Raw genomic sequence first — 56,988 nt, 5'->3', positions numbered from 1 at the left:
ACCGACCGGTGGTCGGCTGATCGACGACCCGGCCTTCAGCCGCCGGCTTGCCGACGCCCGGCTCCGCACCGACGTGCTGGAAATTCTGGAGTACCAGGTGCTGGCGGCGGTGGCCGAGGGCGGCCATCCCGGCACCGCGTCGTCGATGCTCAAGGTTCTGAGCACCGAACTGAGCCAGACCCTGACCGAGCTGTCGATGGAGGCCGCCGGCCCGCTGGCCCGCGCCTACCAACCGCACGCCACGTTCCCGGGCGGGCCGGTGGCCGAGTACGAACCTCCCGCCGACGGCTATCACAGCGGAGCGCCGTGGCAGGCGGTCGCCCCACTGCGCTACTTCAACGACCGGGCCGGCTCGATCTACGCCGGTAGCAACGAAATTCAGCGAAACATCCTCGCCAAGGCAGAACTGGGGCTCTAGATGGACTTCAACCTGACCAACGAACAGGAACTGCTGCGCGACGGGCTGACCAAGTTTCTGTCCAGCCGCTACGACCTGACATCGAGCCGGGCCGCCGCCAAGACCGGCCCCGGCTGGCAGCCCGAGATCTGGCGGGGTTTTGCCGATGAGCTCGGCATCCTGGGCGCCACCCTGCCCGAGGAAGCCGGCGGCATCGGTGGTGGCCCGGTCGAAACCATGGTCATCGCTGAGGCATTGGGCCACGCCCTGGTGATCGAACCATTCGTGGACACCGTGGTGGTGGCCGGTGGCCTGCTGCACCGGTCCGGCGACGCCGCCGCCGCGGCCCTGCTAGAGGAGATCGTGGCGGGTTCGGCCATCGTCGCGCTGGCCGCCACCGAGCCGGACTCCGGAGACAACTGGCGCGACGTGTCCACCACCGCACGGCGCGACGGCGACGAGTGGGTGCTCAACGGCGCCAAGGTGATGGCCGTGGACGCACCGCTCGCGACCCACCTGCTGGTGACCGCACGTACCTCGGGGGAACGTGCGGACACCGACGGAATCTCGCTCTTTATGATCGATATCTCTTCGTTGACAGCAGGATTCACCGCGCACCCGTACCGCACGGTGGACGACCGCCGGGCATCGGACCTGACATTCTCCGACGTCCGGTTGCCTGCCTCGGCATTGCTGGGAACCGAGGGGCAGGCCTGGCCGTCACTGGACCTGGCCCGGGACGAGGGCGCGGCGGCCGTGTGCGCCGAGGCCGTCGGCGGAATGCGCAAAGTGCTGGCCGACACGGTCGAGTACTGCAAACAACGCCAGCAGTTCGGTCTACCCATCGGCAGCTTCCAGGCGCTGCAGCACCGGATGGTCGACATGCACATGGAAGTCGAACAAGCCTCGGCGGCGGTCTATCTCGCCGTACTGAACCTCGATGCCGAACCCGCGCAACGGGCCAAGGCGGTGTCGGCAGCCAAGGCCACCATCGGACGGGCCGCCCGTTTCGTCGGACAGAACGCGGTGCAGCTCCACGGCGGCATGGGCATGACCGAGGAACTCGCGATCGGTCATTACTTCAAGCGTCTCACCGCGGTCCAGTACGAGTTCGGATCAACCGACTACCACGTCGGCCGTTACGCGGAGCTGACCCGGCCGTAGCGCTTCACCGGGTGCTGATGGCCCGGGCCACGCCCCGCATCAGCACCCGGACGGCCGTGTGCCGGGGCCCGTAGTCTGGACCGGGTGAGTGTGCGGGGCTGGCTGCTGCTGGGCGCCATGAGCATCATCTGGGGTATCCCGTACCTGCTGATCAAGATTGCCGTCGAAGGCGTATCGGTGCCGGTGCTGGTCCTGGCCCGCACTGCTGTCGGTGCCGCCGTTCTCTTACCGCTGGTGATGTCGCGGGCCGCGTGGGCGCCCGTGTTACGGCACTGGCGGCCCGTATTGGCGTTCGCGTTCTTCGAGATCATCGCGGCGTGGTTCCTGCTCACGGATGCCGAACGCCACCTGAGCAGCTCGCTGACCGGCCTGCTGATCGCCACCGCCCCGATCATCGCCGCCGTCCTCGACCGACTGACCGGCGGAGAACGGTTGAGCGCCAAGCGGATCACGGGACTAGGGATCGGCCTGTCCGGTGTGGCGGTGCTGGCCGGGCCCGGCCTCACCGGAGGGCATGGCTGGCCGATCGCCGAAGTGCTGCTGGTGGCAACCTGTTACGCCATCGCGCCGCTGATCGCTGCTCGGTATCTGGGCGATGTGCCGACGCTCCCGTTGACCGCGGCGTGCCTGACGATCGCGGCGCTGATCTACACCACCCCGGCGGTCCTGACCTGGCCCGACGAGATGCCGTCGCGGCAGGTGCTGATCGCGCTGGCCACACTCGCCGTGGTCTGCACCGCGCTGGCATTCGTGGTGTTCTTCGCACTGATCCGCGAGGTCGGCGGCGCACGGGCCCTGGTGTTCACTTACGTCAACCCTGCCGTCGCCCTGGCGGCAGGCGTCGTTGTGCTGGGCGAACCGCTGACCGTCTACAACGTGGCCGGGCTGGCGCTGATCCTTGCCGGGTCGGTTCTGGCGACCCGCACACCCCGCGACCCTGACCCACAGATCGAGACCGAGGTCAGCCGCGCAGGCCCGCGCTGAGCATCTCCTCGATCGACACGAACTTCACCCGAGGCCGCGCCGCCTGCACGCCGCGGTCACGTTCGGCGGTGTCGATCGCACGCCATCCCCGCCACCCGACCGGCTCGGCTCCCCGGGCGGCCAGCAGCACATCGAGCGACTCGACGCCCTTGACGTCACGGGTCAGCAGGCCGGCATCGAAATCCGCCCACAACTGGGCCACGGTCTGCTCGGCACACAACCGGTTCGTACCGATCACCCCACGCGGTCCGCGTTTGATCCAACCGGTCACGTAGGTGCCGGGCACGACACGGCCCGAGTCGTTGGGCACGGTTCCGGAGTCCTCGTCGTAGGGCAGCCCGGAGACCGGCAGACCGCGATAGCCGATCGACCGCAGGATCAGCGACGTCTCGATCACCTCGGTGCCATGGGCCTCGCTGCTGACCTCCAACCCTTCGGCACGGTCGGGTCCGTGGATGGCGATCGGGGTTGTGCCGAAGCGGAACACCACGCGCTTGTGTCCGGGAGTCGGGCTGCGCTGTGCGTAGTCGCGTGCGATGGCGAGCTTGAACGAGGTCTCGACGTCGTCGTGTTCGTCATCGGCGGGTAGGTCCTGCGGATCCACGATCACGTCGACACCGTCGAGATGCCCCAGCGCCAGGAACTCCCCCGCCGAGAATGCGGCGTGCCCGATGTCGCGACGCGCGAGGATCACCACTTCCCGGATTTCGCTGTCGGCCAACGCATCCAGGGTGTGCTCGGCGATATCGGTGGCTGCCAGCGCGGTCCGGTCCATCAACAGCACCCGGGCGACGTCGAGGGCGACGTTGCCGTTGCCGACGATGACCGCTCGCTCGCCCGACAGGTCGAACTGGTGGGCGGCGTGGTCGGGATGGCCGTTGTACCAACCGACGAACTCGGCGGCCGCGTGATTGCCCATCAGGTCCTCGCCGTCGATGCCCAGTCGCCGGCTGGTCGCCGCGCCCACCGCGTAGATCACCGCGTGGTGATGGGCCAGGAGCTCGTCGTGGTTGACGGTACGGCCGACCTCGACGTTGAAATGGCTCGCGAACCGTGGGTTGGTGAACGCCCGCTCGAAGATCGCGACGACCGACTTGGTGTGTTGGTGATCGGGGGCCACCCCCGCGCGAATCAAACCGAACGGCGTGGGCAGGCGTTCGAACAGGTTGATCTCCACCCCGTCCACATCGATCAGCTCGGCTGCGGCGTAGCAGGCGGCCGGACCCGATCCGACGATCGCCACCCGCAACGATCCCGCCTCGACCCGCGCACGAGATGGTGCTGCCGGCACGGTCACCGGCTCGAGCGGGTGGCGCTCGAAGTAGGCCGCGTTGAGGTCCTTGAACCGCTGTAGTTCGCCGGGCAGGTCCTCTTCGTAGTGGATCGCGCCGACCGGGCACTCCTCGAAGCAGGCTCCACAGTCGATGCACGATTCCGGATCGATGTAGAGCATCTCGGCCGACGCGGAATCCAGCCCACCCTCAGCCGGGCGGATGCAGTCCACCGGGCACACCGGTACACAGCTGGCGTCCTTGCAGCAGTTTTGCGTGATCACGTAAGCCATCGGACCTCCCCTTTCAATCTGGGCAGATCATACTGGACACCTGTCCGATTTATCGACACGAAAGCCTCGTACACGCGTTGGTCGGTGCTCAATCTGCGTGAATGACAATCCTGAAAATATGTAAATACCGGCAGTTTCACCGAATGATTGCCATTCGCGGCACGGCTCTATATCTTGGACACATGTCCAGGCCAGAGGTGGCTACCGTCACCCGCCTACACGACGCGCAGGGTCAGCGCACCCGCACGCAACGCCGCGTCTTCGGAGCGGCGACACAACTTCTCGACGCGCACAACGACGTCTCGGTGCCCGCACTGGCGGCCCGCGCGAAGATGGCGCCCGCGGCGCTCTACGCGCATTTCCCGTCCATCGAGGTGGTGTTCGCCGAGCTCTACCTCGACCGGGTGATTCAGCTGCCGCTCGACATCGACCCCACGGCCAGCACCACCAGCCGAGTCACCGAGCAGCTCACCGCTCTCACACTGTTGATGGCCGATGAGCCTCGCTTGGCGCGGGCCTGCACTCAGGCGCTGATGAGCACCGACGACGAAGTGGTCGATGACGTACGTGGGCGCATTGCCGTTGAGATCACGCGCCGGATCTCCACGGCATTGGGCGCCGGGGCCTGGCCCGAGGTACTTGCCACCTTGGAAGCGGTCTTCTGGGGCGCACTACTGCAGGCACAGTCAGGCGCGATGAGCTACCGGCAGATGGCCCGCCAGCTCGAGACCATGATCTCGCTGATCGTCCCCGGGAGCTGAGCCTGCGGCACGCGCACCTCAGGCCATCGCAGCCAACCAGCCCCGGTACTCCGTGATGTCGCGTCCGTGTGTGGGAGCGGTGTGGTCACAACCGAATCCTGTGATCCAGCGACCGTCGTCGAGCTCCACGTTCCCGAGCAACATCGGCGCGGGTAGCTCGGCCAGAAACTCGCCGAGTGCAGCCGGGGACAACAACCATCGTTCTCCGATGATGGCCGCTCCGCCGTCCTCAACCCGGGTCAAACCCGGTTTGGGCGGAACCGTGTCGAGGGCGTAGAGACGGTAGTGCGGTGCCGTGGTGATGGGCCCGGCCCAGCGGGCACCCCGCCCGGTGAGCTGATGTTCCAGCGGCTGCCCGCGCAAATGCGCGCCAAACACCGCGAGTTCGGCCAGTGGGGCGCCGCCCGTCTCGGGCCACGTCTCCGCCGACGGGGTGTCGAGGAACCGGGCTGCCAGATCGGCGATGACGCCGTCGTGGAAACCCTGCGCCAACAGGGTGATTCCGAACTGGGCACCGTCGGATACGGTGCCGGCGGGAATCGAGATGGCGCACATGTCGAACAGGTTGCAGAAGTTGGTGTACCGCCCCATCCGGGAATTCACCGCGACCGGGTCAGCCGCGACTTCGTCGATGCGCGGATGCTCGGGAGCGGTCGGCACCATGAGTGCGTGACAGCCCTCAAGCTGCGCCAAGGCTGTGCGACGCAACTCCTCGACCCGCCGCCGGTCACGCAACAGGTCCGCGGCCGAATATGCACCAGCCGCAGTGATGATCGTGGCCACGGTCGGATCCAACTCCGCGTCAGGACCTGCCGTGCTGACGAACTCCCCCACCGCATCCCACCGTTCAGCGACCAGGGCACCGTTGTAGAGAAGGCCGGCTGCGGCGAAGAAGTCGTCCATCGGGATCGGGACCGTCTCGAATCTGGAGTCCTTCGCCTGACGTACGGCGGCGTCGAAGGCAGCCTGCCATTCGTCGTCGAGGCCATCCAGGGTATCCGGTATGGCGATTCTGGGAGTCCCCGGTGCGGCGTAGGGGACGTCGGCCGGCCACTGGCGTTGCGGCGCAATGGCGCTCATCACGGCCATTGCTGATTGGGCCGTCGCCAGGTCAGCAGCGAAGATCGTCACACAGTCATAGCTCGCACACGCCGGGACGACGCCCTCGGTGGAGACGAGGCCGACCGTGGCTTTGATCCCGACGATGCCCTGCAATCCGGCCGGAACGCGACCTGACCCGGCAGTGTCGGTGCCGATCGCGATGTCGGCGAACCCGAGCGCGACGGCCACCGCGGAACCGGAACTCGATCCGCCGGAGATGTAGTCCGGCCGGCGGGAATCCCGTACGGCGCCATAGGGACTGCGGGTCCCCACCAATCCGGTGGCGAACTGGTCGAGATTGGTCTTACCGATGACGACAGCACCGGCGGCCTTGAGAGCGGTCACCGCCGGTGCGTCGGCATCGGGAATATAGCTGAAGTCTGGGCACGCCGCAGTGGTCGGGATCCCGGCGACGTCAACGTTGTCCTTGACCGCCAGCACCAGCCCCGCCAGTGGGCTGTCGGCGGCAAGCGCCGTGCGGTAATCGTTGTCCACGTCGGCCTGCGGACGTAGGTGGATGAACACCTCGTCGCGTCCACTGGCTTCGATGTTCCGGTAGATCTCGGCAATCTTGCTCACGCAGACTCCTTCCGTACGAATTCTCCTGCCGCCGCCCAACGCTCGCGCTCCTCGGCGCGAGCCGCTTCCATCTTCGCGCGCGTTGCGGCGATGTCGTCGGCATTGGCGGCCAGGAACTGCTCGTGCTCGGCAAGCGAGAATGTTCCATCGGTGATCTCGACATGACCGCGACCGGCGGCCATGTCGGCGCGTAGATCCAGCAGTTCCTCGGCCGATACCGGATACCACTGGATCCGGTCGAAAAAGCGCAATAGCCATGGGTGTTCGGGATCGAATCCCTGAGCGACCAGCGGGTGCCGGTGATTCCAGATCTGCGTGGTGCGGCCGACGAACTGGTAACCGCCGGGCCCCTCCATACCGTAGATGCACAGATATGCCCCGCCGATGCCGACCGCATTCTCCGGAGTCCAGGTCCGGGCCGGATTGTATTTGGTGGTCACCAGGCGGTGACGCGGATCCAGCGGTGTGGCGACCGGAGCACCCAGATACACGTCGCCGAGACCGAGCACCAGATAGTCGGCGTCGTAGACAATTCGGTGCACATCATCGACCGAGTCCAATCCGTTCATCCGCCGGATGAACTCAATGTTCCACGGGCACCACGGCGCATCGGCGCGCACGCCGTGCATATAGCGTTCGATCGCCTCGCGGGTCGACGGATCGTCCCAGCTCAGCGGCAACCGGACGGTGCGACTGGGCACCACGAGATCCTGCGCGGCAGGCAGCGAGGCTTCGAGCTCGGTGAGCAGCGGCACCAAAGCCGACTGCGACAGCCGGGCCGGGTCCACCTTGACCTGCAGGGAACGGATCCCGGGCGTCAGGTCGATGAGACCGTCAGGCCGGTGCTGCTCCAGCGCGTGGTGCAGAGCGTGGGCACGGGCCCGCAATGCCAGATCCAGCCGCATCTCGCCGTACTCGACCAGGATGTTGTCGTCCCCGATCCGGCGATAGGTGACGTTCGTCGTGCCATCCGAGGATGTTGTGCCGGCAATGATTCCGTCGTCCTCGTCACCACCGGCAGAGAAGACCGCAGGAATCGACGCGCGGCGCGCAGGTCCGAAGGTGGCCGGCGCGGGAGCCGCCGTCGCCTTCAACGGGACGAACCGGATGGTGGCGCCGGGAGCGAGTTGGCCCAGCTTCCAGCGGTCGGCGGCGGTGACGGTGACCGGACAGACGAAACCGCCGAGGCTCGGACCATCCGGGCCCAGCAGGATTGGGGTGTCTCCCGTGAAGTCGAGCGAACCCACCGAATAGGCGTTGTCGTGGATGTTCGACGGATGCAGGCCGGCTTCCCCGCCGTCAGGGCGGGCCCATTCCGGCTTCGGTCCGATCAACCGGACGCCGGTGCGGTCGGAGTTGAAGTGCACCTCGTAGTCGTGGTTGAGCAGTGTGTCGATGTCGTTGCGCGTGAAGAACTCCGGCGCCGAGTGCGGGCCGACGGTCACCGCGATGTACCAGTGGCCGGCGATGGCCGGTTGCTCCTCGGACAGGATGCGCCGACGCGTACCTACCGGCGTATCCGCGGTTTCCAACTTGTCCCCCACCGCCAGGACCCGGCCCTCGTGGCCGCCGAACCGGCCAAGGGTGAATGTCGAAGCGCTGCCCAGGTATTCATCGGCCTGTAGACCGCCGGCCATCGCGATGTAGATCCGCAGGCCCGGACCGTCGACCATTCCCACGTCGAGCACCTGACCGGCCTCGACCAGGACCGGCACCCACTGCGGTACCCGGGCGCCGTCGATACCGACCGGTGCGGGTGCACCCGTCACACACACCCAGGTATCGGTGTCGAAGCGCAGCGCCAGTCCGCCCATGGTGGCTTCCAGACCGGGTGCACCCTCAGCGTTGCCCACCGCAATGTTGGCCAGCCGGAAGGACACATCGTCCATGGGCCCCGACGGGGGTACACCGATCTGCCAGTACCCGCTGCGCCCCGGCCAATCCTGGATCGTGGTGGCCATGCCGGGCCGGATCACCTCGATCGCGGTCATGGGCGCGTCACCACCATGCGCACTGCCGTGGGGGCGAATCCGTTGCACGGATTGTTGATCTGTGGGCAGTTCGACACCAGCACCAGCGTGTCGATCTCGGCGCGCAGTGACACGGTCTTACCCGGGGCGGACAACCCGTCGACGATGCCCAGCGAGCCATCGGGATCCACCGGGACGTTCATGAAAAAGTTGATGTTGCTGACGATGTCGGCCTTTGTCAGTCCCCACCGGGCGCCTTCGCCTACAAAGTTCTCCACGCAGGCATGCTGGTGTTTGGTGTGGTGGCCGTAGCGCAGCGTGTTGGATTCCTGCGAGCAGGCCCCGCCGAGGGTGTCGTGGTTGCCGACCTCGTCGTCGATGATGGTCAGCATCGGTGCACCGTCACTGTCGCGCAGCACCGACCCGGTGGTCAGGAAGATGTTGCCCTGGGCCGCGATCGTGGCCGGTGCGCTGTAGCGCACCGTGCGGTCGGCCGCGCCATAGAACAAAGTGTCCACGGCCTGGTTGCCGTGCAGGTCGACGATGGTCAGCACGTCTCCGGCGCGCACGACCTTGGACCACGGAGCGCGGGGCGCGACGATCTCGTCGACGATGGTGTGGGTGGCGGTGAGGGTCATCGGGCACTCCAGACGTCTTCGGAATTCAGGTAGGCGCGTTGGTATTCGGGGTCACGGTCGGCCACGGTGGCGCCGATCTCGGCCAGGTCGCCCGGTGCGGACCAGGCCAGCACCTCCAGCGATCCGACGGTGAACTGTGCAGCCGGATCGAGTGGATGGGCGGTGTTGGCGATCGCCACGATCAGAGGAAGATGGGTGATCAGTTCGACTGCGGCGCCGGCGCCGGCCGAACCGGTGGACACCAACGCGCCGTCGAGATCGATCCGCACGCCGTGGAAGAACGACAGGCTGGGCGCGACGTCACGGCGGGTCAGCCCGTTCTTCAGGGCGGCGAGAGCGAGCAGTTCACGCCCGGCGGGACTGGCCGATTCCACCTCGCCCTCGCCGTATTTGGCCGTATTGCCGGTCAGGGTGCTGGTGCCGCACAGGGCGTCGTGGTGACCGGATGTGTCCGACACCAGCGTGGCCAGCACCCGTCCCTGGTCGCTGAGCAGGGGATGACCCGCCGAAAGGTAGGCCTGCCACGGCACTTTCACGGTGTCGGCGACGTTGAGCCGCTCCCACGGTGCGTCGGCCCGCCACAGCAGCAGGTGAGCGCATGCGGTGCCGTCCAGATCGCGCAGCCGCAGCCGGGTGCCACGGGCCAGCACCTTGCTGGTGTAGCGGCCGCCGGGAACTGTTTCAGCCCAGGTCAATTGCTCGGGTGCCACGTTCTGCGGCGGTGTGGGCCACGCCGAGGCCGGCACGACCGGCATCGAATCGGTGATTGTCCCGGTCTGGGCCCGAGCATGGTCGCGGGCTCCGGCGGTGGTCGCTGTGGTCATCCTCAGGCTCCGATCGTGACGGGTTTGGGGTGGGTCTTGCCCCGCGGGAAGCACAGGGCGCCGAGGACTATCGCGGCCGCGATGCTCAGGGGTCCGGCCCACTGCAGGATCGGCATGTCCCCGGCGGGATTGAAGATCTCGGCTCGAGGCCAGCCCAGGTTGACGATCATCACCGTGCCGTAGAGGACGGCCAGGACGTTGACCGCGATGCCGAACTTGCCGAGCGAGAACAGCGGCAAGCCTTCGGCGTCGACCTGATTCCGCTGGGCGGGCCAGCCTTTGATGCGCCGGTACAGCAGCGGTGCGGTCACCAACAGGTAGGCCAGGTAGATCAGGATGATGCAGACGCTGGCCAGCGTCGCGAAGATCGCCGAATTGCCGACGTTGACCAGCAACACCCCGATGCACAGCAGGCCGATGAGCACAGACGGCCAGATCGGTGTGCCGGTGTGGCTGTTGACCCGGGACAGGATCGACGAAGCCGGCAGCCGCCCGTCGCGGGCCATCGAGAACATCAGCCGTGAGGCGGCGGTCTGAATTGCCAAGGTACAGATGGTGATCGCGATGCAGACATCGACCAGCAGCACCGTCCCCCACGGTGAGGACAACACGGTGTCGAGCACGTACGGCAGGCCTTCGGTCGCCAGGCGTCCGTCGGTCAGGCTGGGGGCCGCCATGAGGGCGCCCAGAATCATCAGACCACCGCCGAGTGCCGAGACGGACAGCGCCATCCTGATGGTCCGGGGTGCGACGCGCCGGGGATTGCGGGTCTCCTCGGCAAGCTCACCGGCCGAGCCGAAGCCGACCATGACGTAGGCCGCCATCAGCCCGCTCATGATCCAGGCCCAGACGTAGCCGGGTTGCCCGCCGGCGTGACCGGTGTCGAACACGACCTGCGGACCGCGCTGGGCATGGGTGAAGAACACCCCGATGACGGCGATGACACCGACGATCTCGCAGATCACCCCCGCGCTGTTCACCCGCGACATCCATTTGACGCCAAGGCAATTGATCGTCGTGGTGAGCACCAGCAGGACGGTGCCGAGCAGCACGGCGTTGGCCGCTCCGCTCGGTGAGGTCAATGCCGGGTCCTCGCCGATGATCTGGAAGCCGGACCAGATGGTGGGCAGCACCACCTGCAGCGCGATCGCCGCGGCCGAGGCGGTGACGATCTGCGCCAGGATCATGAACCAGCCGCCGAACCAGCCGATCACCTCGCCACCCATGCGGCGAGACCACTGATAGATGGCACCCGAGATCGGATAACGCGCGGCCAACTCGGCAAAGCACAGCGCCACCAGAAACTGTCCGAGGAACACCGCAGGCCAGGTCCAGAAGAACGCAGGACCGCCGAAGCCGAACCCGAGTCCGAACAGCTGGAAGATCGTCGTCAGGATGGATACGAACGAGAAGCCCGCGGCGAAGGATTCGAACTTGCCGAGCCGACGGTGCAACTGCTGGTCGTAACCAAACTCGGCGAGGTCGTCATGGTCGCCGAAACGGCCGGACACATCAGGTCCCGCGGTAGCGCTGCTGGTCATAGGCGTTTCTCTCAGGCTCTGGGGCGGTGCCGCCAGCTTCTTAACTGTCACTCGATAGATAAGCCTCTCGGCATGACCGAGCTGTCACCCGCGTGTTTCGTTCATGTAGCGAGCGGTAAGCATTGCGTTGCCGAAACCTCACCGGGCCGGTGTCCTGTCACAATCACCGACATGGCTGTGGCAGCGCTGGACGATGCCTGCCGGCGCATTGCGTCGGCGGACAACGAGCACGACCTGGTGGCAGCCGGTGCCCAGGCCCGCGACGCGGTGCTCAAGGTGATCGAAGCGCGGGTCGGCGCGGCGTCGGTCGCCGCGGCGTGGTCGTCCGTCATCTGCGCGGCGCTGTCCACCGCGGCGCGACTGGTCGCCCCCGGGCTCGACTGGTATGCGTCGGGCAGCGTCGGCCGCGGAGACGCACTTCCCGGATCCGACCTGGAAACCCTCGTGGTCCGCAGCTCCGACGTCACGCCGGATTCGGCGCTGGCCCAGGCAGCGCACGTGCATGAACTGCTGGGTTGTTGCGGGTTCCGTGCCGACGACAACGGCGCGGTCGCCTCCCGGGTGCGGTTCAACCGCACCGCTCAGGACTGGGGAACAGGGATCGGCGGGTGGGCCGCGGACCCGTCCGCCGACCGGGGTGTCGTGATGATCGGCCTGCTGGCCGACGCCGTCCCTGTCGGCCCAGCTGTCGGCGACAGCCCCGACCTGCGCGAACAAGCGGGTATCGCTGTGCGGGCGCAACCTACGGCGCTGGCGGCGATGCTGCAGGACGCCACATTTGCCCGTGCCTACATCCCGTCCCGGTTGCGCACACTGACGTCCGTCGATGTCCGGGTCGACATCAAACATGCCGCCGTCGACCCTGTGGTCCGGATCGCGCGCTGGGCCGCCCTCAGTTGCGGCTCCGACGCGCTGCTCACCGCCGATCGCATTGGTGCGGCCGCAGGCACCCGCTACCTCGATCCCGACGACGCCAGGGCACTGGCCAAATGTCACGCGATCGGGTCCAGCATCCGCTGGCGGGCCCGGGCCGCATGCTGGGACCCTGCCGACTCCGACGACCGCATCGATGAACATGTCGAACTCTCGGATCTGTCACCCCAGGACCGCACCGCTCTGCGCAGCATCGGCCGCGAACTCACCGGCGTGCGACGCAAACTTGACTATCTGGCGTCGACCTCGACATTCTCCGCATGGTGAGCGACCCCGGCGAGTCCGCGCAGCACGCCCTGGCCGAGACCATCGCCGCCGAGCGCCTGGAAGGCTGGCGGCCCACACCCGAACAGATCGAATCCCTGACCGCGTTGCTGACCGGCGCAACGACGTACGGCGAGTACCTGGGGCCGCATATCCCCTCCCCCTCGCCGACGCCACGCCGGCGGGTGTTCGCCCGGCGCCGTCCATATTTCATTCCAGGAACATCGATGCTGCGCAACAACTTCGGCGTGCACGACGCTACGGTCCTTACGCAGCTGGAATTCGTGGCGACCGCAGGCCGGATCCTGCAGGTGCATCTGCGTTGCCAAGACTCAGATCTGGACGTGCGATCGTTGCACCGACAGGTGTTCGGCGATGTGTACGCCTGGGCCGGCGAGCCCCGAATCGTCGAACTCCGCAAGGGCGACAGCGCGTTCGGGCCGTGCTCCCATATTCCGCGGGCGCTGGCCGTGCTACAGGCCGAGATCAACCGGCTCGCCGGCGAAGGTTCCGACATCGACGACGGCACACTCTCCTACCATCTGTCCCGAATCTATGCCGACTACAACCAGATCCATCCGTTCCGAGAAGGCAACGGACGCACGGGAACACTGCTGCTGCATCTACTCGCCCGCCTGGCCGCACGCCGGCTCGTGCTCGACGGTATGTCCCGTTCGGAGTGGATCGACGCGTCTCGGGACTCGATGCCATTCCGGCGCGACGGTCGCGCCGACCCCCGGCCTTTCGTGGCCGTGCTGCGCGGACGGCTGCGGCCGGCGAGCATAGTGGACGCCGATGTCTGACGACCTTCCCCCGCACGGCCGGGCAATCAGCGCCGACGAGGCCGACCGCCTTTGGGCGCCCTGGACACCTGCCGAAGTGGCCGAGCGACTCACCGAGGTCGACGCCCCCTGGTGCGTGGCCGCAGGGTGGGCCATCGACCTGTATCTGGGAGGCCCGCCTCGGTCACACGCCGACATCGAGATCGCCGTCCCCCGCCGCGACTTCGGGCAAATCGCCGACGCGCTAGCCGGATTCGAGTGGGACGTGGCCGGCTCGGGGCGGCTGTGGCCGTACGCCGACGTCGGCGATCATCCCGACCTGCACCAGACTTGGTGCCGCGACCCGGCCACCGGCCGGTATCACCTCGATGTATTCCGCGAACCCCACGACAGCGATCGGTGGGTCTTCCGGCGCGACCCATCGATCACACTGCCCTACGACGAACTCATCCAGGTTCGCGACGGGATACCGTACGTGATCCCCGAGGTGACACTGCTCTTCAAGGCGCATCGCACGGCGACCAAGGACGAGGACGATTTCTCTCGCGTAGCACCGCGACTCGCACACGACGCACGGACGCGCCTCTCAGATTGGCTCACCCGCCTCTACCCGGCCCACCCCTGGCTGAACCGGCTACACGCCTGAGCGCCTAGGGATTTGGATCGGTCAGGTATCGCTGCACCGTCGGCCCCATCCACGCGACCAGGTCGTCGATGCTCGCCGAGGCCATCGGTTCGATCTTGAGCTGATACCTCGCGAACGCCAGACCAACCAGGTGCACGGTGACCAACTCGACGCGCAGCTCGGCGTTGTCGACACCGAATTCCGTCGAGACCCGTTGGGCCACGGGACCGGCAAGGGTGTCATGTAGGAGCTTGCGCGCCAAGGGGTGGATATCCGCTGACCGGAACACCGTCAGCAAGAGATCGAAGGACGCTCCCCCGTCCCACCGCTGAACGACATCGCGCACCAACCGTGAGCCGATCTCATCGGGCCCCTCGTCTAGCAGATTCGCCAGCTGATGCAACGGATGCTGCGGGGTGTCGAGCACCGATGCATTGAACAAGCCCTCTTTGTTGCCGAAGTGGTAGTAGACCATCGCGACGTCCACGCCCGCCTCTGCGGCGATCCTGCGCACCGTCGCCTTCTCGTACCCGTCACGCATGAAGTGCTCGCGAGCCGCGTCGACGATCCGCTGCTTGTTTTGTTGGCCCGTGCGCCACCGGCCGCTACGCCCGGTCTCCGACATGGCGCAAAGTTTAGTTGAACAACCGTTGACCTATACGGAAGCCGAGGCGTAGCGTTTTCTTCAACAGCAGTTGAAGAAAGGAGTTCGACATGTCAGAACGGCGACTCTGGTGGCGGCACACCATCTCGGTGCTGATCGCCCCAGCGACGATGACGATCTTCATTCCGGCCTTGATCATCTGGTCCACCGGTGCGAAAGCCCCTGATCTGACCACCACTTCGGGCCTGCTGCTCGCCATCGCGGGCGCAGCATTGATCGCGTTCGGCCTGTGGTTTCTGGTGTGGACGGTGATCCTGTTCGACCGCATCGGCAAGGGCGCCCTGGCCATCGGATCCCCGGTCAACTGGTGGTGGAAGGTCCGTATCGACACGTCCGTAACCCGATGATGACCGCGGTGTTCTGCATCCAACTCGGTACCGCGGTGGCCATGGCCTCACCATGGCTCTTCGGCTGGTTCGCACTGTTCTGCACTCTGACCGTGATCGCGATCCCGGTCTTCGAGGAACCTCACCTCCGCCGGCGGTTCGGTGCTCAGTACGACGAGTTCCGGCGCAACGTTCCGCGGTGGATTCCGCGCCCGACCGCGTGGGTTCCGGTCTCAGTCTGATCGATCGGCATCGCGGTGCGCCTCCAGCAGGCGCAGCCACACCTCACTGATGGTCGGGAAGCACGGCACCGCATGCCAGAGGCGGTCGATGGGGACCTCGCCGGCGACCGCGATCGTGGCCGAGTGCAGCAATTCGACCACCCCGGGGCCGACAAAGCTGGCCCCGACCAGGATTCTGCGTTCGAGGTCTACGACAAGCCGGGCCTGTCCGGTATAGCCGTCCGCGTAGAAGTTCGCTCCGGGAACGGTTTGACCGATGTTGACATCGACGGCCTTGACGCGATGTAACTGCCGGGCGGCCTGCGCGTAGGTCAGTCCTACCGAGCCGGCTTCGGGATCGCTGAAGAATGCCTGCGGCACGGCGAGGGTGTCTGCCGTGGCGAGATGCGGACCCCACGGCGAGTCGTCCAGCGGAAGCCCTTGTGCCCGCGTGCCGATGACGTTGCCGACGATGCGCGCCTGATATTTGCCCTGGTGGGTCAGCAACGCGCGATGGTTCGCATCACCCAGTGCGTACAACCAGTCGCCTTCGGCCTCACGGACAGTGCAGGTGTCGTCGACATCGAGCCATGATCCGGGCGACAGCCCGATCGTCTCCAGTCCGATATCGGTCGTATTCGGCGTGCGCCCGGTGGCGAAGAGGATTTCGTCGACAACGAGACTGTCCCCGTCGTCCAGGATCACTTCCACCGGTTCGGCCGGCGACGTGCGCCGCAACTCGGTGACCGTCACCTCGGTACGCACCTCGACTCCGGAAGCCGAAAGACCCTGACGGACATGGTCACCGACGAAAGTCTCCATCTTGGGAAGGAGACCGGGGGTTCGCACCAACAATGTTACTTCGGAACCGAGTCCCCGCCAGGCCGTCGCCATCTCCACTCCGACTCCCCCGCCACCGACCACCGCCAACCGTGGAGGAACATCACTGCTGTCGGTGGCCTTGCGATTCGTCCAGGGCATCGCTTCGGCCACACCGGGTATGTCGGGTAGCGCCGCCGTGCTGCCGGTACACACCGCAACCGCCTGGCGGGCCGTCAATACTCGTGAATCCCGGCCGACCGTGGTCACCGTGACACGGCGCGGGCCGTCGAGACGTCCATGGCCCCGAATCAGGTCGGCACCCATGGCGGCAACCGTTTCGGCCTGGCCGTCGTCATTCCACTCGGTCACGTATCGGTCCCGACGGCCGAACACGCCCTTCACGTCGATGGGATCCGAAACTGCCTCGCGCGCACCGTCTATGCGTTGGGCGTCGGCGATCGCGAGCACCGGACGCAAGAGCGCCTTGCTCGGAACGCACCCCCAATAAGAACATTCACCGCCGACGAGTTCGCGCTCGATAACCGCAACGGTCAGGCCGGCGGCATGGGACCGCGCGGCGACGTTCTGCCCCACCGGGCCGGCGCCCAGAACGATGACGTCGTAGATACCGGTGTCGGAGCCCTCGGCCGGTGTTGATTCCAAGTTCTGGATGGTCAATGGTCAATCCGTTCCGTGAGTAGTCGTTGGGAGGTAGTCACGTTCCTGTAGGACCCACGAGTTGCCGTCGGGATCAATGACATCCGCGAAGCTTGCGTAATCCGACCGGTTCGGGTCGGACACCGGCACGGTGACGACTTCGAGCCGGGCTTGGATCGTCACCGTTCGTCTTCTGACCGGCCGAGAATCTCTGCGGGGTCCAACCCGCGGTCGACGCCGTGCGGCATGACGATCTGTCCGGGCTCCAGTTCCAGCTGCCGTCCGTCGAGCTGGACATCGACCTTGTCCGGCTCGAACGAGATGAGGTTGCGCACTCTGGCAAACTCTGTCCAGGCCTGCGTATACGACCATGCCGCCCGGCGCCGGTCGCCGATGTCGTAGTAGCTGGCCAATCCCTTGTACGGGCAGAATGTCTGCCCCTCAACAGGTTTCAGGACGGATTCGTCGACGTCCACACGGGGTACGTACCAGCGGACCGCAAATCCCGATTCATACAGCGCCAGGGGCTGGCTCGTCTCGGCGATCACCCGGTCACCGTGACGCACGATCAGGTTCCGCGACGTCGCGCGGATGTCGATGCGGTGGTACGCATCTGCCGCGTGACCGACGACGCGCTCATCCTCTTCGAAAAACGCATCCATCGCCCGCCAGGCAAACGCGAACCGATTCTCGAGTACACCGGCGTACGAAGGAAGAGAACTGAATCGCCAGGCGGCCCGTTTGACGGTGCGCTCTACCGACTGCGCACTGAACCATTGCACAGGTCCCAGTTCGGGGTGCTCGGTGACAACCCCTTCAGCATCAAGAACCTCTGGACTGACGTCATCAGCAGGGAAATAAGCGACCGGATAGCGCCCCGGCTCGTGCAGCAGGACGACATCCTGACTGTCGGCAATCCACTTGTCGCCCAACTTCACCCGCATTCGACGCCGTAGCGGCTCAGCAAACAGTAGTCGTTCCGGCAACGGTTGCGGAGTCAGGAACTGGCCAACGGATCCGGAGGCCAGTGGGCCCTGCTGCCAAGCCAGTCCCATCGAGTCATCCTCGCTCTTCGAGTTGGGCGTCCACATCGACCGATCGCAGTACGCAGACATCCAAGTTCGATCATTGGGTCTTATAACCCAATATTCTGGGTCACGTCACCCACTTTTGTCCAGGGGTATCCACAATCCGGCCGGAACGCCGGGTCCGGTTAAGACTTGGCGGGGCGCCGCGAGGTCGCTCGCGTTGAACGCTTCTCAGGGGTCACCGCAAAGGACGCGACATAGTCGACCGCCGCTCCGACCACCGCACGGAACGGCCCTGGGTGACCTGTGGCGAAAGCCAACATGGTGCCGCCCTGATGCGCAGCGACGAGCGCCACCGCCAGGTGATGCGGATCGGCCTGATCGACGAGTTCGCCCTTGCCGCGCATGGCATTCAGCCCCGAGTAGAAAAGTTCGATCCACTTTTCGTAGCCGGCGGCCAGGTCATCAAGGACTTCGGTGTCTTCGAGAAGCTCGCCGGTCAATGAGCCGTAGATGCATCCACCGCGGAGGTAAACCGTCTCCAGTTGGCGCTCACAAGCTTTGGCCCAGGAACGAATCGCGGCGAGGCTGCCGAGCTCCGAGAACTCCGGCTGCTTGTGAAATTCAAGGACATCGTCGGCGCGTGCCGCGATCACCTGCCGGGTCAGGTCCCGCTTGTCGGTGAAGTAGTGGGCGATCTGCGACCCGCTCACGCCGACGGCCCGCCGCACATCATCGAGGCTGGTGCCGCCGACCCCGTCGCGGAACATCAGTTCAGCGGCACCGTCGATGATTCGAGCCCTGGTCGCCAACCCCTTGCGCGTGAATCGCTGCGATGCGTCGTCAATCACCACTAACGGCGTGCGCCGGCCCCGCTGCCGACGCGGAGGACGTGCGACCCGCTCGGCGGGATCAGCGGCGAATAGGCGGAGGTAATTGACCACAAACCGGAGCGCGTCATTCAGCGGCCACTCCTGGCGGTAGGCGAATGTGAGCGTGCCCGCGCCCTGATGGCCGGCGACGACAACCATCGCCAGCGCCTTGGGGTCCGCCGATGTCACAAGTATGCCGCGATCCAGCATGCGCTGAAACGCCTGCTCCAGCAGGGAAATCCACTGTTCGTACCCGGCCGCCAGTGTATGCCGGGTTTGCTCGTCAGATTTCATCAGCTGACCCGCCAGCGCGTGGTAGGTCGGCGTCCCGGTGTAGCCGATCTTGCGCAGGTAGCGCATGTTGAGATCGAGCCAGCGCTCGAAGTCGTCGAAGGTGTCCAGGCCACCGAGCGCCGACTGGCGGTGGAAACCGAGCACGACCTCCATCTGCCGTTCCATCACCGCCCGGATCAACGCCTGCTTGTCCGCGTAGTAGTGACTGAGTTGCGAACCGCTCACCGCGGCGGCTTGCCGGACCTTGTCGAGGCTCAATCCGGACAGCCCATCATCGAGGATGACCCGCGCTGCGGACTGCAGGATGCGTTCGCGGGTGGCACGGCCCTTGGCCGTAAATCCTGTGGAAGGGCCTGCTGTGTACATTTGCCGATCAGTCTACCGTCCTCCCACATCATGAGATTCACGATTGAGGCAGCACGCCGTAGCGCCCCGCGCCCGCCGATCAACGAGCGATTGACGCCACCCTCCCACGGTGCGATATTGGGGTAGGAAACCCAAAATTGCCCACCCCCGTCCTGGCCCTCTGGCGACTCGTCAAGCGCGCGGCACGGCATCTGAAGGAGCGGCATGGCACGGCTGCTTTCGGTGAATGTCGGAATGCCCACAGATGTTTCTTGGCGGGGCAAGACGATCCATACCGGGATCTACAAAGAGCCCGTCGAGGGGCCCGTCCTGGTCCGCCGACTCAATGTCGACGGCGATGGGCAGGGCGATCTCAACGGTCACGGCGGCGAGAACCGCGCGGTCATGGTCTACCAGGCCGAGTCATATGACTACTGGCGCCGCCAGCTGGGCCGTGATGACCTGGCACCCGGGCAATTCGGGGAAAACTTCACGGTGTCTGGACTGTCGGATGAGGCCGTGTGCATCGGGGATCGCTATCGGATCGGCGACGCGGAATTCGAAGTCACCCAACCCCGCGTCACGTGTTTCAGGGTGGGTATGCGCCTCGGAATAGCGGACATGCCCAGACTCCTGGTAGCTCATCACCGCCCGGGATTCTATTTCCGGGTTCTCACCGAGGGACAGGTCTGCGCGGGCGATCAGATCGTCCAAACCAGGCAAGGCACACACCGGTTGTCCGTCGCGGCGGTCGACGCGATGCTCTACCTGCCAGATCCCGACAAGGACGGCATGCGCCTGGCCGCCGAAATCCCTGCCTTGAGCCCTGGATGGGCGCAGTCGTTCCATGAGCTACTGTCGCCCGATCCCGCCGCCGGACCCCAACCGGCTTGGCGGGGTTTTCGTCCGATGCGCATCGGCGCCATCCGCCGCGAGACCAGCAACGTAACGTCGTTCGAGTTGCTAGCGGATGAGCCCCTCCCCACTCCGCTGCCGGGCCAGTACGTGACGGTCCGCATCGCCACGCCCGGGCAAGCCCCGACGCTGCGCAGCTATTCACTATCGGGAGCCCCAACGGGCGACCGGTACCGAATCAGCGTGAAGCGCGAACCACACGGCTTGGTCAGTCAATGGTTCCATCACACGGCCACCGTCGGCACCTCTGTAGACATCGGGGCGCCGCGTGGGGACTTCCACCTTGCCGATTCCCCGGGTCCGCTGCTTCTGATGTCGGCCGGCATCGGCGTCACGCCGGTTCTGGCGATGCTGCATTACCTGGCGACCACGTCCAGTTCCCGACGCGTTATCTGGGTCCACACCACGCATGACGAGTCCTCGCACGCATTCCGCGACGAGATCACCACGTTGTTGACGGCACTGCCGAATGCTGAACGGCACGACTTCTACACCGCTGCGCCCGGTCGGCGGCTTGACGACGCGCGGGTCGCTGCGCTGGGACTGCCGGCGAACGCCACCGCTTTCCTCTGTGGACCGTCGAAGTTCATGGAAGATATGACCTCCGCTCTGACCGCTGTTGGGATCACGCGGATCCACTCGGAATTATTCGGTGCTCGGCCGGCGGTGAACCCGGGATCACTACCCACGGCGCAGGTACGTCGTCCGCACCCTCCGGGCGGCGAACCCGGTACCGGCGCTGCGGTGACATTCGCCCGCTCAGGACTGACCGCGCCCTGGTCGCCGCGACACCGCACCGTGTTGGAACTGGCCGAGGCCTGCGATGTCCCCACGCAGTACTCCTGCCGCAGCGGCGTATGCCATCTATGTGTGACCGAGGTGATCAGTGGCGGCTTCGATTACGTGACCGATCCACTTGACCCACCCGCAGCCGGGTCGGCCCTCATCTGCTGCGCTGCGCCGGCCAGCGACCTGGTCTTGGACCTGTAGAACCGCTAGGACATTCCCAGCGACCCGCGAAGATCGCTCTCACACTCGGTCGACTGCCTGCCACCCGACTTAAAACCTTGACTGGGTCATACACCCCAATACTGCTCTTAGAAGCACGGCTGCACGCCGAGACTTGGACGCATTTCCCCACATCGATTGCATGTAAGACCGCCGCGCGTCCGGTCCCGACCCTCAAATTGGGTTGCATAACCCATTTTTTGGGCTACATTGATCTACACCACCACGCAGCACTACCTATTCGCAGAGGATCACCATGACGACATCGTCAAGCCGAACGAAACTACTTGACACAATCAATATTTCGGCGATCGACACAATCGCGGCCATCCTTGGGCGCTACGGCCTCGTAGTGGTCATCGGGTGGATCGGCGCCCTCAAATTCGCGGACTTCGAAGCTCAACAGATCCAGCCCCTGGTTGCCCACAGCCCGTTCATGGGTTGGCTGTACAACTTTCTTCCGGTTTACCCGTTCTCTGCGCTGCTCGGCGTGTTCGAGCTGACCGCGGCCGCACTCATCGCGATCAAGCCACTCGCGCCGAAGCTGTCGATAGCCGGCAGCTTGCTGGCGATACTGCTCTTCCTCGCCACTGTCAGCTTTCTGTTCACCACTCCCGGAGTCACCGAACCCAAGGGCGGCGGGTTTCCCGCGTTGTCCATGACAGGCGAGTTCCTGCTTAAAGACATCCCACTACTCGGACTCTCCTTCTGGACGCTGTCAGACTCCATCAAATCTGCACGTCAGCGGGCAACCACAGCTCAGCAGTAGTCCGTTGTGTCCGAACGGGGGGCTGACACATCGTCCGCCCGGCCGTTCGCCGCCCGAGGTCCCTGAAAAGCGACCGCACGCACTTTCGCATCACCCTGCGTCGATCTCTTCAGGCAGGTCAGACTGGGTTGGACACTCGCGACAGCTCCCGCCCGGGATTACCCGGGTGTGAGCTCGCGTTGTCGCCAGAGACCGCGACTGAAAGTGAGAACCGTCGATGGGCACCCCACTGCACCTCGCCGTCGCACTCGATGGCACCGGCTGGCACCCGGCTTCCTGGCGCGAGCCGCTGGCCCGCCCTGCCGAAACACTCACCCCGCGGTACTGGACGGACCTCGTCAGCCAGGCCGAACGCGGCCTGCTCGATTTCGTCACGATCGAAGACGGACTCACCCTCCAGTCCGACCATCCCTTCCGCCCCGATGACCGCACCGACCGGATACGCGGACGCCTCGACGCCGTACTGATCGCGTCCCGCGTCGCACCCCGCACCCGCCACATCGGTCTGGTGCCCACCGTCATCACCACCCATACCGAGCCGTTCCACGCGTCCAAGGCGATCGCCACCCTCGACTACGTCAGCACCGGCCGCGCCGGGGTGCGGGTCCAGGTCGCCTCCCGTCGGGATGCCGCAGCCCATTTCGGCCGACGCCGCCTGCCCGACGAACGTGCCGCGCTGAGTGCAGAGTTGTTCGACGAGGCAGGCGATTACGTGGAGGTATTGCGCCGGCTGTGGGACAGCTGGGAGGACGACGCCGAGATCCGCGACGTGGCCACCGGACGGTTCATCGATCGAAACAAGCTGCACTACATCGATTTCCAGGGCGCCTCGTTCTCCGTCAAAGGCCCCTCGATCACCCCGCGGCCGCCGCAGGGGCAGCCTGTCGTTGCCGCGCTCGGCCACGTCGACCCCGCTTACCGACTCATCGCGGCCAGCGCCGACGTCGGTTTTGTCACCCCACACAGCGTCGATGAGGTCGCCACTCTTGTCGACATCATCGCTGCATCGCGACCTGCCGATACCGCTGCGGTGCGGGTGTTCGCCGACCTGGTGGTATTCCTTGACGACGCGCCTGACGCAGCGCGCACACGACGCGAACGCCTCGACGAACTCGCCGGAGCCGAATACCGCAGTGACGCTGAGGTTTTCATCGGAACGCCACTGCAGCTCGCCGACCTGCTGGAAGACTGGCATACCGCCGGCGCCACGGGTTTCCGGTTGCGTCCGGCCGCACTCCCGCACGACCTGCAGCAGATCACCGAAGTGTTGGTCCCCGAGCTGCAGCGCCGCGGCCTGTTCCGCCAGTCTTACGAAGCATCCACCCTTCGCGGCCTGCTGGGCCTGCCCCGCCCCGCCAACCGCTACACCACCGTCTGACGTCGACAGGACACGCGCATGAGCAAGCCCGTCAAGCAGATTCATCTGGCCGCGCACTTCCCCGGGGTCAACAACACCACGGTGTGGAGCGACCCCGAATCCGGCAGCCACATCGAGTTCGATTCGTTCGTGAAGTTCGCGCAGGCCGCCGAGCGCGGCAAATTCGACTTCATGTTCCTGGCCGAGGGGCTGCGTCTACGTGAACAGGGCGGCCAGATCTACGACCTCGACGTGGTGGGACGCCCCGACACCTTCACGGTGCTGGCCGCGCTGGCCGCGGTAACCGACCGGCTCGGCCTGACCGGCACCATCAACTCGACCTTCAACGAACCCTACGAGGTGGCAAGGCAATTCGCCTCGCTCGACCACCTCTCCGACGGCCGGGCCGCATGGAACGTCGTCACCTCGTGGGATGCGTTCACCGGGGAGAACTTCCGCCGCGGCGGCTTCCTGCCGGAGAACCAGCGCTACGAACGGGCCGAGAGCTTCCTGGCCGCCGCCAACACCCTGTTCGATTCCTGGCGGGGCGACGAGATCGTCGCCGACAAGGACAGCGGTATCTTTCTGTCCGATTCCACCGTCGGCGAGTTCGCCTACCACAATGATCATTTCGACATCAGCGGTCGGTTCAACGTCCCGCGAAGCCCACAGGGACGCCCGGTGATCTTCCAGGCCGGGGACTCCGACCGCGGACGCGAGTTCGCGGCCGCGGCCGCCGACGCCATCTTCTCGCGGTACGGGACGCTGGAGGACGGCCAGAAGTTCTATGCCGACGTCAAGGGTCGCCTGGCCAAATACGGCCGTCGCCACGACCAGTTGCTGATCCTGCCCGCGGCCACCTTCGTGCTCGGCGACACCGACGCCGAAGCTGCTGAGTTGGCCCACGAGGTCCGTCTGGCCCAGGTCTCCCCCGCCACCGCGATCAAGTTCCTCGAACAGCTGTGGAACCGTGACCTCACCGATCACGACCCCGATGGCCCGTTACCCACCGTCGACCCACTGGTCGGCGAGAACACCATCGCCAAGGGCCGCGCCAGCGTGCGTATCCACCGCGACCCGATCGCGGTCGCCAACGAGTGGCGCGCCAAGGCCGAAGCCGAGAACCTGACCACCCGCGAGCTCATCATCGAGGTCACCGGGCGACAGAACTTCGTCGGCTCGGCCGCCACCATTGCCGAATCCATCAACCATCTCGTGCAATCCGATGCCAGCGACGGTTTCATCCTGGTCCCCCACGTCACGCCGGGCGGGCTCGACCCGTTCGTCGATCGCGTCGTACCGCTACTGCAGGAGCGCGGTGTGTTCCGCACCGACTACGAGGGGACGACGCTGCGAGAACATCTGGGCCTGGAGCTGCCCCAGCCGCGCCAGGAACGCACAGCCGCAACAGGTTAGGCCCCTACTCGGGTGCGTCGGGCTCGGTGCGGTCCTTGTACTCCCAGCTCGCCCCCGCAGTGAGTGTGCCGGGTTCGAGCTCAGTGCGCCCGGCATCGCGCACATGCACCGTCTGCGCGAGGATCTCGTCGGGCTTGCCGCCGATCACGATGACCGGGTGCTCGTATTCGATGCCGTAGAGCTTGAGCGCGGCATGCACGGCGTGTGCGGCGGCCTTACCGCGCGTCATCTTCGCGTTCGAGTTGACTCTGATCACCAGCCGGCGTTCCGGCGCTTCGGTACCCTCGGCGTCTTCGGCATCCATGACCATCAGCCTAAAGCCACCATGTTGTACGACCCGAACTTGTCGTACCCCTCTGCTTTGATGGTGTCATGTCTTCGGGCGCAGCTTCTTTCACTGGTGGGGTGAGCCCAGTGCAGCGGCTGGAGATGTTGTTCGACGAGGTCGCCGAGCTGACCGGCCAACGCAACGCGATCGACGCACGCATCGTGGAGATCGTCGCCGAGATGGATCGCGACGAACTGTGCGGCGCCACCGGCGCTCGCTCCATCCAAGCGTTGGTGGCCTGGAAAACCGGCATCGCTCCACGTAACGCCGAATCCGTCGTGGCCGTCGCACGTCGACTCGAAGAATTCCCCCGCTGTGCGCAAGGGATGCGTGAAGGCAGGCTGTCGCTGGATCAGGTTGGGGTGATCGCCGAAAAAGCCGCCGACGGCTCCGATGAGCACTACGCCGAGTTGGCCGCCGTCGCCACCGTCCGCCAGTTGCGTACTGCGGTCAAGCTGGAACCACGCCCCGAACCCGAAACCCGGCCCGAACCGGAGCGTTCGATCACCAAGAACGTCGAGGACGAGTACACCACCTGGCGAATCCGGTTGCCGCGGTTGGACGCGGCGAAATTCGACACCGCACTGCAGTCGCACCACGATGCGGTGATCGCCGACTGGAAACGCGACCACGACACCGACGGTGAACCGGCGTCGGATCAGGCACCGCCGTTCCCCAACCTGGTGGATGCGTTCATGAGCCTGATCGAGGCAGGGTGGGACGTCGAGACGGCACGCCGCCCGCACGGACAGCACACCGCCGTGGCCGTACATGTCGACCTGGACAAGCACGGCGACAAACCCGTCGCCGCGCTGCATCTGGGGCCGCTGCTCACCGACGACGAACGAAGCTACCTACTGTGCGATGCCACCTGTGAGGCCTGGTTCGAACGCCGCGGCCAGGTGATCGGCGCAGGCCGCACCACCCGCACCATCAGCCGCCGCCTCCGCCGGGCACTCGAACACCGCGACCGGTGCTGTGTGGTCCCGGGCTGCGGATCCACCCGTGGATTGCACGCCCATCACATCGTGCATTGGGAAGACGGTGGGCCGACCGAACTGAACAACCTGGTGCTGGTGTGTCCGTTTCACCACCGATTGCACCACCGGGGCGGCATCACGATCACCGGCCCCGCCGACCGGCTCGTGGTCGCCGACAGCGCCGGCAAACGGTTGCCGGGCGGGTCGTTGGCCCGTCCACCCACGACACCCCCACCTGTTGTCCCGCCGTGCCCCGGACCTACCGGTGAGCGCGCCGACTGGTGGTGGTACCAACCGTTCCAACCCAAACCACCGCCTAAAGTCGCTTAGCCCAGGGCCACCTCGAGGCCCGTCACGGCTCGTCGGAAACCACTTCCCGCAGGAACTCCCCGCCATGGATCGCAGCGAGCAGTGAGTTCTCCGAGGTGCGGTTGGCGGTGAAGAGCAGCTCGTCGCCGGCTTCGAACACATCGTCAAGCTTGGGCAACCTGACCTTGTTTCCGCGGACGATGGTGACCAGCGCGGTGTCCACGGGCAGGTCCAGCCGGTCCACCCGCTGACCGACCACCGGGTTGTCTTCCGGCAGCGTGAGTTTGGTCAGCTCGACCCGGCCGCCGCGCAACGTCATCAACCGCACCATGTGCCCGACGTCGATTGCACCCTCGATGCCGGCGACCAACGAGCCCGGCGTCGACACCGCGACATCGATGCCCCAGTCCTGCCCGAACAGCCACTGGTTGCGGATGTCGTTGATCCGGGCCACCACCCGCGGCACCCCGAACTCGGACTTGGCCAGCAACCCGACCACGAGATTGGACTTGTCGTCACCGGTCGCGGCGATCAGCACGTCGGCGGTTTCGATCCCGGCACCCTCCATCGCCGAGAGCTCACACGCGTCGGCCAGCAGCCAATCCGCACCCGGCACCGTGTGCGGTTCGTAGCGCCGGTACAGCTGCTCGATCAGCAGGACCTTGTGGCCGTTGTCGAGCAATTCACGGGCCACGGAGCGACCCACATTGCCCGCACCGGCAACCACGACTCGCATCTTCCGTTCGCCCACTCGGCCATTTTCCCCTATCGGCACGGCGCACTCGCGGCCCTTCTGCCTGATTAACTAATTCTCGATGAGCCTGAACCAGCTGTACCTGACCTTGCTGACCGGCGGCATCGTGCTGCTGGCGAGCATCATCGGCACGCGCGTGGCGACCCGCATCGGCTTCCCCAGCCTGCTGTTTTTCCTGGCAGTCGGCATGGTGCTGGGCGTCGACGGGATCGGGCTGGACTTCCACAACGTCGAGCTGGCCCGCAACGTGTGCACCACGGCGTTGGCGATCGTGCTCGTCGAGGGCGGCTTGACGACCCGGTTCTCCGATATCCGAGGGGTGCTGGCGCCCGCGGGCGTGCTGGCCACCCTCGGCGTGGTGATCAGCACCGCCATCACCGCCGTCGGCGCGCATCTGCTTCTGGGAGTGGACTGGCAACTCGCGCTGCTGCTCGGGGCGATCGTGTCCTCCACAGATGCGGCCGCGGTGTTCTCGGTGCTGCGGATCCTGCCGTTGCCCCGACGCCTGGCCGGGCTCCTGGAAGCAGAGTCCGGCTTCAACGATGCCCCCGCGGTCATCCTGGTGTTGACGTTCAGCGTGGTGCCGTTCGTGTTCCACCCCGAGGGCGCCATCACCGACCTGCTCTACGAACTGATCACCGGCTCGCTGCTCGGCCTGGGTGTCGGGTTCGCCGGAGCGTTCGCGTTGCGCCGCATCGCACTGCCTGCCTCGGGGCTCTACCCGATCGCCACCTTCGGGTTGGGCTTCATCGCATTCGCCGCCGCGGGCAGCGCCCATGCGAGCGGCTTCATCGCCGCCTACCTGTCCGCAGTGGTGCTGGCCAACTCCGGCCTGCCACACAAATCAGCCACCCGATCGTTCGCCGAGGGAGTCGGCTGGCTGGCCCAGATCGGACTGTTCGTCCTCCTCGGGTTGCTGGTGAACCCGCACGATCTGGCCGGCGACATCATCCCGGCGATCGTCATCGGGCTGGTGCTGTTGCTGATCGCGCGGCCGGTGTCGGTGGTCCTGTCACTGGCCGGATTCCGCATCCCGTTGCGCGAACAGCTCTTCCTGTCCTGGGCGGGCTTACGCGGTGCGGTGCCGATCGTGCTCGCCACGTTTCCGATCGTCGCGGGCGTCCCCGACAGCTACCGGCTACTCAATATCGTGTTCGTGCTCGTGGTGATCTTCACCCTGATACAGGCGCCCAGCATCCGATTCGTGGCCAACGCGCTCGGGCTGATCACCCGCGACATCACCCGCGAGATCCAAGTCGAAGCCGCACCGCTGGACGTGCTCGACGCCGAGCTGTTGACCATGACAGTGCAGCCCCATTCCCGGCTGCACAACGTCACCATCCTCGAACTGCGGCTGCCCGACCCGGCAGTCATCACGCTGATCATCCGCAACGGCCGCACCTTCGTTCCGCTGCCGGACACCCGCATCGCCGTCGGCGACGAACTGCTCATCGTCACCACCAGCAAGACACGGACGGCGGCCGAGGCCCGGCTGCGCGCGGTGAGCCGGCGCGGCAAGCTCGCCTACTGGTTCGACGAATACGGGCTTGAGGATTGACGTCCGATCAGGCGGGACCGGATACGCATTGTCGCCACGTGGCCGGCCCGACGACGCCGTCGACGTCGATGGCGCGGCTCTTCTGGAACTTGCGCACCGCCGCGTCGGTGATCGGGCCGAAGTCGCCGTCGACATCGATGGGGGTGGCCTGACTCAGGTTCACCCTTACCTGCACTGCCTTCACGGCCTCACCCATGCTACCCGGGCGGACCGTGATGAACAGCCGAGTCCAGGTGACCGGTCCCACGATGCCGTCGACCTTGACGCCCTGACTGCCTTGGAACACCCGCACCGCCGCGTCGGTGAGCGGGCCGAAGTCGCCGTCGACTTTCAGACCGAAACCCCTCGCGCGCAACAGATGCTGCAGGATCTTGACGAAGGCACTGTCGGTGCCCAAGCGCAGTTCGATCATCGTGTCCTGTTGCGCGGGGTCGTCGGTGAGCGGGTTGAGCAACTCGGCTCGCCCGTCGAAAGCGAACAGCAGCAAGTCCGTCATGCGGAAGGTGAGCCGATCGGGCCCCAGGTTGGGACGCCAATGTGGCTCACGCACAATGGAATACTTGCTTCCTTCCATCGCCCGGTGGAACACCTCGGCCACAATGCGCCCACCTACGCCGGTGAGCCGCCCTCCACCGAACACCTCGGCTTCCCGCAGGATGTAGAACCACAATGGGGTGGTGGCGACCAGTTCGTTGCCCAACGCGGCAGAAAGACCGTTCAACTGAGCACCCCCGTTGCCCTTGAGGATCTGCTCGGCGTTGAGCGCGGTGACGTTGGCGAGTGCTGCCATCTGCTGGCCGCTGGCGAGCTTGACCATGTTGGCCCGCATGAGGTTCCGGAACGCCAGGTTGGCCTGAAGCGGCGGTACCGGGACATTGGGGTCGCCGCCGAATGAACCCGGCGGGAGGGTCGCGAGCGGATCCGTCAGTCTGGTGTCGATCCTGAGCGCCCGGTTGAACTTGGCCTTCGGCACCACCAGGTCGGGACGCCCCGCCTCGGCGAAGTCGTACAACCGGCGGAAGTCGGCGATCCACGTGGACGGCAAGGGACTGTTGCCCGATAGTCCACCGCTGGTTCCCGAGAAAGCGAACAGCGCCGACAGAGTTCCTTGCCCGTTGTCGAAGATCTTGTTCCAGTTGTAGGCCGAGCGAACCATACTGTGGCCCATGCGAAATGCTGCGACGGAGAACTCGATCGGCATGGTGGGGCTACCGCCTGGAATCGGTGATTTCTCGAAGAGCTTGCGACCGTGGGTGAAGACGTCGTGCACGATTCCGGGGTCGACGATCTTCGGTAGATAATCGTGTAGCAACATCCACTGGTAATGCTTGACGACGCGCGCCCGCGCCGTCTCGAACACTGCCGGAGCGGGAACCGGGCCGAGGGTGTCGAGCACCCGGTTGTGGAACCTGATGAAGGCAAGGTGGGTCTGGGCCACCACCAGGTTCTCATCGTTGCGATGGTCAGGTATCACCGCCGTCTTCCGCGCCGGGTCGCGCGGCAGGTCGAAGCCGTCGAACCCAGGCAGGATCGGGCCCTGCCCGATGGTGCTGCCCATCTTCAGGTGCAGCCCGTCGGTGTAGAACTGCGGGTCTTTGACTGGACCGCGCTCGTAGACCGAATCGAGATCGAGTGTGGGCGAACGGCCCTGGATAAGTTCGTCGACCGTCAGGTCCGATCCGAGCGGAGCGACAGTGTCGTCCCTCGTCAGGTCGTGATCGGCGAACTGACCCAGATACGTGTATCCGGCCGGAATCTCACCGTCTTGATCCGACGGCGGTTCGGTCATCGCCTTGGCCAATTCGGTGATCAACCCGACGCTGGCCGGCGTGCCTTTCGGCCCGATGCGCGAGAAGCGGAACTTGCCGAGCAGAGCTGTGTCGGATATGCGAGTCACCGCCTCCGCCGACAGGGTGCGGGTTTCGTCAGCAGCTTCCGGCGTCACCAGACCCTCACCGACGATGTAGAAGTTGTCTCGACCGTGACGTGTCATGATGCCCCCGATGCGATGACTGTTGGTGATCGCCAGTCAACTCCGGACACTGCGGCGTCGGCATGAGTAGTGCGCTACCCGAATTCGGCCCGCGCCGGCGGTCCGCCGCCCAATCCACTCCGCTGTGGCGTCGAGCACATCCACGCTTCTCGATTTGAAACACAACCCTCCCCCATGGGTAGAGTTCAACTACCACGCCGAACGTGGGGGCCCGTCGTCCGCGCCTGTCGGCCCTGCGACCGTGATCGATTGCATGTTCCGGCAATACCTTTCACGCAACGACGCGTGTCTCGACTGTGCCCACATCTGCCCTCCGCGTTAGACCGAGGGCGCCGAAACGGAGTTGTGTTGAAACGATCGACCGATGCGGTGACGCCGCACGAACAGCAATCGGTGCTCGCTGCGCTCCGTTCGCCGCGCCGGCTACGCACCGAGATCCTCGCCGGCCTCGTGGTGGCGTTGGCCCTGATCCCCGAAGCCATCTCGTTCTCGATCATCGCCGGGGTAGATCCGCGCATCGGCCTGTTCGCCTCGTTCACGATGGCGGTGACCATCGCGATCGTCGGTGGACGGCCGGCGATGATCTCGGCGGCGACGGGTGCCGTCGCCCTGGTAGTGGCCCCGCTGGTGCGCAGTCACGGCCTGGACTACCTGATCGCCACGGTTATCCTCGCCGGAGTGCTGCAGCTGATCCTCGGCGGTCTGGGGGTCGCGAAGCTGATGCGCTTCGTGCCGCGCAGCGTGATGGTCGGCTTCGTGAACGCGTTGGCGATCCTGATCTTCCTGGCCCAGTTGCCCCATCTGCTCGGGGTGCCGTGGCTGGTCTACCCGATGGTCGCGGTCGCCATCGCCGTCATCGTGGCGCTCCCGAAACTGAGCACCGCGATCCCCGCACCGCTGGTGGCCATCGCGGTGCTCACCGCCGCCACCGTCGGATTCGGCTGGTCGATTCCCAACGTCGGTGACGAGGGGCAGTTGCCTTCGAGCCTGCCGTCTCTGCTGGTTCCCAACGTCCCCTTCACCCTGCACACGCTCGGGGTCATCGCGCCCTATGCACTCGCCATGGCGGTGGTGGGCCTGCTGGAATCGTTGATGACGGCCAAGCTGGTCGACGACGTCACCGACACCCACTCCGACAAGTCCCGTGAGGCTCTAGGCCAAGGCGTGGCCAACATCGTCACCGGATTCTTCGGCGGTATGGGCGGCTGCGCCATGATCGGGCAGACCATGATCAACGTGAAGGCATGCGCTGCGCGGACTCGGATCTCGACGTTCCTGGCCGGCGCGTTCCTGCTCGGTCTGGTCGTCGGCCTCGGCGATATCGTGGCCCAAATCCCCATGGCCGCACTGGTCGCGGTGATGATCATGGTGTCGGTCGGGACCTTCGATTGGCACAGCATCAACCCGAAAACGTTGCGGCGCATGCCCAAGAGCGAAACCGCCGTCATGCTGGCCACCGTCGCGGTCACGGTGGCGACCAGCAACCTGGCCTACGGCGTCGCTGTCGGCACCCTGACGGCCATGGTGCTGTTCGCCCGCCGGGTCGCCCATTTCACCGAGGTGGTGGACATCGACCATCCCGACGAGAACACCCGGGTGTACGCGGTCCGCGGCGAGCTGTTCTTCGCCTCCAGCAATGACCTGGTCTACCAGTTCGATTACGCCGGCGACCCCGACAACGTGATCATCGACATGAGCCAGGCTCACATCTGGGACGCGTCCACCGTGTCCACTCTGGACGCCATCACCACCAAATACGCTGCCAAGGGCAAGACCGCCACCATCGTGGGCATGAACGAGAACAGCGCAGAACGGCACGCGCGACTCAGCGGCCAACTCGCCGCGGCACACTGACCGTCACAAGGGGGAAGCGTTGAGCAGCCAGGATCACCTGCAGATCGGCGAGGTCGCCGCACGAACTGAGTTGTCCATCAAGACAATCCGGCACTACGACGAGGTCGGTCTGGTTGTACCCTCGGCACGGTCCGCGGGCGGCTTCCGCCTCTACACCGCCGACGACGTCAACAGGCTGCTGGCGATCCGCCGCATGAAACCGTTGGGATTCACCCTCGACGAAATGCGAGAACTGCTCGACGCCCTCGATACCCTCAACTCCCCTACCTCGACCGCCGCGCAGCGCACCAAGGCCACAACCTATGTGGCCGAATGCCATACCCGCGCGCAGGAAGCCTGCGCCAAACTCACCCGGCAACTGGCATACGCGCAGGAACTGACCGAGCAACTGGCGCATTACCGCTGATCCGTTTGATCTGCGGGCACGCGGGTATACCGCGCGCATGCCGATGTCGAGCCCTTTTGCGGTCCTGTTCGACGTCGACGGGACGCTCGTCGACACGAACTACCTGCACGTGCATGCCTGGGCGCGCGCGTTCCGCGAGGAGAACATCGATGTGGAGTCCTGGCGGATCCACCGCAGCATCGGCATGGATGGCAGCACCCTCGTGGCAAACCTGTCCGGGGACGCGAGTGACGATGTGCAGCAACGCCTCAAGGACCGGCACAGCAGTCTCTACAAAGACAGCGCGGACCTGATCGTCCGGCTTCCGGGCGCCCGCGAATTGCTGCACCATCTCGCCGAGCAAGGGGTGCGGGTCGTGCTCGCCAGCTCCGCGCCGGAAGACGAACTCGCGATCACCCGAAAGATTCTCGACAGTGACGACGCCATCGCGGCAGCGACGTCATCGAAAGATGTCGACACAGCCAAGCCCGACCCGGACATCGTCGAGGTGGCATTGAAGCGCGCCGGCGTGTCCGCCGAGCAGGCCGTCTTTGTCGGCGACGCGGTGTGGGACGGTGAAGCCGCCACCCGCACCGGCGTACCGTTCGTCGGCGTACGGTGCGGCGGAGTCGCCGACTCCGAGCTCGAAAAAGCCGGTGCACAAGCTGTTTTCGATGATCCACTCGAGCTTCTGCGGCGCCTGGACACCACCATCATCGGCGCACATCTGCACGGAGACGTCCACCCGACGAAGTGAGGGTGACGGGCGCGTCGACTTGACCACAGAGGTCGAACATGTGTTCTAATGTCCTCGCCGCCCATCCCGCTCAGTGCGGGCGATGTCCGAAAAGGAGTTCGCCGTGACGATGACTGTAGACGCTCAGGCCCCAGAAACCACACCCACCGATTTCGACACTCCCGACGACCTGACCGCTCCACCCGAGAGCACCACGCCCGTCGCGGAGGGCCCCGCCGACGAGAAGCCACGGAAGGCCCCGGCCAAGAAAGCGCCGGCCAAGAAAGCCAAGACCATCGAGCTGACGCTCACCGTCACCGGCACCGCCGACGGTGAATGGCACGCCGAACTCAAGCAGGGCACCACCTACCTGGCGCGCAATGTCGCGGTCGCGGCTGCTGCCGTCTCGCGCGCAGCCAAGGAGCTGCACGAGGACCTCTCGACGCCCATCGACGAGGTGATCGAGGAGGCCCGCTCACAGCAGGCCGCCAAGGTCGCCGCGCTCGAAGCCGAACTCGAAGCTGCGCGAAAGGTCTTGTCCGACTTGGAGTGAGGTCGGCATTGCCGTAGGGCACGTTCGGAACCGGCCCGTTCCTGACTTGTGGAGGCTTCACCACTGTTCATCTGGCCGATCGTCAAAAAATTTGACGATCGGCCGTGGACATTGTGTCGGAGGAACTGCCACTCGAATCGTTGCACCCGAACCGTCGCGGTCCTTGGCTGGCGGTGGCGGCCGAACTCGAAGCCACGCGAAAGGTCTTGTCCGACTTGGAGTGAGGCACTTCAAGTCGGCCAGAACCGCTTTTGGTCAGGGCGCGGGCGCGAGCGTGTCCGGGCACAACTCATGCTGCGCGGCGTCCACCATCGGAGGGTTTGCCCAGCCGATCAACTCCCATGACATGAGGACATTTTCGGGCGTTGAACCGCCGTAGCGAAGCTTGTCGCAGATGGTACGACCGAGCGTCAGTAAGGATGTCGTGGGCAAGAGTTGGGGCCCCAGCGCGGCTAGGTAACTCCCCTCGTCGGCCTGAGCGCTTCCTGGCGCCACCATTGCAACGGACGCGAAACTTGCTGCGATAGCGATCGATAGCTTGATGCGGCGGCTGACCGCTTGGTTTTTCACGAGCGGAACGGTACCGGTCCAAGCGGGTTTCCCTGAGGCTTTTCAAGAGTTCTTTTGACTGTCTCGTTAATTTTGACGGACCGACCGGTACTGCCCGACAGGTGTGGCCTCGTGTCGTTGCACCGGTGTGGAACTCAGCCGTCGACAGCAGCGATGGGCGGGCCAGTCGGGGGCGATCCGTAATCGCACGCGTCATGTTCTGAGATACGGTCACCGGCATGGGTGAAGGTCAAGAGCTGCCCCCGATTCCAGCCGAGTTCGAGCAATTCACCCCCCGCACCGCTCGCGCACTGGTTCGCGGGGGCTACCTCCGCATCCGCGACGTACAGGCGGCAACCGACACCGAACTCCTGGCGCTGCGCAACTTTGGGTTCCTCAGCCTCGCCGAAGTGCGGGCTGTGGACTGATGGCGGCCACCGGTCCGACTTTGGTCCGGAAGCAGCTCAGCCACAGTCAGGGCATCGCGGAAACAAGTCGTCCAGCAAAACCAAAAAACCCGCCCCGACCGAAGTCAGAACGGGTTTTCCAAACGTGGAGCTAAGGGGATTCGAACCCCTGACCCCCACACTGCCAGTGTGGTGCGCTACCAACTGCGCCATAGCCCCGTTTGTCGTGCCCCACGAAGTTACACCACGGCTACCCCAGGTTCAAAATCGCTGGTCAGGGAACCTCTCCACCGGCCTCCGGACCCAGCGCGCGGGCCGGCGTGTGCTCGGCTGACGGCCTTCCGCGGGTCTCTGGAGCGAAGACCCAGCCAAGCGCAGCCACCAGGAGAATCACCCCGCTGATCACGAACGCCCAGGAGAACGACAGGTACTGCGCGATCAGCCCGACCAGCAGTGAGCCCCCGACCGATCCGACGTCGGCCATCATCTGGAAGGTCGCCACTGCGGTGCCGCCGCGGGCCTTGTTGCCGATGATGTCGGCCACTGCGGCCTGCTGTGGCGCAGTGAAGATTCCGGTCGAGAAACCCGCGATGTAGGCGCTCACCAGAAACAGCGTCAGCCCGTCGGTGAATCCGACCATCACGGTCGAGATGCCGGCCGCGGTGAGCCCCACGATCAACAGCAGCCGCCGCCCCACCCGGTCGGACAGGTAGCCGCTGGGGATCACCGCCGATACATTGCCGACCGCGAAGGTGGCCAGCGCGAGCCCGGCCATCCCGGGCCCTCGGTGCAACACGTCGACGATGAACAACGGCACCAAGGCGATTCGGAGCCCGAAGGCCGACCAGCCGGTGGCGAAGTTCGACAACAGCGCCGCCCGGTAGGCGCGGTTGCGCAGCGCCGTGCGGACGGTCACCTTCGGGCCTTCGTCCGGCGCGGGCGCGGCCAGCGAGGAGTGCCGCAGACTGATGAACACCACCGCGGCGGCCACCAACAGGGCCGCGCCATAGATGACGAACGGTGCGTTCAGGCCGAGGCCCGCGGTGAGGCTGCCGAGCACTGGCCCGCCGACGGAGCCGACCAGGAACGCCGAGGAGAACATGCCGGCCACGCGGCCGCGGGCATCCTCCGGGCTCACCCGGATCATCAGCCCCAGCGCCGAGACGAAGAACATCGTCGAGCCGACACCGCCCAACGACCGGAACAACAGGAGCTGCCAGTACGTCTGCGCGAACGCGCAGGCGCCGGTGGTGACGGCGACGATCAGCAGCCCCCACACGTAGATGCGGCGCTCCCCCAGCCGCTGGATCAGGACCCCGGTGGCGGGTGCGAAACACAGCCTCATCAGGGCGAACGCGGTGATGACGAAGGTCGCGGCGCTGATGCTGACCCCGAAGTGTCGGGCGTAGGCCGGCAGCACCGGAGCCACCACGCCGTAGCCGAGCGCGATGACGGCGTTGGCGACGATCAAGACCCAGACTTCACCTGGCAGCTTGGCCTTGGTGTCGGGCTGACAGTCGCCCTCCTTAACGCTCACCCAATGACTGTATTAACCACATCCTTGGCGGCCTCCTGCACCTCCGCCAGATGGTCAGGACCGAGGAAGGACTCGGCGTAGATCTTGTAGACGTCCTCGGTGCCCGATGGCCGGGCAGCGAACCAGGCGTTCTCCGTCGTGACCTTCAGCCCGCCCAATGCCGCCCCGTTGCCCGGCGCGGCAGTCAGCTTCGCAGTGATGGGTTCACCGGCCAGCTCGGTGGCGCTGACCTGCTCGGGCGACAACTTGGCCAACCGCGCCTTCTGGTCCCGGTCGGCCGGTGCGTCAATACGCGCATACGTGGGCGACCCGTATCGTTCGGCCAGCTCGGCATACCGCTGTGACGGCGTCGACCCGGTGACCGCCAGGATCTCCGAGGCCAGCAGCGCCAGGATGATGCCGTCCTTGTCGGTGGTCCAGGTCGACCCGTCCGTGCGGAGGAACGAGGCACCCGCGCTCTCCTCGCCGCCGAACCCGATGCCGCCGCCGATCAGCCCGTCGACGAACCACTTGAACCCGACCGGCACCTCGACCAGCTTGCGGTCCAGGCCGGCCACCACCCGGTCGATGATCGAACTGCTCACCGCGGTCTTGCCCACCGCGGTGGCCGCCGGCCAGTTGGGCCGGTGGGTGTAGAGGTAGTCGATGGCGACGGCCAGATAGTGGTTGGGGTTCATCAGGCCGCCGTCCGGGGTGACGATGCCGTGCCGGTCGGAGTCGGCGTCGTTGCCGGTGGCGATCTGATAGGTGTCGGGGTGGCCGATGACTTTCGAAACAAGCCCAGCCATGGCATTCGGTGAACTGCAGTCCATCCGGATCTTGCCGTCAGTGTCCAGGGTCATGAACCGCCACGTCGCGTCCACCAGCGGGTTCACCACGGTCAGGTCGAGGTTGTACCGCTCGGCGATCGCGCCCCAGTAATCGACGCTGGCACCGCCGAGCGGGTCGGCACCGATGCGGATGCCCTCGGCACGGATCGCGTGCAGATCCACCACGTTGGCAAGATCCGCCACGTAGGCGTCGAGGTAACCGTGACGCTGCGCCATCTGCACTGCCCGCGACAACGGCATGCGTTTCACGTCCTTGAACCCGTCACGCAGGATCTCGTTGGCGCGCTTGGCGATCCAGCCCGTGGCGTCGGTGTCGGCGGGGCCGCCGTTGGGCGGGTTGTACTTGAAGCCGCCGTCGCGGGGCGGGTTGTGGGATGGGGTGACGACGATGCCGTCGGCCAGGTCGGCGTCGCGGCCCCGGTTGAAGGTCAGGATGGCGTGGCTGACGGCGGGCGTCGGGGTGTAGCGGTCCGCCGAATCGATCATCGCCACAACGTCGTTGGCCGCCAGCACCTCCAGCGCCGACGCCCAGGCCGGTTCCGACAGCGCGTGGGTGTCGCGGCCGAGGAACAACGGGCCGGTGGTGCCCTGCGCGGCGCGATACTCGACGATGGCCTGCGTGGTGGCCAGGATGTGGCCTTCGTTGAACGCGGTGTCCAGACTGGAGCCGCGGTGCCCGGAGGTGCCGAACACCACCTGCTGGGCGATGTCGTCGGGATCGGGCCGCCTGGTGTAGTACGCGGTCACCACCTCGGCGACGTCGATCAGATCCTCGGGTTGAGCCGGTTGCCCGGCGCGGGGATTGGCAGCCATGGTTCCCGATTTCCCTCCGACAACTGGCGTTCGACGGTCAGAGCAAGCCTTACACAAGTCGGTTACAAGTGTGGCCCGGCAACGTGGCTGCCGTGAACACTCCGATGCAACCCACACGACTCGTCAACGTCACCGCGCGGCGTCCCGGCGATCCCGAGCCCGACCTCCTCGGTATCAGCCTTGCGCACCGCGCCATGGTCACCGACGTCGGCCGCGCCGCAACTTTGACCTCGGCTTTCGCGGATGGAGGGATGACGTGCACGCCCCGACGCGCTCGTGCGGTCGCCCGGTACGTGAACCTGCTGTGCGACTCGGTTCATCACCACCACACGACAGAGGACCAGATCCTGTGGCCGGTAATCGAAGCCTCCGCGGGCGGGAGTGTCGACCTGACCGAGCTGACCGAGGACCACGCGGCGCTCGAGCCGCGGTTGGACCGGTTGCGCGCGCTGGCGGTCGGGTTCCGGCTGAATGTCGGCGATAAGGCGTCAGCGGCGCCGCTGGCCGCCGGCCTCACCGAGCTGCACGCACTGCTGCACGAACACATTGCCGACGAAGAACGAGAGATCTTCCCGGTGATCCGGCAGTACGTGTCTGTCGACGACTGGGCCGCCGTCGAAAAGGCAGCCCAACGGAGCGGGCGGATGTCGTTCGACGGACCACGCACCGTAGCGGTGATGACCGAGCAAGAGCGCGTCGCACTGTCCGAAACAGTAAGTCCGATACTGCTCGCGCTGATCACCGTGTTGTCGGTGCGCCACCGGCGATTCGACCGTCGGGTGTTCGGCTGAGCACGCGTGCGGCGTCCGCCCCGAGACGCTGGCGGAGCGCAGCGGCATCGGCGCGGTAACGGCGCGCCTGCTCAGCGTCGCCGGTCAGTTCGGCGACGGCGGCCAGCGCCTCGTCGACGGGTCCGGTGAGCAGGGTGCCGTTGTCGAGCCCAGCCATCCGACCGGAGTAAGGCAGCAGCTCCTCGGCAGTCGCCTTGGCGACCGCCTCGTCACCGATCGCCGCCGACGCGTGTGCGCGCAGGGTGGTCATCGCCAGCCAGTAGTAGGACCGCTCCACCGGCTCGCGCTGGGCCCAGACCTGTTGTGCTTCATCGGTTCTTCCCGAGGCCAGCAACGCCAGGACCACCGCGTCGGTAACCGCCTTCGACACCATGTTGTGAATGGCGAGCAACTCGTCCGCCAGCGGGGCGAGGTCGTTACGGAACAGAGCCCCCGTCAACCGTCCGACGACTGCCATCAACGCGCCGTTGGGCGCTCCGTGTTCTGACAACTGAGCGGCCGCCGCAGCGTAGCGCCGCTCCCCCTCGTCGGGCCGGCCCGCCAGCACCGTCAACTGCGCCTCGAACACGTCGAGCACGCCCAGTAGGTAACCCAACTGGCCTGTACCTGCCCGCGCCACAGCGAGATCGACGCGATCCAACGCGGCAGCCAAGTCCGAGCGGCCCGCCGCGGACAGGAACAGCAGCCACTGCGCGACCGCCTCGTAGTCGACCGCGCCGCACTCCTGCGCCACCGTGAGCAGTTCAGCGGCCATTGTTTCCCGTTCGGCGGCGAGGTCGGGGCCGAGCGCGGCGAAGGCACGGGCGTTGAGCGCCGCGCACAGCAACCTGCCGTAGGCGTCGGGAGTCTCGGCGTGCGCCGCACGTGCCAACGCCAACGCCTCCGAACTCGCCTGCAATGCGGCGGGCGTATCCGCACCCTCCAGCTCGGCGAACAACGTCGACAACAGTCGCGCCCGCACCGGAACCGGATGATCGCGGGCCAGTGCCCGCCGAAGCGGCACCACGATGTCCTCATCGGCTGCGTCGGTGACCCGGAGCCGCCACACCAGCGGGGCATCCCACAGGGTGAGCGCGCCCACGGTCAACACGTCGTTGCCCACTGTCAGTGCCAACGTCCGCTTCTGTTCGTCGCGTGCCGAAACGACATCGCCGGCCCGCGCCAGCGCCGCGACCAGGCCACAACGCGCGAGAACCGCCCGCTCCAGCATGTTCGGCTGCGGGCCTGCGGGCCGGACTCCGGCGAGATCCAGCATCCGAACAGTCGCCCGCCACTGCCGCACCGATTCCGCCGGTGCGCCGACCGAATCGGCCTCACGGGCCGCGGACATCGCGAAATCAGCTGCTGCACTTGCTGTGTCGGGTGTCGCTGCGGCCACGGCGTGATAGGCGAGCGAGGAGGAATCCGCTGAACTTCCCGGCCGGCGCAGCAGACCGAGGGCCGCAGCGTGCAGCCGGGTCCGGCGCAGGATGGACATGTCGTCGTAGATCGTGTCGCGGATCAAGGCATGGGCAAACCTGGCCCGGCCCGGCGCCGGTTCGTCGAGAAGCCCGGCCAGCACAGCCGGTTCGAGAGCGTCGAGTAGATCCTCTGAGTTGCCTTGCGCGAGATCGCCGAGAAGGTCGAGGTCCACGTCGCGACCGAGCACCGCAGCCTGACGCAGTGCCGTGGCTGTCGGTGCGGGCAACCGGGCAAGTCTGCGCCGCAACACATCACGTACCCCGACCGGCACGCCGCCCTTGCCTGCTTCCACGCCCTCGGCAACCATCAACCGGGCCAGTTCCCGGATGAACAGCGGATTGCCGCCGGTCCGCTCACGCAGGAGTCGCAGCATCTCGCCCGATAGCGCCGAAAGGCCGTACTCGGCAGCCAGTTCCGCAGTGGCCGACTCGTCCAGGCCCGCCAGTTCGAGGTGGACGGCGGCGTGGTTGGCCAGCGCCGCGCGGGCCGCCTCCAGCTCCGGCCCCAATTCGGAGGACCGGTAGGTACCGACGATCAGCACGCGATGACCACCGAGTCGATCGGTCACGAAGCGCAGCAATTCCAGCGTCAGGCCATCGGTACGGTGCAGGTCATCCAGCACGACGACCAGCGGCCGGCGGGCCGATACCTGCCCGAGGAGGCCGGCGAGCGCCTGGGCCAACCAGAACGTGCCGCCGCTGTCGGCACTCGTGGTCCCGCCATCGTGCAACAACGGGCCCAACGCCGCGACCTGATCGGGTTCGCACGCGGCCACGAATTCACGGATGACCTCCGTCCACGCCCAACCCGGCGGTGCACCATCCACCTCCGGGCAGCGTCCCGAGGCCACCGCCCAGCCGGTCGCGCGTAGCCGCTCGGCGGCGGTATCGACAAGTGTGGTCTTGCCGGAGCCGACCTCGCCACCGACCCACAACACGCGACCACCTTCGCGCTCAACCGTTTCCGCGGTCCGTGCGATCGCCGCCAGTTCAGTGGTCCGCCCACACGACCGTGGCGGCTTCCGCCCGACCCGCGGAATCGCGACCGGCCTCTCTGCCAGCGGGATCGGCTCAAGATGATCGGCCTGCTGCAGGATGTCGCGTTCCAGATCCCGCAGCGGACGCGCCGGTTCGAGCCCGAGGTCATCGACGAGGTGTTCACGGGTACGGCGTAAGACGTCCAGTGCTGCCGACTGATGACCGGTCCGGTACAACGCAGTCGCGAGCAACCCGGCGGCAACCTCCCGACCCGGGTGATCGCGGGCGAGGCGCTCCAGAACCCGCACGACGACTGCGTCGCGACCCAGCACGGACTGCGTCTGTGCATACGATTCGGTGGTGGCCAACCGCAATTCGGTCAGACGGGCCACTTCAGGGGCCGCCCACAGCGCATCGGCCGCCTCCGCATAGGGCTCACCCGACCAGCCCTCGAGCGCATCTTCGAGCAGTCGCGCCCGCTCGGCGGGTTCAGCTTCCTGCTCTGCCGCAGAAACTTTCGACTCGAAACGCCACACGTCGACGGCCTCGACCGGCAGCCGCAGACAGTATCCCGGGGCCGCGCTGACGATGACGCCGGCCACGGTACGCGGCTCGCGCCACGGCTCGAGCACGCGACGGAGATGCGAGATGTAGGCCTGTAGCGACGACAACACTTTCGGTGGGGGCTCCCCCTCCCACAGGTCGTCGATGAGCCTGTCGACCGACACCACCTCGCCGTGTGCGGATACCAACCGCGCCAACACCGATCGCTGCCTGCGGCCGCCGAGTTCCACCGGCTCGCCGGCCACCCACGCCCGGATCGGCCCCAGCGCAGCCACCCGCACCGCGGAAAGTGCGGAATTATCCGGGGCCGTCATAGTGAGCCGACGATAGCTGTCGGGCCGGCGACCGACATACTTTGCATCATGACCCGTCACGACGGCCGCGAACTCGCCGCAGTTTTCGTCGGCGGCGCGCTGGGCACCCTCGCCCGCGCAGGACTGGCGGTGCTCGCGGCACCCGAACCCGGACACTGGCCGTGGCCGACGTTCATCGTGAACATTCTCGGCGCGTTTCTGCTCGGCTACTTCACCACGCGACTGCTGGAGCGGCTGCCGGTGTCCAGTTACCGCAGGCCACTGTTGGGTACTGGCGTGTGCGGCGGGCTGACCACCTTTTCCACGATGCAGGTCGAGACGGTCACGATGCTCGAACACGGCAACTGGGCATTGGCCGCGGGATACACCGCCGCCAGCATCGCCGCCGGTCTGCTGGCAGTGGCGATCGCGACCGCGATGGTGCGTCGGGCGGCGGTGCGCCGATGACAACCGTGATGGTGTGGACCGGCGTGCTGCTCCTTGGCGGCGCCGGAGCGGTCTGCCGCTTCCTGTTGGACCGTGCGGTGTCCGCACGGCACACCCGCGGCTTCCCGTTCGGCACCTTGGCCGTCAACCTCAGCGGCGCCTTTCTGCTCGGCTTCCTCGGCGGACTGGCCCTGGACCGGCACGCCGCGCTATTGGCCGGCACCGCATTCGTCGGCTCCTACACAACGTTCTCCACCTGGATGCTGGAAACCCAACGGCTGGGTGAGGAGCGCCGGATCTGGCCCGCAGTCGGCAACATCGCTGTCAGCGTGGCGCTCGGCCTGACCGCGGCATGGCTGGGCATGTCGCTCGGGAGCCACCTGTGACCACCACCGACTACCTCAAGCTGACCGCGTACTTCGCCGAACGGTCGCGTCACGAGCACCGCTTCGTCGCCGACGCGCTCTTGGATCTGTACGGCGGCAGCGACATCGCGATCAGCGTGATGCTGCGCGGGATCTCCAGCTTCGGTCCGCACCATCACCTGCGTACCGACGAGACGTTGACGGCCTCGGAAGATCCGCCGATCACCATCGCGGCGGTCGATGCCGCCGACAAGATCTCCGCGCTTGCCGAGCAGACCGTCGATCTCATTCCCCGCGGTCTGATCACCCTCGAACGGGCCCAGCTGATCCGGCGTGAGTCGCCCGCGCCGACCGTGACCGATACCTGCAAGCTGACGGTGTACGTCGGCCGCCATCACCGGGTCGGTGGAGTTCCGGCCTACCGTGCGGTGTGCGATCTGCTGCACCGGCGCGGCTTCGCGGGGGCCACCGTGTTCCTCGGTGTCGACGGCACCGCACACGGCCAGCGTCGACGCGCGGCGTTCTTCAGCCGAAACACCGACGTGCCGCTGATGATCATCGGCCTCGGAACTGGCGCGCAGGTGAACGCCGTACTCGGTGAGCTCACGGAACTTCTGGCGAACAATCCGCTGCTCACCGTCGAGCGGGCGCAACTGTGCAAGCGGGGCGGGCAGTTGCTGACCCGCCCGGCCGAACTTCCTGCCACCGACGCGCAGGGCCGACAGCTGTGGCAGAAGCTGATGGTGCACACGTCGGAGACCGCACACCACGACGGGGTGCCCATCCACCGGGCGATCGTCCGCAGGCTGATGCAGACCGGTGCCGCCGGCGGCGCCACCGTGCTGCGCGCGGTGTGGGGTTTCAGCGACGACGACAAGCCGCACGGTGACCGGCTGTTTCAGTTCGGACGTCAGGTGCCGGTGACGACGATCGTGGTGGACACCCCGGAACGGATCGCCGGCGCCTTCGAGATCATCGACGAACTCACCCGCGAGCATGGTGTGATCAGCGCCGAGATGGTGCCCTCGGCGACTGTCGTCGATGCCGGCCGGCGCTTCGGTGGCACCGATCTGGCGCGCTTCAGTTACTAATCCCACAGCGGGCTTGGTAAGGCTAGCCTAGCTTTCCTTCGCCGTGTACCGTGCGACCCCATGCAGTCGACAACACCCGAAGCGGTCAGCGCCGCCCTCACCGAGATCCTTCGCGACGACATGAACGTCGATGTCCGCCGGGTGACCAGGGAATCCCGGCTCGTCGACGACGCCGGTCTGGATTCGGTGGCGTTCGCCGTCGGCATGGTGGCGATCGAGGACAAGCTCGGGGTCGTCCTGTCCGAAGAAGACCTGCTCAGCTGCGACACCGTCGGAGACCTCGAGGCGGCCATCCTGGCGAAAGTGCCTGCCGCGCAGAGCAGCCAGTGAGCGTGTTGGCCACGGCGCTCGCCGCGTCTCTGAGCGCGAGCGACGCCGATCTGGTGATGTACGACCAGGAGACCCGCACCTGGACCCGCCACCCGTGGGCGCAGATGTATGCCCGTGCCGAGAACGTCGCCGAGCAGATCGGTCACGACGGTTCGACGGCGGTCGGCGTGGTGGGTGAACCCACCGCCGAAGGCATCGCGACGGTGCTCGGCGCCCTCCTTTCCGGCGCCGCCCTTTCGGTCCTGCCCGGTCCCGTCCGGGGCGCAGACGCCGCACAGTGGGCGCAATCCACGCTCAAGCGGTTCACCGACATCGGCGTGGGCACCGTGTTCAGCCACGGTGACTACCTGAATCTGCTGGAGAAGGCCGAGCCTTCCGTGGCCATCCATGACGACACCGCGGTGGCGCACGATCGACGCTCCACAACGCTGCCGCTGGGAACCGGCCCGTGCGCGGTCCTGCAAGGCACGGCGGGTTCCACCGGAACCCCACGCACCGCTCAGATGTCCCCCTCAGCGGTACTGGCCAATCTGAACGGGCTGGCCGAGCGGATCAGCCTGTCGCCCAGCGATATCGGTTGCTCCTGGCTGCCGCTGTACCACGACATGGGCCTGACCTTCCTGCTCACCGGGGCGATCCGCGGCATCGAGGTATGGCAGGCGCCGACCGCAGCGTTCGCGGCCTCACCGTTCAGCTGGGTGCGGTGGCTCACCGAGAGCCGCGCCACGCTGACCGCCGCACCGAACATGGCCTACGGGCTGATCGGCAAGTACTCCAGGCGGCTGACCGATCTCGACCTGTCAGCCCTGCGATTCGCCCTCAATGGCGGCGAGCCGGTGGACTGTGAGGCGACGAGCCGGTTCGGCACCGAACTGGCCCGCTTCGGCTTCAACCCCGGGGCCCTGTCCCCGTCCTACGGCATGGCCGAATCATCCTGTGCCGTCACGGTTCCGGTTCCCGGGCGCGGAGTGGTGATCGACGAGATCACCGTCACCACCGATGCGGGTTCCAACCGGCAGCAGCTGGCGGTCCTCGGTGAGGCGATTGCCGGGATGGAGGTGCGTCTGCGCCCCAGTGACGACAACGCCGGCATCGTCGACCGCGAGGTGGGCGAGGTCGAGATCCGCGGCACCTCGATGATGTCGGGCTACCTCGGCCAGGAACCCCTGAATTCCGGCGACTGGTTCGCCACCGGCGATCTGGGCTACTTCGTCGACGGTGGGCTGGTGGTGTGCGGCCGCACCAAGGAACTGATCACCGTGGCCGGACGCAACATCTTCCCCACCGAGATCGAGCGGGTTGCCGCCCAGGTCAAAGGTGTTCGCGAGGGCGCGGTGGTAGCGGTGGGCGCCGGCGAAAAGGCAGTCCGGTCCGGCCTGGTGATCGCCGCGGAGTTCCGTGGCGCCGACGAGGCCGGAGCCCGCAGCCAGGTCATCCAACAGGTGGCCTCCGAATGCGGCATCGTGCCCGCTGACGTGGTGTTCCTGACACCGGGCTCACTCCCCCGCACCTCCTCGGGCAAGCTGCGCCGCCTGGAGGTCAAACGACAACTGGAGGAAGCGAAGTCATGACCGCTACTGTGCCCACGCCGGCGCCGGCCACCACCTCCCTCGACGAGTACCGCGATCTGCTGGATCGGGTGTTCGACGATCAGGTCAAGGCATGGACCGCCGAAGCCGAAGAAACCGAACGCTTTCCGCGCGCGCTCATCGAACACCTCGGTCGCAACGGGGTGTTCACCGAGAAGTGGGGTGACGGTCAGCAGCCCGACGTGGCCAAGCTGATCGAGTTGGCCTTCGCGCTGGGCCGCAACGGTTCCTCGGGCATCGGCGTGGGCGTCAGCCTGCACGATTCGGCCATCGCGTTGCTACGCCGGTTCGGCAAGTCCGATCACCTCCGCACCATCTGCGAACAAGCCGTCCGCGGCGAGGCCGTGCTGTGCATCGCCGCCTCGGAAGAATCCGGCGGTTCGGATCTGCAGATCGTGGAGACCGAAGTCCGCACGGCCCGAGACGGTTTCGAGATCAAGGGCATCAAGAAGTTCGTCTCGCTGTCCCCGGTCGCCGATCACATCATGGTGGTGGCCCGCAACGTCGACCACGACCCGACGAGCAGGCACGGCAACGTCGTCGTCATCGCCGTCCCGACTTCACAGGTCGAGGTGCAGACCCCCTACCGCAAGGTCGGCAACGGTCCCCTGGACACCGCCGCGGTGCACATCGACACCTGGGTGCCGGCCGACCATCTGGTGGCCCGCGCTGGGACCGGGCTCGCCGCGATCTCCTGGGGCCTGGCCCATGAACGGATGTCGATTTCCGGGCAGGTGGCCTCCGGTGCACAACGGATCCTCGGAATCACGTTGGCACGCATGATGAAACGTCGTCAGTTCGGTCACACGCTCTTTGAGCACCAGGCGCTGCGGATGCGGATGGCCGATCTGCAGGCGCGGGTCGACATGCTTCGGTACGCCCTGGCCGGGGTGGCCCTCCAGGGCAAGCTCGACCTCCGCGCCGCCGCGGCCTTCAAGGTGACCGCGGCACGACTGGGCGAAGAGGTCGCGTCGGAGTGCATGCACATCTTCGGCGGCTCCGGCTATCTCGTCGACGAGACCCCGCTGGGCAAGTGGTGGCGCGACATGAAGCTGGCCCGGGTCGGCGGCGGCACCGATGAGGTGCTGTGGGAGCTGGTGGCCGCGGCCATGAAGCCCGACTACGATGGCTACGCCGAATTCGCCGGAGCGTGAATTCGCCGGAGCCTCAAAGGTTCCGGAGCTACCCGGCGGCGCCGAAGGCGTCGTCGGGTGTACGCGGCAGCGCATAGAGGGCCATGCGACGGTTCGACATCTCGTGCTCGCCCAGGAATTCACACCCCGCCCACTCACACAGCCGGCGAGCGCCGGTGTTGCGATGGTCCGGGTCGAACATGACCCGCCGGCAGTCCGGGTCTAGTTCGAACACACTGGCCACGATGCGCGGCAACAGGATCGGGCCCATGCCGCGGTTGACGAATCTGAGATCAGCGATCGCAGCGTGCATGCCGATGTCGTGCGGGTCGGCGGCATAGCGGGGCGCGATGGAATCCTTGGCCGCCCGATACAACTCGACGTAGCCGGCAGGCTTTCCGCGGAAGCTCGCGATCAACGGCCGCGAGTACTGCCCGTCCAGCTGGGCCTGCAGATAGCGCCGCCACCGCTCGGGGGCCCAGTCGTACTCCCAGGCTTCGACCAGATGCGGACGGTTCATCCACTCCGAGATCAACTCGGCGTCAGCGTCGGCGTCGGCCGGCCGGATGTCATACGGCTCGGCCAGAACCGGGATGGGCGCCGCGTCGACGGCGCGTACCTCGTCGGTGATGTCGGTCAGCTCGCGTTTGAGCACGGGGGCCCCTGGCAAGTCGGCCACGTCGGTATCGATATCGCTCATTTGAGCGCCGAGCCTACCGTAGCGAGTGAGGGTAGGTTTACCTTCCTCCCGAGCGCCGGTTGGTCCGCCGGACCGGTGGGCCTGCTCAGGCGAGGAGCTTGGCCAGCACCGTCAGATGGCTGAGTTCGACCTCGCGGGTGGCGGTCACCAACGTGACCGGGCCCTGGCCCACCAGCGTGCGCAGCTCGTCGAAGGCCGCGGACTCCTCACCGGACTGCAGCTCCTCGGTGTAGCGGGCGGCGAAGTCGTCGTAACGCTCGCGCTTGTGGTCGTACCAGTGCCGCAGTTCTGTGGACGGGGCCACCGCGGGCAGCCAATGACCCACCCGCGGATCGGTTTTCTTCATGCCCCGGGGCCACAGCCGGTCGACCAGAACCCGCTTCCCCTCATCGGGTTCGGGCTCCTCATACACGCGGGCCAACCGCACACGGTTCTTCGCGGCCATGCCGTGCCATGGTAGTTGGCATGAGCCTCGATCGGGTCGAAGATCTACAGCGCTGGCAGGATTCCGGCGCCCACTGGCGCGTACTGACCCGCACTGCGGACAGCCTCACGATCTCCTTGCTGCGCTGTGACGGAGGTGAGGAAGTGGACCGGTTCACCTCCTCCGACCCGCGACTCCTCGCATTCGTCGGCGCCCGCACCGCGAGCGACGACGACACCTGAGACCGGCAACGTCACACCGCCGGACCGAAGCGCGCCAACCGGGCCAGATGATCGCGGTCCTCGACGCCGAGCTTGGCGAACATGCGGTACAGATGACCATCGACGGTGCGCACGGACAGGCACAGCCGGCCCGCGATCTGCCGGTTGCTCAGCCCCACCCCGACCAGGTCGGCGATCTCCCACTCCCGATGCGTGAGCGGCAGCGGGTCGCCGGCACAGCGCAGCGCCGGAGTGCGCGCCCCGGTCTGGCCCGCCAGCCACAGCGCCCTGGCCGCGGATTCCAGTTCACTGCCGCGGCAGCCTGCCTCGGCGTACATCCTGGCTGCGTCGGCGGCGGCGTCGGCGGTGAGCACCAACGCACCCAGCGCCTCGAACCGATCCGCCGCCGCGATGAGCAACGCGGGATCATGCCGTGTCAGACCGAGACTGTGCGCCCCGACGGCTTCCGCCACCCGGGTGCCGCGCCGCCGCGCCAACTGCTGAATCCGCTCGTGCCCCGACGAGTCCCCGAATCTCAGTGCGGTGTGCAGGGCCGTCAGCTCGACGGCGTCCATCCCGCTCGCCGCGGCGATGTCTGCCGCCGCTACCGCGTGTGCGATGGCCGGGCCCGTCTCGCCCGTCGCGGCCGCAGCCCACGCGCGGCCCAGCTCCAACTCAGGCCGGAACACATCGCGTGGCCCGGCTGCGGCGGCCTCGGCACGCACCAGGGCTGCAGCCGCCGCAACACCGTCGCCACGCATTCCCTCAGCTTGGGCCAGGCAGGCGACGACAACCATCAGCCACCCCGGCGGCAGGCCCTGCGGGGTGGCCCACACCGCCGTCTGCAACGCATCACAGGCTGAAGCCAGGCGGCCGCGGGCCAGCTCCACCCTCCCCTGCAGTGCGGTGCCGATGGCCTCGGCCTGCGGCGAGCCGGCCGCCTTCTCGACGTAGGCATCGCAAATGCCGTGCGCCTTGTCCAGCTCGACATCGCCCAGGGCCGCCGACACCCGAGCGAAGACGAACCAGTACCGCGGCGAGCCCGACACACAATGTTCGGCCGCGAGCTCACCCGCATGCGCCACCGCGACGGCCTCGTCCGACCGCCCGGACAAGGCCAACGCGCTCGACGTGGCCAGCGCGGCCCATACCGTCGCCGTCGGCGGCACCTTCTGGTCCAGTACTGCGGTGCCCAGCGCGATCGCCTTCTCCAGCTCACCGGTGTGGAAGGCGAAAACCGCCTCCATCGCGGCCACCAGGGTCACCGTCTGCGGGCAGTGCAGCTGTTCGCGGAGCGTCGAGAGCACCTCATGCGCCGCGTCCGGGCGGGCGCATCCGAAGAACAGATTCGATGCCCGCAGACAACCCCACCGGGCCAGCATCGCTTCGTCGTCGGGATCCGGCACCGACCGGGCCAACAGTTGCTCGGCCTGCTCGCCCCGGCCCTGCCAACTCATCGCGTCGGCCAGGACGATCACCGCGGGCATCCCGGCACCGTGATCCACCGCGTACCGCGCAAGCTCTTCTCCGAGAGTCAGATTGGACATGGTGACCGCGCTGGCCGCGGCATCGGCGATGACGTCCGGATCCGCCGGGACATCGCCTCCCACCATGAATCGAGCCAGCTGGATACGACCGCGCACGTCCGGCACCGCTCCGTTGCCCGGTGATTGAAGGTGTGCCGCCAGCAGCGACGCCAACTGCGTGTTGATCTGCCGGGTTCGGATTTTCGAGCATCGTTCGCGTGCAACCTCACCGATGAGCGGATGGCCGGGTTGCACCAGGGTGCAGGCCGCATCGTTGAGCACCTGGATCGCTCCGCGCCGTTCCACGCTGGCGATCGCGTCGAGGTCGCAGACTGCTGCCAGCACATCGAAGTCGAGGACCTCGGCGGTGGACACCATGTCGACCACATCCCGCTCGTTCGGTGTGAGCGTGTCGAATCGTGAATTGATCAGGGCGTGCAGGTCTGCGCTGGCCCGCAGCGGCCCGCACAGCCGCCACCGGCCCTCGTCGCGTACGAACGCCTCGTCGCCGAGAGCCGCATTGACCACGCCCCGCAGGTAGAGCGGACTGCCGGAGGAGAACTGGTGTAGTTCACCGACCGCGCGTGGGTCGACATCACCGTGCAGCACCGCTGCGATCAATTCGGCGGTCTGCGCCCGGGTGAAGGGCTCCAGGTCCAACCGCAGCAGCAGCTGTTCCTTCCACAACGCGGTCACCGCATCGGATGTGGGCACCCGGTTCTGGATGGTGACGATGAGTTTCGCCGCGCCGTGCACCGCCAGCTGCTGGACCAGTAGTGCCGACAGCTGATCGAGGTGCTGAGCATCGTCGACCACGATGACCAGATCGGGTTCGGCGGCCAGCGCCTCATGCGCCGCGGCGAGCATCACCGTTGGGTCATGCGCGTCCGTCAAGGTGAGTGCGTGCAGAAATGCCCCGAGCGGTACCGCCTGCCCGGTTTCGGTGCCCAGGACAAACCGCACCTGGCGCCCGTCGGCCTCCATTTGCTCGGCAAGTACCCGGGCCAACGCCGACTTCCCCACGCCTGCCCCGCCCGCCAGCACCACACCACGGAAGTCGCCACGCAACGCCTGCGCGGCTTCGCGCAGTTCAGCATCCCGTGCGACGAATGGCCAGTCGGACAAAAACGACCCCTAGGTACTCGCGCCGTACCCGGCTGACGGTACGCCGGTACTGGAATATGTAACGGTTATCCACGGCGGGCGCAACACGAATCTTTGCCTCAGGAAACAGTTCTCGGGTTTCCCGGCAGCTGGGCCCGGTAAATCGCTACTCCGCCGGTTCAAGCTCCCATACACCCCGCCGCAAGACCCCGGTGACCGACAGATCCGGATCCAGCACCACGAGATCGGCTGCGGCTCCGGGGATCAGATCGCCGGCGGGCAGTCGCAGCGCCCGAGCCGGGTTCAGCGAGGCCTGACGGGCGACGAGCAACAACGCATCGTCGCGGTCCAAACCGCAATGGGCCATGGCGAATCGGACCACCCGATCCATGGTCGCGGTGCTGCCGGCGACCGTATCCGTCCCTCCGACACGGGCGACCCCGTCCGCCACGTCGACCGGCACGGGCCCCAACTGGTAGCGACCGTCGGGCATGCCGGTGGCCGCCATCGCATCGGTGATCAACGAGGCGCGATCCGGCCCGACGGTGCGCGTGACGTGTCGGTAGATGGCCGGATCGAGATGAACGCCGTCGGTGATGAGTTCGACGGTGACAGCCGGATCCTCGATCAGCGCGATCACCGGGCCCGGCTCTCGCCGGTCGACCGGACGCATCGCGTTGAAAAGATGGGTGCCCACCGTGGCGCCGGCCGCAATCGCTGCGCGGGTCTGTTCGTAGGTGGCCTCGGTATGGCCGACAGCCACCACCACGCCGGCGTCGACGAACTGCCGGATCGCGGCCGGCGCACCGGGACGCTCCGGAGCGATGGTCACCATCCTGATCGTTCCCGCCGCGGCGGCCAGCAACCGGTCGATCTCGGCCGGGTCCGGGTCCCGCATGAGCGCGGGTTGATGAGCACCGCACCGCACGGTCGACAGCCACGGACCTTCGAGGTGTATGCCGTCGATCAGTCCGGCGCGGACATCCGCCGCCAGTGCGCCGACCTCGTGCAGCAGGTCGTCGGGGCTCGCGGTGACCAGCGAGGCGATCATGGTGGTGGTGCCGTGGCGACGGTGCAGCGCCACGGCGGCCGACGTATCGGCCGTCGAGGCGGCCGAGAAACTGCCCCCGCCACCGCCGTGGGAATGGGTGTCGACGAAACCCGGCATCACAGTCACCGCACCCAGTTCGCGATCGGCACTTCGGGGCGGGCGACCCGCTCCCACCGCCGTCACCTTCCCGCCCGACAGGTCGATCCACCCCGGCCGTAACAGTTCTGCGCCCGCAATGAGCGTGTCGGCAGTCAGCAGCACTCAGATGCCCTGCCAATCCGGTTTCGCGAGGTAGGTCTCGCGGTAGTAGTCGATGAGCTGAAGCCGCTGCGCCGCAGCGTCGTCCAGCAGAACCGTGACGTGCGGATGGTGCTGCAGGATGGTGGCCGGCCACATGGCGGTCACGGCGCCCTCGACGAGGTGGTGCACCGCCTCGGCCTTCCTGCGACCGAGGGCCACCAGGATGACGTGCCGGGCCGCCATGATGGTGGCCAACCCCTGGGTGAGGCAGTGTGTCGGCACCGCATCGAGGTCGTCCCCGAAGAACCGGGCATTGTCGACGCGGGTCTGGCGGGTCAGCGTCTTGATCCGGGTGCGCGAGGCCAGCGAGGACCCGGGTTCGTTGAAGGCGATGTGCCCGTCGGTGCCGATACCGACGACCTGCAAATCGACGCCGCCGGCAGTGCGGATGGCCGCCTCGTATGCCGCGCACGCCGCCGGGATGTCGTCGGCCAGGCCGTCAGGGCCCTGCACCGCCCCGGGGGCGAAGTCGACGCGCGAGACGAACACGGTGTCGATGACATTGCGGTAGCGCTCAGGATGATCGACGGGCAGGCCCACGTATTCGTCGAGGGTGAATCCCCTGGCGTGCCGGAACGAGATCTGTCCCGCAGCGCACCGGGCGGCGAGTTCGTCGTAGACCGCCAGCGGCGACGACCCGGTGGCAAGGCCCAGGACGGCGTTCGGTTTACGGTCGAGCAGCCCGCCGAACGCGTCGGCGGCCACCCTGCCGATCTCGTCGGCATCGGCCAGGATGATGACTTCCATCTACTCGACCATCTACTTGGCCGCAGTAAAAAGTTCTGCGCCCGACGGGATATCGGCTCCGGCCGCGACCGGCCCGGCCACTGTCACATTGCCGGGTTCACGTTCGTCCATGACCACTACGGGGACAATGGGATTGAGACCCTTCGCCTCGACTGCGGGCACGTCGTAGGTGATCACCACCTGACCGGCGGCAACATCCTCTCCCTGGCTGACGTGGGCGGTGAAGCCCTCGCCGTTCATAGCGACGGTATCCAGCCCGAGGTGCACCAGCACACCGACGCCCTCGGCCGTCATGATGACGTAGGCATGCGGCATCAGTTTCAGCAACTTGCCGCTGACCGGCGCGATTGCGTCGATCACGCCGCGCGGCGGATCGACCGCGGCACCGTAGCCGACCATGCCCGCCGAGAACACGGGATCCGGAACATCCTGGAGTGCTACCGCGCGCCCGGCGACGGGGGCGAGTACTCGCGTCAAGCTCACTGTGGTGACTCCTTCTGTGGTGTCCCAACAATACGAGGGCGGCCGGAAGACGGCCGCGAGTTCACGGGTTCTCGTCTAAGCTTCCGCACAGCTTTACGGCGGTTCGCGCCGGGTGGCCAGGAGGACGGTGGTGCGATGAGCGGTACGACGAAACCTGAAGGTGCACAGGAGAAGTCCGGTCTGCGCATACCTGCTTTCGCGCAACTGCAACGGCTCGGCAAGAGCCTCATGCTGCCCATCGCCGTGTTGCCCGCCGCGGGCATCCTGCTACGGCTCGGCCAACCCGATCTGCTGGGCCGGATCGACTCCCCCGTCATCGGCGCGTTCTTCAAGGCGATGAGCGCGGCCGGCGACGCCCTGTTCACCAATCTGCCCCTGCTCTTCGCCGTCGGTGTCGCGATCGGCTTCGCCCGAAAGGCCGACGGCTCGACGGCGCTGGCCGCGGTGGTCGGATACCTGGTGATGGCCGCGGTCTTCAAGACCATGTCCCCCATCGTGCTGGCCGGCGAGGTGGACAAGGCCGGTGACCAGGCTCAGATCAACTACAGCGTGTTCGCCGGGATCGTAGTGGGTCTGGTGACGGCCTGGCTGTTCGACCGGTACCACACCATCCAATTACCGTCGTATCTCGGCTTTTTCGGAGGGCGACGGTTCGTACCGATCGTGGTGTCCCTGGCCAGTTTGTTCATCGCCTTCCTGATGAGTTACTTCTATCCGATCTTCGATGCGGGGCTGACCGGCCTCGGCCGGTTCATCGGCGGGAGCGGCGCGTTGGGCGCGTTCGTCTACGGATTCGCAAACCGCATGCTGATTCCTCTGGGTCTGCACCATATTCCGAACTCATACGTGTGGTTCCTCTACGGCGACTACCAGACTCCGGACGGCACCGTGGTCACCGGCGAACTCACCCGGTTCGCTGCCGGCGACCCGACCGCCGGCATTCTCACGTCCGGGTTCTACCCCGTCCTGATGTTCGGCCTCCCTGCGGCGGCATTGGCGATGATCCTCGCCGCGAACAAGAAGCAACGCAAGGTCGCGGTCGGCATCCTGTCGGCGGCGGCCCTCACCGCATTTCTGACCGGGGTGACCGAACCGCTCGAGTTCGCGTTCATGTTCGTGGCGTTCCCGCTCTACGTCATCCACGCGGTCCTGACCGGACTGTCCCTGGCGATCGCCTACCTGCTCGACATCCACCTGGGCTTCTCGTTCTCGGCCGGGCTACTCGACCTGCTGCTCTACGGCGGTGCTCCGGCTGCGAAGAACATCTGGCTGCTCATCGCCATGGGGGCGGTGTTCTCGGTCATCTATTTCGTGCTGTTCTACGTCGCGATCACGAAATGGAACATGCGCACGCCGGGCCGTGAACCCGACGCCGAGTTCGAGGCCGAGGAACAGGCGAATCTCGGTGAGGGAGCCGATGCCGCCGCTGCCGGCGGGGCCGGCGATCCGGTCGCCGCCGGCGGTTCCGGCACCCTCACCGCACCCGCGCGGGCCGACACTCAGGCCGAGCAGATCATCGCCGCCTTCGGGGGCCGGGAGAACCTCGTCAATGTCGATGCCTGCATCACCCGGCTCCGCATGGAGGTCGCCGACAAGAGCAAGGTCGACCAGGACCGGTTGAAGGCCCTCGGCGCCGCAGGCGTCATCGAGGTGGGCAACAGCGTTCAGGCGGTCTTCGGCACAAGCTCCGAGACGCTGAAGAACGCCATCGTGGACAGTCTCTAGCTCTCAGTCTGTACCCCTCCGGCACCTCACACCGACAGCAACCGGTTGAAGAAATCGCGGTAACGCGTCAACGCGAGGCGGAGATCCTCGGTGGAGGCCTCCTCGCCGCGAGACCACTGCGCCTCGAGCCGGGACCGGGTGTCGGCGAAACTTGCGGTGAGCTCCTCGACGACTTCCGCCACAAGGTTGTCCGCTTTCTGGACAGACTCTTTCGGGTCGTCGACGAACGCCGCCTGAACGTCATTCCAGCGCGAGTGCAGTCCGGACCGATGCTCGTCGGCGAACAGCAGCGTGTTGTCGTCGTGCACCGGCTCGGCCTGGCCAGTGCCTGAATCTGCCGCGGGAGCGGGCCGTGTCTTATCGGCGGCGCGGGTCTCGGATACCTCCGCGTCCTCTCGTACCCCCGCGCCTCCCGGCACCTCCGCGTCGCGCGGCGGGGCGGTTGCCGCTTGTTCGTCGTGAGTGGTCATGCTCGCGCCTCCTTCGTCGAATCCGTGCCGGTTTGGTTCGTGCCGGTTTCACCCTCGGCTGGGGCGCCGTGCTCGCTCTGGGCCACGTGTTCGGCAGCCTGCGTATCGCGCCCGGAGCGCGTTTCGGGCCCCGCATGCGATTCCGGTGCATTGCCGACCAACTGCTCGAAGAGCGCGCGATAGTGCACGAGGGCCTCACGTTGCGCCTCGGTACCGATCTCCCCCTGATCCTGAGCAAGGTGCAGGATGTGCGCGGCACGGTAGTGCTCGACCACCTTGGGATGGTCGACCGAGATGTCAGCAGCACGCTGCTCGAAATCGTCTATCGGATAACCACGTTCCCGCATCACCTCGGTCACCAGGCGATCTGCCTCGCCTACCGATTTGGATGGGTTGTCGACGAACCCGGCCTGGGTCACCCCCCACGCCTCGACGTACCGGGTCCGGGATTCCGGCGACAACTCGTTGATCTTCAGCTTGTTGTGTTTGCGTTCGCGCGCAAGCAGTTCCCGCTCCGCTGCACGCTGGCCGCCCGCTTTTTCGACGGCGTGCTCATACTCCGGCCCGAACTGTTCCCTGAGCCGCTCACTGCGCTTCTGACGCATCATCGACGCGCCGACGACCACCGCGAGCAGCACGATGATCACGACGACTGCGGCGATGACGATCCAACTCCATGTAGGCATTTCCTGAACCTCCTGCGGCCAGGGATACCCGCCCACGGTCTACAGAAACGTCAATAGTGGGCTGTGCGCGGTAGTCAGCGGCAATAAGAGCTGGTGGCGTGGT

56 protein-coding genes and 1 tRNA gene (2 of these 57 cut by a window edge) are annotated in these 56,988 nt (G+C 66.5%); 29 read left to right on the top strand and 28 right to left on the bottom strand.

Features of this window, described 5'->3' with window-relative positions; translation table 11 throughout:
- From A5779_RS03855 to A5779_RS03845, 3 genes are all read left to right on the top strand, one after another.
- Positions 1–418, top strand: partial view of an acyl-CoA dehydrogenase family protein gene (locus A5779_RS03855; RefSeq protein WP_064879120.1) — the 3' portion only. 815 nt of this gene lie to the left of the window's left edge; only the last 418 of its 1,233 coding nucleotides appear in the window; its start codon lies beyond the left edge, outside the window; it ends in the stop codon at positions 416–418.
- Positions 419–1,561, top strand: a complete 1,143-nt coding sequence (locus tag A5779_RS03850; RefSeq protein ID WP_064879118.1) for an acyl-CoA dehydrogenase family protein — start codon at positions 419–421, stop codon at positions 1,559–1,561.
- Between the two features lie 84 nt (positions 1,562–1,645).
- Positions 1,646–2,545, top strand: coding sequence for a DMT family transporter (locus A5779_RS03845; protein WP_064879116.1), 900 nt, complete (start codon positions 1,646–1,648; stop codon positions 2,543–2,545).
- On the opposite strand, the gene A5779_RS03840 is transcribed toward A5779_RS03845, so the two are convergent.
- Positions 2,523–4,109 (bottom strand): FAD-dependent oxidoreductase, encoded by a 1,587-nt coding sequence (locus A5779_RS03840; protein ID WP_064879114.1) that lies wholly within the window; start codon positions 4,107–4,109, stop codon positions 2,523–2,525. The two genes, A5779_RS03845 and A5779_RS03840, sit on opposite strands and share 23 nt — an antisense overlap.
- Before the next feature lie 182 nt (positions 4,110–4,291).
- Between A5779_RS03840 and A5779_RS03835 the strand changes: the two genes are divergently transcribed.
- The gene (locus A5779_RS03835; RefSeq protein ID WP_064879112.1) at positions 4,292–4,870 is read left to right on the top strand and encodes a TetR family transcriptional regulator; all 579 of its coding nucleotides are present in this window, start codon (positions 4,292–4,294) and stop codon (positions 4,868–4,870) included.
- A gap of 18 nt (positions 4,871–4,888) precedes the next feature.
- Here A5779_RS03835 and atzF read toward each other — a convergent pair whose 3' ends face one another.
- From atzF to A5779_RS03810, 5 genes are read right to left on the bottom strand one after another with little or no spacing between them, the layout of a single operon-like run.
- Complete coding sequence (gene atzF / locus A5779_RS03830) at positions 4,889–6,550, bottom strand: allophanate hydrolase (RefSeq protein ID WP_064879109.1); 1,662 nt, start codon at positions 6,548–6,550, stop codon at positions 4,889–4,891.
- Complete coding sequence (locus A5779_RS03825) at positions 6,547–8,541, bottom strand: 5-oxoprolinase/urea amidolyase family protein (RefSeq protein ID WP_064879107.1); 1,995 nt, start codon at positions 8,539–8,541, stop codon at positions 6,547–6,549. The genes atzF and A5779_RS03825 overlap by 4 nt, the downstream gene beginning before the upstream one ends.
- Positions 8,538–9,158: an urea amidolyase associated protein UAAP2 gene (locus A5779_RS03820; RefSeq protein WP_064879105.1), complete on the bottom strand. Its 621-nt coding sequence runs from the start codon at positions 9,156–9,158 to the stop codon at positions 8,538–8,540. Before A5779_RS03820 ends, A5779_RS03825 begins: the two co-directional genes overlap by 4 nt.
- On the bottom strand, positions 9,155–9,982 hold the full coding sequence (locus A5779_RS03815) for an urea amidolyase associated protein UAAP1 (protein WP_064879103.1): 828 nt from the start codon (positions 9,980–9,982) through the stop codon (positions 9,155–9,157). Before A5779_RS03815 ends, A5779_RS03820 begins: the two co-directional genes overlap by 4 nt.
- Before the next feature lie 2 nt (positions 9,983–9,984).
- Complete coding sequence (locus A5779_RS03810; protein ID WP_064879101.1) at positions 9,985–11,523, bottom strand: amino acid permease; 1,539 nt, start codon at positions 11,521–11,523, stop codon at positions 9,985–9,987.
- A 171-nt stretch (positions 11,524–11,694) separates the two neighbouring features.
- On the opposite strand from A5779_RS03810, the gene A5779_RS03805 reads away from it, so the two are divergent.
- The 3 genes from A5779_RS03805 to A5779_RS03795 are packed head-to-tail and all read left to right on the top strand — an operon-like array spanning position 11,695 to position 14,148.
- Positions 11,695–12,723: a putative nucleotidyltransferase substrate binding domain-containing protein gene (locus tag A5779_RS03805; RefSeq protein ID WP_064879099.1), complete on the top strand. Its 1,029-nt coding sequence runs from the start codon at positions 11,695–11,697 to the stop codon at positions 12,721–12,723.
- Positions 12,717–13,523, top strand: a complete 807-nt coding sequence (locus tag A5779_RS03800; protein WP_064879093.1) for a Fic/DOC family protein — start codon at positions 12,717–12,719, stop codon at positions 13,521–13,523. Before A5779_RS03805 ends, A5779_RS03800 begins: the two co-directional genes overlap by 7 nt.
- Positions 13,516–14,148, top strand: coding sequence for a nucleotidyltransferase domain-containing protein (locus A5779_RS03795; RefSeq protein ID WP_064879092.1), 633 nt, complete (start codon positions 13,516–13,518; stop codon positions 14,146–14,148). Before A5779_RS03800 ends, A5779_RS03795 begins: the two co-directional genes overlap by 8 nt.
- Positions 14,149–14,152: 4 nt before the next feature.
- On the opposite strand, the gene A5779_RS03790 is transcribed toward A5779_RS03795, so the two are convergent.
- Complete coding sequence (locus tag A5779_RS03790) at positions 14,153–14,752, bottom strand: TetR/AcrR family transcriptional regulator (protein WP_064879090.1); 600 nt, start codon at positions 14,750–14,752, stop codon at positions 14,153–14,155.
- 89 nt (positions 14,753–14,841) lie between these two features.
- Here A5779_RS03790 and A5779_RS34365 point away from each other — a divergent pair, with 89 nt between their 5' ends.
- Together A5779_RS34365 and A5779_RS34360 are read left to right on the top strand one after the other, a co-directional pair.
- The gene (locus A5779_RS34365) at positions 14,842–15,138 is read left to right on the top strand and encodes a hypothetical protein (protein ID WP_236734634.1); all 297 of its coding nucleotides are present in this window, start codon (positions 14,842–14,844) and stop codon (positions 15,136–15,138) included.
- Positions 15,135–15,359, top strand: a complete 225-nt coding sequence (locus A5779_RS34360; protein ID WP_236734633.1) for a methyltransferase family protein — start codon at positions 15,135–15,137, stop codon at positions 15,357–15,359. Before A5779_RS34365 ends, A5779_RS34360 begins: the two co-directional genes overlap by 4 nt.
- On the opposite strand, the gene A5779_RS03780 is transcribed toward A5779_RS34360, so the two are convergent.
- The 4 genes from A5779_RS03780 to A5779_RS03770 all read right to left on the bottom strand — a co-directional run bounded on the left by A5779_RS03780 (position 15,351) and on the right by A5779_RS03770 (position 19,377).
- A complete protein-coding gene (locus A5779_RS03780; protein WP_082941513.1) occupies positions 15,351–16,838 on the bottom strand; it encodes a dihydrolipoyl dehydrogenase family protein in 1,488 nt (495 codons plus the stop codon). The genes A5779_RS34360 and A5779_RS03780 overlap by 9 nt on opposite strands.
- Positions 16,839–16,841: 3 nt before the next feature.
- Entirely contained in the window at positions 16,842–17,000 is a 159-nt protein-coding gene (locus A5779_RS33405; protein ID WP_207549022.1) for a hypothetical protein, read from the bottom strand.
- The gene (locus A5779_RS03775) at positions 16,997–17,761 is read right to left on the bottom strand and encodes a DUF427 domain-containing protein (protein WP_236734637.1); all 765 of its coding nucleotides are present in this window, start codon (positions 17,759–17,761) and stop codon (positions 16,997–16,999) included. The genes A5779_RS33405 and A5779_RS03775 overlap by 4 nt, the downstream gene beginning before the upstream one ends.
- Positions 17,762–18,030: 269 nt before the next feature.
- A complete protein-coding gene (locus A5779_RS03770) occupies positions 18,031–19,377 on the bottom strand; it encodes a TetR/AcrR family transcriptional regulator (protein ID WP_064879088.1) in 1,347 nt (448 codons plus the stop codon).
- 204 nt (positions 19,378–19,581) lie between these two features.
- Between A5779_RS03770 and A5779_RS03765 the strand changes: the two genes are divergently transcribed.
- The 4 genes from A5779_RS03765 to A5779_RS03750 all read left to right on the top strand — a co-directional run bounded on the left by A5779_RS03765 (position 19,582) and on the right by A5779_RS03750 (position 24,821).
- Positions 19,582–21,261 (top strand): MOSC and FAD-binding oxidoreductase domain-containing protein, encoded by a 1,680-nt coding sequence (locus tag A5779_RS03765; RefSeq protein WP_064879086.1) that lies wholly within the window; start codon positions 19,582–19,584, stop codon positions 21,259–21,261.
- A gap of 274 nt (positions 21,262–21,535) precedes the next feature.
- Positions 21,536–22,048 carry a YkgB family protein gene (locus A5779_RS03760; RefSeq protein WP_064879084.1) on the top strand — a complete coding sequence of 171 codons (513 nt, stop codon included), beginning with the start codon at positions 21,536–21,538 and terminating at the stop codon, positions 22,046–22,048.
- A 217-nt stretch (positions 22,049–22,265) separates the two neighbouring features.
- Positions 22,266–23,426, top strand: a complete 1,161-nt coding sequence (locus A5779_RS03755) for an LLM class flavin-dependent oxidoreductase (RefSeq protein WP_064879082.1) — start codon at positions 22,266–22,268, stop codon at positions 23,424–23,426.
- An 18-nt stretch (positions 23,427–23,444) separates the two neighbouring features.
- Positions 23,445–24,821 carry an NtaA/DmoA family FMN-dependent monooxygenase gene (locus A5779_RS03750; protein ID WP_064879080.1) on the top strand — a complete coding sequence of 459 codons (1,377 nt, stop codon included), beginning with the start codon at positions 23,445–23,447 and terminating at the stop codon, positions 24,819–24,821.
- A 4-nt stretch (positions 24,822–24,825) separates the two neighbouring features.
- Here A5779_RS03750 and A5779_RS03745 read toward each other — a convergent pair whose 3' ends face one another.
- Positions 24,826–25,125, bottom strand: coding sequence for a hypothetical protein (locus A5779_RS03745; RefSeq protein WP_064879163.1), 300 nt, complete (start codon positions 25,123–25,125; stop codon positions 24,826–24,828).
- A 68-nt stretch (positions 25,126–25,193) separates the two neighbouring features.
- On the opposite strand from A5779_RS03745, the gene A5779_RS03740 reads away from it, so the two are divergent.
- Entirely contained in the window at positions 25,194–26,459 is a 1,266-nt protein-coding gene (locus A5779_RS03740; RefSeq protein ID WP_064879078.1) for an HNH endonuclease signature motif containing protein, read from the top strand.
- 22 nt (positions 26,460–26,481) lie between these two features.
- Here A5779_RS03740 and A5779_RS03735 read toward each other — a convergent pair whose 3' ends face one another.
- Positions 26,482–27,174, bottom strand: coding sequence for a potassium channel family protein (locus A5779_RS03735; protein WP_064879161.1), 693 nt, complete (start codon positions 27,172–27,174; stop codon positions 26,482–26,484).
- Positions 27,175–27,253: 79 nt separating this feature from the next.
- Between A5779_RS03735 and A5779_RS03730 the strand changes: the two genes are divergently transcribed.
- Positions 27,254–28,750, top strand: coding sequence for a potassium/proton antiporter (locus A5779_RS03730; RefSeq protein ID WP_064879076.1), 1,497 nt, complete (start codon positions 27,254–27,256; stop codon positions 28,748–28,750).
- Positions 28,751–28,757: 7 nt separating this feature from the next.
- Here A5779_RS03730 and A5779_RS34940 read toward each other — a convergent pair whose 3' ends face one another.
- Entirely contained in the window at positions 28,758–30,743 is a 1,986-nt protein-coding gene (locus tag A5779_RS34940) for a peptidoglycan-binding protein (protein WP_110776845.1), read from the bottom strand.
- A 345-nt stretch (positions 30,744–31,088) separates the two neighbouring features.
- Here A5779_RS34940 and A5779_RS03720 point away from each other — a divergent pair, with 345 nt between their 5' ends.
- From A5779_RS03720 to A5779_RS03705, 4 genes are all read left to right on the top strand, one after another.
- Positions 31,089–32,597: a SulP family inorganic anion transporter gene (locus tag A5779_RS03720; protein WP_413784889.1), complete on the top strand. Its 1,509-nt coding sequence runs from the start codon at positions 31,089–31,091 to the stop codon at positions 32,595–32,597.
- Between the two features lie 19 nt (positions 32,598–32,616).
- Positions 32,617–33,003: a MerR family transcriptional regulator gene (locus A5779_RS03715; protein ID WP_064879074.1), complete on the top strand. Its 387-nt coding sequence runs from the start codon at positions 32,617–32,619 to the stop codon at positions 33,001–33,003.
- 43 nt (positions 33,004–33,046) lie between these two features.
- On the top strand, positions 33,047–33,739 hold the full coding sequence (locus tag A5779_RS03710; RefSeq protein ID WP_064879155.1) for an HAD family hydrolase: 693 nt from the start codon (positions 33,047–33,049) through the stop codon (positions 33,737–33,739).
- A 109-nt stretch (positions 33,740–33,848) separates the two neighbouring features.
- On the top strand, positions 33,849–34,271 hold the full coding sequence (locus A5779_RS03705; protein ID WP_064879153.1) for a DUF6319 family protein: 423 nt from the start codon (positions 33,849–33,851) through the stop codon (positions 34,269–34,271).
- Between the two features lie 255 nt (positions 34,272–34,526).
- On the opposite strand, the gene A5779_RS03700 is transcribed toward A5779_RS03705, so the two are convergent.
- Positions 34,527–34,841, bottom strand: a complete 315-nt coding sequence (locus A5779_RS03700; protein WP_131811562.1) for a DUF732 domain-containing protein — start codon at positions 34,839–34,841, stop codon at positions 34,527–34,529.
- Between the two features lie 218 nt (positions 34,842–35,059).
- Between A5779_RS03700 and A5779_RS03695 the strand changes: the two genes are divergently transcribed.
- The gene (locus tag A5779_RS03695; RefSeq protein WP_064879069.1) at positions 35,060–35,248 is read left to right on the top strand and encodes a DNA-directed RNA polymerase subunit alpha C-terminal domain-containing protein; all 189 of its coding nucleotides are present in this window, start codon (positions 35,060–35,062) and stop codon (positions 35,246–35,248) included.
- A 125-nt stretch (positions 35,249–35,373) separates the two neighbouring features.
- Here A5779_RS03695 and A5779_RS03690 read toward each other — a convergent pair.
- The 3 genes from A5779_RS03690 to pgm form a co-directional block, all read right to left on the bottom strand.
- A tRNA-Ala gene (locus A5779_RS03690) sits at positions 35,374–35,446 on the bottom strand.
- 55 nt (positions 35,447–35,501) lie between these two features.
- Positions 35,502–36,764, bottom strand: coding sequence for an MFS transporter (locus A5779_RS03685; RefSeq protein WP_064879067.1), 1,263 nt, complete (start codon positions 36,762–36,764; stop codon positions 35,502–35,504).
- On the bottom strand, positions 36,761–38,407 hold the full coding sequence (pgm, locus tag A5779_RS03680) for a phosphoglucomutase (alpha-D-glucose-1,6-bisphosphate-dependent) (RefSeq protein ID WP_064879065.1): 1,647 nt from the start codon (positions 38,405–38,407) through the stop codon (positions 36,761–36,763). The genes A5779_RS03685 and pgm overlap by 4 nt, the downstream gene beginning before the upstream one ends.
- 92 nt (positions 38,408–38,499) lie before the next feature.
- On the opposite strand from pgm, the gene A5779_RS03675 reads away from it, so the two are divergent.
- Complete coding sequence (locus A5779_RS03675; protein ID WP_236734632.1) at positions 38,500–39,198, top strand: hemerythrin domain-containing protein; 699 nt, start codon at positions 38,500–38,502, stop codon at positions 39,196–39,198.
- Here A5779_RS03675 and A5779_RS03670 read toward each other — a convergent pair.
- Positions 39,146–42,514, bottom strand: coding sequence for an ATP-binding protein (locus A5779_RS03670; protein ID WP_064879063.1), 3,369 nt, complete (start codon positions 42,512–42,514; stop codon positions 39,146–39,148). The two genes, A5779_RS03675 and A5779_RS03670, sit on opposite strands and share 53 nt — an antisense overlap.
- A 48-nt stretch (positions 42,515–42,562) precedes the next feature.
- On the opposite strand from A5779_RS03670, the gene crcB (A5779_RS03665) reads away from it, so the two are divergent.
- The 6 genes from crcB (A5779_RS03665) to mbtN are packed head-to-tail and all read left to right on the top strand — an operon-like array spanning position 42,563 to position 47,469.
- Entirely contained in the window at positions 42,563–42,961 is a 399-nt protein-coding gene (gene crcB / locus A5779_RS03665) for a fluoride efflux transporter CrcB (RefSeq protein ID WP_055112339.1), read from the top strand.
- Positions 42,958–43,326, top strand: coding sequence for a fluoride efflux transporter CrcB (gene crcB / locus A5779_RS03660; protein ID WP_064879061.1), 369 nt, complete (start codon positions 42,958–42,960; stop codon positions 43,324–43,326). Before crcB (A5779_RS03665) ends, crcB (A5779_RS03660) begins: the two co-directional genes overlap by 4 nt.
- On the top strand, positions 43,323–44,396 hold the full coding sequence (locus A5779_RS03655) for a putative PII-like signaling protein (protein WP_110776843.1): 1,074 nt from the start codon (positions 43,323–43,325) through the stop codon (positions 44,394–44,396). The genes crcB (A5779_RS03660) and A5779_RS03655 overlap by 4 nt, the downstream gene beginning before the upstream one ends.
- 60 nt (positions 44,397–44,456) lie before the next feature.
- A complete protein-coding gene (locus A5779_RS03650) occupies positions 44,457–44,726 on the top strand; it encodes a mycobactin biosynthesis acyl carrier protein MbtL (RefSeq protein ID WP_055112333.1) in 270 nt (89 codons plus the stop codon).
- A 5-nt stretch (positions 44,727–44,731) separates the two neighbouring features.
- Positions 44,732–46,297 carry a long-chain-fatty acid--ACP ligase MbtM gene (gene mbtM / locus A5779_RS03645; protein ID WP_236734636.1) on the top strand — a complete coding sequence of 522 codons (1,566 nt, stop codon included), beginning with the start codon at positions 44,732–44,734 and terminating at the stop codon, positions 46,295–46,297.
- On the top strand, positions 46,294–47,469 hold the full coding sequence (mbtN, locus tag A5779_RS03640; protein WP_064879053.1) for a mycobactin biosynthesis acyl-ACP dehydrogenase MbtN: 1,176 nt from the start codon (positions 46,294–46,296) through the stop codon (positions 47,467–47,469). The genes mbtM and mbtN overlap by 4 nt, the downstream gene beginning before the upstream one ends.
- A gap of 28 nt (positions 47,470–47,497) precedes the next feature.
- On the opposite strand, the gene A5779_RS03635 is transcribed toward mbtN, so the two are convergent.
- Positions 47,498–48,148, bottom strand: a complete 651-nt coding sequence (locus A5779_RS03635) for a GNAT family N-acetyltransferase (protein ID WP_064879050.1) — start codon at positions 48,146–48,148, stop codon at positions 47,498–47,500.
- A gap of 85 nt (positions 48,149–48,233) precedes the next feature.
- Positions 48,234–48,593, bottom strand: coding sequence for a DUF488 domain-containing protein (locus tag A5779_RS03630; protein ID WP_064879048.1), 360 nt, complete (start codon positions 48,591–48,593; stop codon positions 48,234–48,236).
- A 20-nt stretch (positions 48,594–48,613) separates the two neighbouring features.
- Here A5779_RS03630 and A5779_RS03625 point away from each other — a divergent pair, with 20 nt between their 5' ends.
- Entirely contained in the window at positions 48,614–48,814 is a 201-nt protein-coding gene (locus tag A5779_RS03625; RefSeq protein ID WP_064879044.1) for a hypothetical protein, read from the top strand.
- A gap of 11 nt (positions 48,815–48,825) precedes the next feature.
- Here A5779_RS03625 and A5779_RS03620 read toward each other — a convergent pair whose 3' ends face one another.
- The 4 genes from A5779_RS03620 to A5779_RS03605 form a co-directional block, all read right to left on the bottom strand.
- Positions 48,826–51,444 (bottom strand): helix-turn-helix transcriptional regulator, encoded by a 2,619-nt coding sequence (locus A5779_RS03620; RefSeq protein WP_064879041.1) that lies wholly within the window; start codon positions 51,442–51,444, stop codon positions 48,826–48,828.
- A gap of 145 nt (positions 51,445–51,589) precedes the next feature.
- Complete coding sequence (gene nagA / locus A5779_RS03615; RefSeq protein WP_064879039.1) at positions 51,590–52,735, bottom strand: N-acetylglucosamine-6-phosphate deacetylase; 1,146 nt, start codon at positions 52,733–52,735, stop codon at positions 51,590–51,592.
- A complete protein-coding gene (gene nagB, locus A5779_RS03610; RefSeq protein WP_064879037.1) occupies positions 52,736–53,521 on the bottom strand; it encodes a glucosamine-6-phosphate deaminase in 786 nt (261 codons plus the stop codon).
- 12 nt (positions 53,522–53,533) lie between these two features.
- The gene (locus tag A5779_RS03605; protein ID WP_064879035.1) at positions 53,534–54,004 is read right to left on the bottom strand and encodes a PTS sugar transporter subunit IIA; all 471 of its coding nucleotides are present in this window, start codon (positions 54,002–54,004) and stop codon (positions 53,534–53,536) included.
- 135 nt (positions 54,005–54,139) lie between these two features.
- On the opposite strand from A5779_RS03605, the gene A5779_RS03600 reads away from it, so the two are divergent.
- A complete protein-coding gene (locus A5779_RS03600; RefSeq protein WP_064879032.1) occupies positions 54,140–55,729 on the top strand; it encodes a PTS transporter subunit EIIC in 1,590 nt (529 codons plus the stop codon).
- Between the two features lie 26 nt (positions 55,730–55,755).
- Here the strand turns inward: A5779_RS03600 and A5779_RS03595 are convergent, their stop codons facing one another.
- The 3 genes from A5779_RS03595 to A5779_RS03585 form a co-directional block, all read right to left on the bottom strand.
- A complete protein-coding gene (locus A5779_RS03595) occupies positions 55,756–56,199 on the bottom strand; it encodes a hypothetical protein (RefSeq protein WP_064879029.1) in 444 nt (147 codons plus the stop codon).
- On the bottom strand, positions 56,196–56,846 hold the full coding sequence (locus tag A5779_RS03590; RefSeq protein ID WP_236734631.1) for a hypothetical protein: 651 nt from the start codon (positions 56,844–56,846) through the stop codon (positions 56,196–56,198). The genes A5779_RS03595 and A5779_RS03590 overlap by 4 nt, the downstream gene beginning before the upstream one ends.
- A gap of 113 nt (positions 56,847–56,959) precedes the next feature.
- A protein-coding gene (locus A5779_RS03585) for a chorismate mutase (protein WP_064879026.1) crosses the window boundary here: on the bottom strand, positions 56,960–56,988 show its final stretch. It continues 526 nt past the right edge of the window; the window shows 29 of its 555 coding nt (coding positions 527–555); its start codon lies beyond the right edge, outside the window — the gene reads right to left on this strand; it ends in the stop codon at positions 56,960–56,962.

Source organism: Mycolicibacterium peregrinum (assembly GCF_001665625.1).
In the GTDB taxonomy this organism is placed as follows: Bacteria; Actinomycetota; Actinomycetes; order Mycobacteriales; family Mycobacteriaceae; genus Mycobacterium; species Mycobacterium peregrinum_B.
The sequence above is the reverse complement of the archived record's forward strand: the minus strand, read 5'-3'. Positions and strand labels throughout refer to the sequence as shown.

Coding starts and splice junctions, on each gene's coding strand:
- A5779_RS03850 (WP_064879118.1), top strand. CDS start 419: ATGGACTTCAACCTGACCAACGAACAGGAACTGCTGCGCGACGGGCTG.
- A5779_RS03840 (WP_064879114.1), bottom strand. CDS start 4,109: ATGGCTTACGTGATCACGCAAAACTGCTGCAAGGACGCCAGCTGTGTA.
- A5779_RS03835 (WP_064879112.1), top strand. CDS start 4,292: ATGTCCAGGCCAGAGGTGGCTACCGTCACCCGCCTACACGACGCGCAG.
- A5779_RS03825 (WP_064879107.1), bottom strand. CDS start 8,541: ATGACCGCGATCGAGGTGATCCGGCCCGGCATGGCCACCACGATCCAG.
- A5779_RS03820 (WP_064879105.1), bottom strand. CDS start 9,158: ATGACCCTCACCGCCACCCACACCATCGTCGACGAGATCGTCGCGCCC.
- A5779_RS03815 (WP_064879103.1), bottom strand. CDS start 9,982: ATGACCACAGCGACCACCGCCGGAGCCCGCGACCATGCTCGGGCCCAG.
- A5779_RS03810 (WP_064879101.1), bottom strand. CDS start 11,523: ATGACCAGCAGCGCTACCGCGGGACCTGATGTGTCCGGCCGTTTCGGC.
- A5779_RS03805 (WP_064879099.1), top strand. CDS start 11,695: ATGGCTGTGGCAGCGCTGGACGATGCCTGCCGGCGCATTGCGTCGGCG.
- A5779_RS03800 (WP_064879093.1), top strand. CDS start 12,717: ATGGTGAGCGACCCCGGCGAGTCCGCGCAGCACGCCCTGGCCGAGACC.
- A5779_RS03795 (WP_064879092.1), top strand. CDS start 13,516: ATGTCTGACGACCTTCCCCCGCACGGCCGGGCAATCAGCGCCGACGAG.
- A5779_RS03790 (WP_064879090.1), bottom strand. CDS start 14,752: ATGTCGGAGACCGGGCGTAGCGGCCGGTGGCGCACGGGCCAACAAAAC.
- A5779_RS34365 (WP_236734634.1), top strand. CDS start 14,842: ATGTCAGAACGGCGACTCTGGTGGCGGCACACCATCTCGGTGCTGATC.
- A5779_RS34360 (WP_236734633.1), top strand. CDS start 15,135: ATGATGACCGCGGTGTTCTGCATCCAACTCGGTACCGCGGTGGCCATG.
- A5779_RS03775 (WP_236734637.1), bottom strand. CDS start 17,761: ATGCGGGTGAAGTTGGGCGACAAGTGGATTGCCGACAGTCAGGATGTC.
- A5779_RS03770 (WP_064879088.1), bottom strand. CDS start 19,377: ATGTACACAGCAGGCCCTTCCACAGGATTTACGGCCAAGGGCCGTGCC.
- A5779_RS03765 (WP_064879086.1), top strand. CDS start 19,582: ATGGCACGGCTGCTTTCGGTGAATGTCGGAATGCCCACAGATGTTTCT.
- A5779_RS03760 (WP_064879084.1), top strand. CDS start 21,536: ATGACGACATCGTCAAGCCGAACGAAACTACTTGACACAATCAATATT.
- A5779_RS03755 (WP_064879082.1), top strand. CDS start 22,266: ATGGGCACCCCACTGCACCTCGCCGTCGCACTCGATGGCACCGGCTGG.
- A5779_RS03750 (WP_064879080.1), top strand. CDS start 23,445: ATGAGCAAGCCCGTCAAGCAGATTCATCTGGCCGCGCACTTCCCCGGG.
- A5779_RS03745 (WP_064879163.1), bottom strand. CDS start 25,125: ATGGATGCCGAAGACGCCGAGGGTACCGAAGCGCCGGAACGCCGGCTG.
- A5779_RS03740 (WP_064879078.1), top strand. CDS start 25,194: ATGTCTTCGGGCGCAGCTTCTTTCACTGGTGGGGTGAGCCCAGTGCAG.
- A5779_RS03735 (WP_064879161.1), bottom strand. CDS start 27,174: ATGCGAGTCGTGGTTGCCGGTGCGGGCAATGTGGGTCGCTCCGTGGCC.
- A5779_RS03730 (WP_064879076.1), top strand. CDS start 27,254: ATGAGCCTGAACCAGCTGTACCTGACCTTGCTGACCGGCGGCATCGTG.
- A5779_RS34940 (WP_110776845.1), bottom strand. CDS start 30,743: ATGACACGTCACGGTCGAGACAACTTCTACATCGTCGGTGAGGGTCTG.
- A5779_RS03710 (WP_064879155.1), top strand. CDS start 33,047: ATGTCGAGCCCTTTTGCGGTCCTGTTCGACGTCGACGGGACGCTCGTC.
- A5779_RS03705 (WP_064879153.1), top strand. CDS start 33,849: ATGACTGTAGACGCTCAGGCCCCAGAAACCACACCCACCGATTTCGAC.
- A5779_RS03695 (WP_064879069.1), top strand. CDS start 35,060: ATGGGTGAAGGTCAAGAGCTGCCCCCGATTCCAGCCGAGTTCGAGCAA.
- pgm (WP_064879065.1), bottom strand. CDS start 38,407: ATGGCTGCCAATCCCCGCGCCGGGCAACCGGCTCAACCCGAGGATCTG.
- A5779_RS03670 (WP_064879063.1), bottom strand. CDS start 42,514: ATGACGGCCCCGGATAATTCCGCACTTTCCGCGGTGCGGGTGGCTGCG.
- crcB (WP_055112339.1), top strand. CDS start 42,563: ATGACCCGTCACGACGGCCGCGAACTCGCCGCAGTTTTCGTCGGCGGC.
- crcB (WP_064879061.1), top strand. CDS start 42,958: ATGACAACCGTGATGGTGTGGACCGGCGTGCTGCTCCTTGGCGGCGCC.
- A5779_RS03650 (WP_055112333.1), top strand. CDS start 44,457: ATGCAGTCGACAACACCCGAAGCGGTCAGCGCCGCCCTCACCGAGATC.
- mbtN (WP_064879053.1), top strand. CDS start 46,294: ATGACCGCTACTGTGCCCACGCCGGCGCCGGCCACCACCTCCCTCGAC.
- A5779_RS03635 (WP_064879050.1), bottom strand. CDS start 48,148: ATGAGCGATATCGATACCGACGTGGCCGACTTGCCAGGGGCCCCCGTG.
- A5779_RS03630 (WP_064879048.1), bottom strand. CDS start 48,593: ATGGCCGCGAAGAACCGTGTGCGGTTGGCCCGCGTGTATGAGGAGCCC.
- A5779_RS03625 (WP_064879044.1), top strand. CDS start 48,614: ATGAGCCTCGATCGGGTCGAAGATCTACAGCGCTGGCAGGATTCCGGC.
- nagB (WP_064879037.1), bottom strand. CDS start 53,521: ATGGAAGTCATCATCCTGGCCGATGCCGACGAGATCGGCAGGGTGGCC.
- A5779_RS03600 (WP_064879032.1), top strand. CDS start 54,140: ATGAGCGGTACGACGAAACCTGAAGGTGCACAGGAGAAGTCCGGTCTG.
- A5779_RS03595 (WP_064879029.1), bottom strand. CDS start 56,199: ATGACCACTCACGACGAACAAGCGGCAACCGCCCCGCCGCGCGACGCG.